At 66.6% G+C, this 57,237-nt stretch carries 46 protein-coding genes, 2 pseudogenes and 2 riboswitches (2 of these 50 cut by a window edge); of the genes and pseudogenes, 21 read left to right on the forward strand and 27 right to left on the reverse strand.

The genetic code is table 11. The features are described from left to right. Window positions 1-1,046, reverse strand: the 5' portion of a protein-coding gene (locus tag CT3_RS15100) for a cobyrinic acid a,c-diamide synthase CobB (protein WP_066533864.1). Its footprint begins 364 nt before the window's first position; 1,046 of the gene's 1,410 nt are visible here — the first part of the coding sequence; it begins with the start codon at window positions 1,044-1,046; its stop codon lies off the left edge, out of view. Between the two features lie 25 nt (window positions 1,047-1,071). Beyond that, window positions 1,072-2,946 (reverse strand): TonB-dependent receptor domain-containing protein, encoded by a 1,875-nt coding sequence (locus CT3_RS15105; protein ID WP_083520301.1) that lies wholly within the window; start codon window positions 2,944-2,946, stop codon window positions 1,072-1,074. A 67-nt stretch (window positions 2,947-3,013) separates the two neighbouring features. Further along, a riboswitch (cobalamin riboswitch) is annotated at window positions 3,014-3,253 on the reverse strand. Between the two features lie 126 nt (window positions 3,254-3,379). Between CT3_RS15105 and CT3_RS15110 the strand changes: the two genes are divergently transcribed. Further along, a complete protein-coding gene (locus tag CT3_RS15110; protein WP_066533865.1) occupies window positions 3,380-3,595 on the forward strand; it encodes a hypothetical protein in 216 nt (71 codons plus the stop codon). Continuing rightward, complete coding sequence (locus tag CT3_RS15115) at window positions 3,592-4,068, forward strand: cell division protein ZapA (RefSeq protein ID WP_083520286.1); 477 nt, start codon at window positions 3,592-3,594, stop codon at window positions 4,066-4,068. The genes CT3_RS15110 and CT3_RS15115 overlap by 4 nt, the downstream gene beginning before the upstream one ends. A gap of 300 nt (window positions 4,069-4,368) precedes the next feature. On the opposite strand, the gene CT3_RS15120 is transcribed toward CT3_RS15115, so the two are convergent. The 4 genes from CT3_RS15120 to hemN all read right to left on the reverse strand — a co-directional run bounded on the left by CT3_RS15120 (window position 4,369) and on the right by hemN (window position 10,422). After that, window positions 4,369-6,822 (reverse strand): sensor domain-containing protein, encoded by a 2,454-nt coding sequence (locus CT3_RS15120; RefSeq protein WP_066533867.1) that lies wholly within the window; start codon window positions 6,820-6,822, stop codon window positions 4,369-4,371. Further along, window positions 6,819-8,099, reverse strand: coding sequence for a cyclic di-GMP phosphodiesterase (locus CT3_RS15125; protein WP_428042571.1), 1,281 nt, complete (start codon window positions 8,097-8,099; stop codon window positions 6,819-6,821). The genes CT3_RS15120 and CT3_RS15125 overlap by 4 nt, the downstream gene beginning before the upstream one ends. Before the next feature lie 208 nt (window positions 8,100-8,307). Further along, window positions 8,308-9,036, reverse strand: coding sequence for a sulfite exporter TauE/SafE family protein (locus tag CT3_RS15130; RefSeq protein ID WP_066533870.1), 729 nt, complete (start codon window positions 9,034-9,036; stop codon window positions 8,308-8,310). Window positions 9,037-9,039: 3 nt separating this feature from the next. Beyond that, window positions 9,040-10,422, reverse strand: a complete 1,383-nt coding sequence (gene hemN / locus CT3_RS15135; protein ID WP_066533871.1) for an oxygen-independent coproporphyrinogen III oxidase — start codon at window positions 10,420-10,422, stop codon at window positions 9,040-9,042. A 207-nt stretch (window positions 10,423-10,629) separates the two neighbouring features. Between hemN and fnr the strand changes: the two genes are divergently transcribed. After that, on the forward strand, window positions 10,630-11,352 hold the full coding sequence (gene fnr, locus CT3_RS15140) for a fumarate/nitrate reduction transcriptional regulator Fnr (RefSeq protein WP_066533874.1): 723 nt from the start codon (window positions 10,630-10,632) through the stop codon (window positions 11,350-11,352). 170 nt (window positions 11,353-11,522) lie between these two features. On the opposite strand, the gene CT3_RS15145 is transcribed toward fnr, so the two are convergent. From CT3_RS15145 to CT3_RS15155, 3 genes are all read right to left on the reverse strand, one after another. Beyond that, entirely contained in the window at window positions 11,523-11,783 is a 261-nt protein-coding gene (locus CT3_RS15145; RefSeq protein WP_066533876.1) for a hypothetical protein, read from the reverse strand. Window positions 11,784-11,955: 172 nt separating this feature from the next. Continuing rightward, window positions 11,956-14,499, reverse strand: coding sequence for a DUF349 domain-containing protein (locus CT3_RS15150; RefSeq protein WP_066533878.1), 2,544 nt, complete (start codon window positions 14,497-14,499; stop codon window positions 11,956-11,958). A gap of 140 nt (window positions 14,500-14,639) precedes the next feature. Continuing rightward, window positions 14,640-18,365 (reverse strand): DUF748 domain-containing protein, encoded by a 3,726-nt coding sequence (locus CT3_RS15155; protein ID WP_066533881.1) that lies wholly within the window; start codon window positions 18,363-18,365, stop codon window positions 14,640-14,642. 715 nt (window positions 18,366-19,080) lie between these two features. Here CT3_RS15155 and CT3_RS15160 point away from each other — a divergent pair. From CT3_RS15160 to CT3_RS15175, 4 genes are all read left to right on the forward strand, one after another. Next, window positions 19,081-19,902: a lytic transglycosylase domain-containing protein gene (locus CT3_RS15160; protein ID WP_066533882.1), complete on the forward strand. Its 822-nt coding sequence runs from the start codon at window positions 19,081-19,083 to the stop codon at window positions 19,900-19,902. A gap of 167 nt (window positions 19,903-20,069) precedes the next feature. Further along, window positions 20,070-20,248: riboswitch (ZMP/ZTP riboswitch) on the forward strand. A gap of 34 nt (window positions 20,249-20,282) precedes the next feature. After that, window positions 20,283-21,530, forward strand: coding sequence for a serine hydroxymethyltransferase (gene glyA / locus CT3_RS15165; protein ID WP_066533884.1), 1,248 nt, complete (start codon window positions 20,283-20,285; stop codon window positions 21,528-21,530). A 27-nt stretch (window positions 21,531-21,557) separates the two neighbouring features. Then, complete coding sequence (gene nrdR / locus CT3_RS15170; RefSeq protein WP_066533885.1) at window positions 21,558-22,007, forward strand: transcriptional regulator NrdR; 450 nt, start codon at window positions 21,558-21,560, stop codon at window positions 22,005-22,007. 193 nt (window positions 22,008-22,200) lie between these two features. After that, window positions 22,201-23,175, forward strand: a complete 975-nt coding sequence (locus CT3_RS15175) for a VTT domain-containing protein (protein WP_066534047.1) — start codon at window positions 22,201-22,203, stop codon at window positions 23,173-23,175. Between the two features lie 69 nt (window positions 23,176-23,244). Here the strand turns inward: CT3_RS15175 and aroC are convergent, their stop codons facing one another. Further along, window positions 23,245-24,342: a chorismate synthase gene (gene aroC / locus CT3_RS15180; RefSeq protein WP_066533888.1), complete on the reverse strand. Its 1,098-nt coding sequence runs from the start codon at window positions 24,340-24,342 to the stop codon at window positions 23,245-23,247. 255 nt (window positions 24,343-24,597) lie between these two features. Here aroC and CT3_RS21445 point away from each other — a divergent pair, with 255 nt between their 5' ends. From CT3_RS21445 to CT3_RS21455, 3 genes and pseudogenes are all read left to right on the forward strand, one after another. Beyond that, window positions 24,598-25,200 (forward strand): hypothetical protein, encoded by a 603-nt coding sequence (locus CT3_RS21445; protein WP_306304387.1) that lies wholly within the window; start codon window positions 24,598-24,600, stop codon window positions 25,198-25,200. 173 nt (window positions 25,201-25,373) lie between these two features. Further along, window positions 25,374-25,742, forward strand: a pseudogene (locus tag CT3_RS21450) (diguanylate cyclase domain-containing protein); the annotation flags it as partial. A 131-nt stretch (window positions 25,743-25,873) separates the two neighbouring features. After that, a complete protein-coding gene (locus CT3_RS21455; protein WP_227657911.1) occupies window positions 25,874-26,668 on the forward strand; it encodes a putative bifunctional diguanylate cyclase/phosphodiesterase in 795 nt (264 codons plus the stop codon). 83 nt (window positions 26,669-26,751) lie between these two features. Here CT3_RS21455 and CT3_RS15190 read toward each other — a convergent pair whose 3' ends face one another. Beyond that, window positions 26,752-27,222: a CBS domain-containing protein gene (locus CT3_RS15190; protein WP_066533890.1), complete on the reverse strand. Its 471-nt coding sequence runs from the start codon at window positions 27,220-27,222 to the stop codon at window positions 26,752-26,754. A 253-nt stretch (window positions 27,223-27,475) separates the two neighbouring features. Between CT3_RS15190 and CT3_RS15195 the strand changes: the two genes are divergently transcribed. The 4 genes from CT3_RS15195 to CT3_RS15210 all read left to right on the forward strand — a co-directional run bounded on the left by CT3_RS15195 (window position 27,476) and on the right by CT3_RS15210 (window position 31,015). Beyond that, entirely contained in the window at window positions 27,476-28,774 is a 1,299-nt protein-coding gene (locus tag CT3_RS15195; RefSeq protein ID WP_066533892.1) for an O-acetylhomoserine aminocarboxypropyltransferase, read from the forward strand. Beyond that, complete coding sequence (locus CT3_RS15200; RefSeq protein WP_066533893.1) at window positions 28,774-29,196, forward strand: GNAT family acetyltransferase; 423 nt, start codon at window positions 28,774-28,776, stop codon at window positions 29,194-29,196. The genes CT3_RS15195 and CT3_RS15200 overlap by 1 nt, the downstream gene beginning before the upstream one ends. A gap of 25 nt (window positions 29,197-29,221) precedes the next feature. Continuing rightward, the gene (locus CT3_RS15205) at window positions 29,222-30,028 is read left to right on the forward strand and encodes an alpha/beta fold hydrolase (RefSeq protein ID WP_066533895.1); all 807 of its coding nucleotides are present in this window, start codon (window positions 29,222-29,224) and stop codon (window positions 30,026-30,028) included. Window positions 30,029-30,133: 105 nt separating this feature from the next. Further along, a complete protein-coding gene (locus CT3_RS15210; protein WP_066533900.1) occupies window positions 30,134-31,015 on the forward strand; it encodes a PoNe immunity protein domain-containing protein in 882 nt (293 codons plus the stop codon). A 25-nt stretch (window positions 31,016-31,040) separates the two neighbouring features. On the opposite strand, the gene CT3_RS15215 is transcribed toward CT3_RS15210, so the two are convergent. After that, window positions 31,041-31,847 (reverse strand): alpha/beta fold hydrolase, encoded by an 807-nt coding sequence (locus tag CT3_RS15215; protein WP_066534048.1) that lies wholly within the window; start codon window positions 31,845-31,847, stop codon window positions 31,041-31,043. Between the two features lie 190 nt (window positions 31,848-32,037). Between CT3_RS15215 and CT3_RS15220 the strand changes: the two genes are divergently transcribed. After that, entirely contained in the window at window positions 32,038-32,418 is a 381-nt protein-coding gene (locus CT3_RS15220) for an Mpo1-like protein (RefSeq protein WP_066533903.1), read from the forward strand. Window positions 32,419-32,536: 118 nt separating this feature from the next. On the opposite strand, the gene CT3_RS15225 is transcribed toward CT3_RS15220, so the two are convergent. Continuing rightward, window positions 32,537-33,865 carry a YihY family inner membrane protein gene (locus tag CT3_RS15225; protein ID WP_256682296.1) on the reverse strand — a complete coding sequence of 443 codons (1,329 nt, stop codon included), beginning with the start codon at window positions 33,863-33,865 and terminating at the stop codon, window positions 32,537-32,539. A gap of 48 nt (window positions 33,866-33,913) precedes the next feature. Here CT3_RS15225 and CT3_RS15230 point away from each other — a divergent pair, with 48 nt between their 5' ends. Continuing rightward, complete coding sequence (locus CT3_RS15230) at window positions 33,914-34,327, forward strand: DUF2069 domain-containing protein (protein WP_066533905.1); 414 nt, start codon at window positions 33,914-33,916, stop codon at window positions 34,325-34,327. A 26-nt stretch (window positions 34,328-34,353) separates the two neighbouring features. Here the strand turns inward: CT3_RS15230 and CT3_RS15235 are convergent, their stop codons facing one another. Beyond that, window positions 34,354-35,301 (reverse strand): LysR family transcriptional regulator, encoded by a 948-nt coding sequence (locus CT3_RS15235; RefSeq protein ID WP_066533907.1) that lies wholly within the window; start codon window positions 35,299-35,301, stop codon window positions 34,354-34,356. 146 nt (window positions 35,302-35,447) lie between these two features. Here CT3_RS15235 and CT3_RS15240 point away from each other — a divergent pair. From CT3_RS15240 to CT3_RS15255, 4 genes and pseudogenes are all read left to right on the forward strand, one after another. Then, window positions 35,448-36,872, forward strand: a pseudogene (locus CT3_RS15240) (FAD-binding oxidoreductase); the annotation flags it as partial. Between the two features lie 868 nt (window positions 36,873-37,740). Further along, window positions 37,741-38,568, forward strand: coding sequence for a thymidylate synthase (locus CT3_RS15245; protein WP_066533908.1), 828 nt, complete (start codon window positions 37,741-37,743; stop codon window positions 38,566-38,568). Window positions 38,569-38,742: 174 nt separating this feature from the next. Then, window positions 38,743-39,252 (forward strand): dihydrofolate reductase, encoded by a 510-nt coding sequence (locus CT3_RS15250; RefSeq protein WP_370510787.1) that lies wholly within the window; start codon window positions 38,743-38,745, stop codon window positions 39,250-39,252. A gap of 183 nt (window positions 39,253-39,435) precedes the next feature. Continuing rightward, window positions 39,436-40,515 carry a metallophosphoesterase gene (locus tag CT3_RS15255; RefSeq protein ID WP_066533909.1) on the forward strand — a complete coding sequence of 360 codons (1,080 nt, stop codon included), beginning with the start codon at window positions 39,436-39,438 and terminating at the stop codon, window positions 40,513-40,515. Between the two features lie 86 nt (window positions 40,516-40,601). Here the strand turns inward: CT3_RS15255 and CT3_RS15260 are convergent, their stop codons facing one another. The 3 genes from CT3_RS15260 to CT3_RS15270 all read right to left on the reverse strand — a co-directional run bounded on the left by CT3_RS15260 (window position 40,602) and on the right by CT3_RS15270 (window position 43,995). Beyond that, entirely contained in the window at window positions 40,602-40,955 is a 354-nt protein-coding gene (locus tag CT3_RS15260; RefSeq protein WP_083520289.1) for a YqcC family protein, read from the reverse strand. 114 nt (window positions 40,956-41,069) lie between these two features. After that, window positions 41,070-42,833: a methyl-accepting chemotaxis protein gene (locus CT3_RS15265; protein WP_066533911.1), complete on the reverse strand. Its 1,764-nt coding sequence runs from the start codon at window positions 42,831-42,833 to the stop codon at window positions 41,070-41,072. Between the two features lie 13 nt (window positions 42,834-42,846). Next, the gene (locus CT3_RS15270; RefSeq protein ID WP_172591779.1) at window positions 42,847-43,995 is read right to left on the reverse strand and encodes an HD-GYP domain-containing protein; all 1,149 of its coding nucleotides are present in this window, start codon (window positions 43,993-43,995) and stop codon (window positions 42,847-42,849) included. Window positions 43,996-44,519: 524 nt separating this feature from the next. On the opposite strand from CT3_RS15270, the gene xth reads away from it, so the two are divergent. Continuing rightward, window positions 44,520-45,296, forward strand: a complete 777-nt coding sequence (gene xth / locus CT3_RS15275) for an exodeoxyribonuclease III (protein WP_066533913.1) — start codon at window positions 44,520-44,522, stop codon at window positions 45,294-45,296. 194 nt (window positions 45,297-45,490) lie between these two features. Here xth and CT3_RS15280 read toward each other — a convergent pair whose 3' ends face one another. The 10 genes from CT3_RS15280 to CT3_RS15325 all read right to left on the reverse strand — a co-directional run. Beyond that, entirely contained in the window at window positions 45,491-46,408 is a 918-nt protein-coding gene (locus CT3_RS15280) for a hypothetical protein (RefSeq protein WP_066533914.1), read from the reverse strand. A gap of 181 nt (window positions 46,409-46,589) precedes the next feature. Continuing rightward, window positions 46,590-48,158: a nitrogen regulation protein NR(I) gene (gene ntrC / locus CT3_RS15285; RefSeq protein WP_066533915.1), complete on the reverse strand. Its 1,569-nt coding sequence runs from the start codon at window positions 48,156-48,158 to the stop codon at window positions 46,590-46,592. Window positions 48,159-48,198: 40 nt separating this feature from the next. Then, window positions 48,199-49,269, reverse strand: coding sequence for a nitrogen regulation protein NR(II) (gene glnL, locus CT3_RS15290; protein WP_066533917.1), 1,071 nt, complete (start codon window positions 49,267-49,269; stop codon window positions 48,199-48,201). A gap of 341 nt (window positions 49,270-49,610) precedes the next feature. Further along, a complete protein-coding gene (glnA, locus tag CT3_RS15295) occupies window positions 49,611-51,026 on the reverse strand; it encodes a type I glutamate--ammonia ligase (RefSeq protein ID WP_066533919.1) in 1,416 nt (471 codons plus the stop codon). Between the two features lie 350 nt (window positions 51,027-51,376). Further along, the gene (locus CT3_RS15300) at window positions 51,377-52,213 is read right to left on the reverse strand and encodes an EI24 domain-containing protein (RefSeq protein ID WP_066534054.1); all 837 of its coding nucleotides are present in this window, start codon (window positions 52,211-52,213) and stop codon (window positions 51,377-51,379) included. Window positions 52,214-52,304: 91 nt separating this feature from the next. Further along, entirely contained in the window at window positions 52,305-53,291 is a 987-nt protein-coding gene (locus tag CT3_RS15305) for a sterol desaturase family protein (protein ID WP_066533921.1), read from the reverse strand. 44 nt (window positions 53,292-53,335) lie between these two features. Continuing rightward, entirely contained in the window at window positions 53,336-54,184 is an 849-nt protein-coding gene (locus CT3_RS15310; protein ID WP_066533923.1) for a polysaccharide deacetylase family protein, read from the reverse strand. A 26-nt stretch (window positions 54,185-54,210) separates the two neighbouring features. After that, the gene (locus CT3_RS15315) at window positions 54,211-55,266 is read right to left on the reverse strand and encodes a YncE family protein (RefSeq protein WP_225608922.1); all 1,056 of its coding nucleotides are present in this window, start codon (window positions 55,264-55,266) and stop codon (window positions 54,211-54,213) included. Between the two features lie 518 nt (window positions 55,267-55,784). Next, window positions 55,785-56,309, reverse strand: coding sequence for a phosphoribosyltransferase (locus CT3_RS15320; RefSeq protein WP_066533924.1), 525 nt, complete (start codon window positions 56,307-56,309; stop codon window positions 55,785-55,787). 50 nt (window positions 56,310-56,359) lie between these two features. Further along, on the reverse strand, window positions 56,360-57,237 hold the 3' portion of the coding sequence (locus tag CT3_RS15325) for an adenylosuccinate synthase (protein ID WP_066533925.1). The gene runs 499 nt beyond the window's last position; the window shows 878 of its 1,377 coding nt (coding positions 500-1,377); the start codon falls outside the window, past its right edge — the gene reads right to left on this strand; its stop codon occupies window positions 56,360-56,362.

Raw genomic sequence — 57,237 nt, forward strand, 5'->3', positions numbered from 1 at the left:
AGCATGCCGCCGCATTCGGCCCACACCGCCTTGCCTGCGGCCACGTGGGCGCGCAGATCGGCCTGCAGCCCGGTGTTGGCGGCCAGCTTGCCGGCATGCAGTTCCGGATAGCCGCCGGGCAGCCACAGGGCATCGCAGGGCGGCAGGCCTTCGCCGGCCAGCGGCGAGAAAAATGCCAGATTGGCCCCCATGGCCTGCAGGCAGTCCAGGTTGGCGGGGTAGATGAAGCTGAAGGCCGCATCGCTGGCCACGGCCACCGTGCGCCCCTGCAGCCAGGGCTGCAGCGCCTGCTGTCCGGTCGGCGGCTGGGCCGCGGCGGCGGCGGGGAATTCCACGCTCCAGCGTTGCCAGGCGGCCCAGTCCATCTGGCCCAGGGGGGTGTCGGCCAGCTGGTCGGCGGCGGCGTTCAGCCGCGCCATGGCATCGGGCAGCTCGTGCGCGGCCACCAGGCCCAGGTGGCGTTCCGGCAGCAGCTGTGCATCCCTGCCCTGGCCGATGCGCGCCAGCGCGCCCAGCCACAGATCGGGTTCGCGCAGGCTGGTCTGCAGCATCTGCGCATGCATGCCGGTGGCCACGCGGTTGGCCAGCACCCCGGCCCACGGCACCTCCGGCTGGTACTGCCGCATGCCCAGCACCAGGGCACCAAACGAGCCGGCCATCGCGCCCGCATCCACCACCAGCAGCACGGGCACGCCCAGTTGCTGGGCCAGATCCGCTGCGGTCGGGCTGCCGTCGAACAGGCCCATCACCCCTTCGATCAGGATGACGTCGGCCTCGCCGGCTGCGGCATGCAGGCGGGCCCGGACCTCGTCCATGCCCACCATCCAGCCGTCCAGGTTGTGCACCGGCGCACCGCTGGCCAGCTGGTGCCAGTAGGGGTCCAGAAAATCCGGGCCACACTTGAACACGCGCACCGTGCGCCCCTGGCGGGAGTGCCAGCGCGCCAGCGCGGCGGTCACGGTGGTCTTGCCCTGGCCCGAGGCTGGGGCCGCCACCAACACGGCCACGCAGCGGCGCGCAGCTTGGGCGGAAGTTTCAGTCAACATGCATGCTTTCCGGCGGCCCCGGCGGTCAGCGGGGCAGCCATTTCAGACCCACCCAGAAGGTGCGGCCCGGCGTGGCGTAATCCTGGGCCAAGGTATAGGCCCGGTCCATCAGGTTGTCGATGCGTGCGGTCAGGGTCAGGTCCCTGGCCACCTGCGTGGAGGCCGACAGGTTGAACAGGGTGTAGCCACCCAGGCTCATGACCTGCTCGTCCTTGGCGTTGTAGCGGCGGCTGGCCGCCTGCATTTCCCCACCCAGTGTCCACCCGTGCACGGCGGCATCCACTCCCAGGGTGGCAAACCGGCGCGAGCGGCGTTCCAGCAGCTTGCCGGTGGCCTCGTTCGTGGGGTTCTGGAAATCCACGGAGCCATACCATTTCAGTCGACCGGTGCGGTAGGCCCCGGTCAGGGTGATGCCCTGCAACTGCGCACGCTCCACGTTCACATAGCAGGACGTCTTGCCGCAGCTGCCCAGGCCTTTTTCATAGGACACCAGGTTCTGCAGCTTGTTGCGGTACAGCGTCACTCCCAGGTGATTGCCCTGGTCGGCCCAGCGCAGACCAATTTCCTTGTTCAGGCTTTCCTCGGGGGCCAGTGCCGGATCGCCATAGTCCGAAAAGCGCTGATACAGGCTGGGCACGCGAAAGCCGGTCGAGGTGGAGGCGGTAGCGCGCCACTGGGGTGCAAACGCCCAGGCGTAGCCGATGCCGCCGGTGTTCTTGCGGCCGAAGTCGCTGTCCTCGTCGCTGCGGGCATTCAGCTGCACGCTGTGGGCACCGAATTTGGCGCCGTAGCCGATGGCCACGCCGGTCTGGTCGCGGTCCTTGTGGCTGGTGTTTTTCAGGCCGGTGTTCTCCAGCGTGTCTTCGCGCCGCTCCAGCGCCAGGCTCAAGGTGCCGGGGCCCAGCAGCCACTCGTTCTGCAGCAGCATGGTACGCAGCCGGGTTTCGGCTTCGTAGGTGCTGGTGCCCGAGGTCTCGTAGCGGTTGGTGGATTCGCTGACGGACAGGCGCGTGCGAAAGCGCTCCGTCCACTGGGCGGTCCAGCTCAGGCCATAGGCATCCAGCGCGCGCAGGCCGCGGTCGTCCTTGACCGACTTGCTGGCGTCATACCCGGCATTGGTGCGGCTGGTCAGGGCCGTCAGCTCCAGGCGCTGGTCGGCATTCAGTTGCAGCCCCACGCGGGCGTTGGCCGATTTGCGTGTGTAGCCGTCACGGTCTTCGTTGTGCACGCCGCGGTTCTTGGAATCGAAGCCATGGCTTTCGGCATAGGACAGGCCCAGCGCGTAATCCACCATGCCCTGGGCGCCGCTGATGCCGGCCTCGGCCTTGCGGCTGCCGTACTCGCCGGCCCCCACGCCCACAAAGGGCTGCACGCCGGCGGTTCCGCGCTTGGTGAACACCTGCACCACACCCGCCAGCGCGTCCGAGCCATAGACCGCGCCCGCCGGGCCGCGCAGCACTTCGATGCGCTCGATCAGGTCCACCGGAAGGGATTCCCACTGCGCTCCGCCGGAGCCGTTCTGCACATCGACACGGATGCCGTCGATATAGACCGCCGTGTGCTGCTTGCTGGCGCCGCGCAGGTAGAGACCGGTTTCGGTGCCGGGGCCGCCGTTGCGGGTGATCTGCACGCCGGGCAGCTTGGCCATCACGTCTTCCAGCGACCGGCCGGCCTGCTGGTCCAACTGGTCGCGGTCGATGACCGTCATGTCCGCAATCACATCCGACAGGCGCTGCTCGCTGCGCGTGGCGGCCACCACGGTCTCCTCCAGCGTGGCGCGTGCAGAGGGGCTCTCCTGGGCCTGGGCGGCTGCCGCCACAGCGCACAACACGGCCGCCGACACGGCAGACCACGGCAAGGCGGGCGCCACGGCACCGGCCTTCAAAACATTCGAGAACATGAGAAAAAACACCTAGTCGCCCGTACCAGCCTCCCCGCCAGTGATGGGCAAAACCATGCCCGCTCGAGCGGGCACACCAGTGTTGGCCGGTATCCGGGCTGGTCCTCCACACCATCGCCTTCCCAGACGCTTGTTCAAGGCATCCAGTGGCGGTATCAGATGGCGGGGGTGCATGGCATGCACCAGGGACTCACCGTTGCGGGGGCAGCGCAGGCTGGGCGGGTTCTGAAAAAACGAGGCCGTCCTGCTTCCCGTTGAACTGCTGCGCGTGAACCGCGCTGCGAGCACCAACAGCAGCGATTTTAGTTTCAGTCGTGCCGTTCGTAGAAAAACTGCTGTGCACCGGTGTTTTCCAACGTCATATGCAGGCTGATTCGGCCTTATTTCACCTGCTTACATTTAGGCACGCCTACAATTGCTACCCTCTATGTCTATGACCTCGCAGCCTTCCATGATCGAGCCGCTGGCAGAGCGTGTTGATCGCCTGCTGCTGCGCCACGCCGAACTTCAGCGCACCAATGCCCTGCTGGCCGAGCAGGTGGCCGCGCTCACACAGGAGCGCGATTCCCTGCGCTCGCGCCTGCAGGCGGCCCGTGCACGGGTGGACGCACTGATTGAGCGCCTGCCCGCCAACCAAGAGGCACCATGAGCCAGATCGAAGCGCGCATCCTCCAGCAAGACTATGTGTTGACCTGCCCCGAGGGCCAGGAAGACATGCTGCTGGCCGCCGTGCAGCGGGTGGATGCGGACATGGAACGCATCCGCAACACCGGCAAGGTCCGCGCCCGCGAACGCGTGGGGGTGCTGGCCGCCGTGAATCTGGCGTTCGAGAGTGCATCGCTGTACACCCGCGTGCAGGAACTCGAGCAGGAGCTGGAACTGACGCTGGAAAACGGCCTGGCTCCCGTCGCCCCTGCGGCCGACCCACTGCCTGCTGCCCCGCTGGAAGACACCCTGCAGGAAGACGCCCTGCAGCAAGCGCAGCAGGCGCAGGAAGAAGCCCAGGCACTGGCCGCGCAGTTGCAAGAGCTGCTGGCACTGCGCGAGCACGAATTGCAGCAGGCGCAGGCGCTGATCGAACGCCTGGAAACCGCGCTGGAAGTCGACAGCAAGCTGCTGTAGAGGCCTTGCGGCAACGCCGAAACGGTGCTGCCGCGCAAATCCCCCTTTTCTCCATCCGGTCCACCACAAGCCGCCGGTCACGCGCTAAAATGAAGGCGTCTGCAAATCTGCCGTGCTTTATATTGCCTTGAACCAATGCTCCCTGAGCACGGGCTTGGTACATTGCCAGGCAAGCGTGATCGTCTCGCGTTAGACGAACCCAACGTCTGGTTGCCCTCGCCCACCTGAACCCCCGGTTCAGGATGACGGCGCGGTGGTTTTTGCAGACACCCCCCACCCTCATCCCGGCGGCCAAGGCCGCTACACCGGCCGGTCTTCTCCCGGCACTCCGCCCCCCAGACTTCCTGCTTCCAGGCCTGCCGCCTGGGCGCGCAGCATGGCCTGGAACGTGGCCGCCTCGACCCCTGGGGCACACAGAAACCCCTGGTAGAAGCCGCAACCCATGCGCATCAGCGTTTCACGCTGCGCGGCGGTCTCCACGCCCTCGGCGACGATCTCCACATCGAGCGCGCGCCCCAGGCCGATGACCGCCTCCACAATGGCCTTGTCGCTCATGTCCTGTGGCAGACCGCGCACAAAGGACTGGTCGACCTTGAGCTTGGAAATCGGCATGCGCTTGAGGTAGGCCAGGTTGGAATAGCCGGTACCGAAGTCGTCGATCACCAGCTGCACACCCAGGTCCGCCAGCTGTTCGATGCAGTGCACGATGACCGGCTCCTTCTGCAGCAGGGCCGACTCGGTGAGCTCCAGCTCCAGCCAGCATGCCGGCAGGCCATAGGCACTGAGCAGCGAGGCCACGCGCGCCGCATAGTCGGGTTGGTGCAGCTCCAGCGACGAGACGTTGACCGACACCTTCACGCCCAGGCCCTGCTTGACCCAGCGCATGGCTTCCTTGACCGCCTGCTCCAGCACCCAGGCGCCGAGCTTGACGATGTAGCCGGACTCTTCGGCCAGCGGAATGAACACCCCGGGCGAGACCACGCCCAGGCGTGCATCCGTCCAGCGCAGCAGCGCCTCGCAGCCGACAATGCTGCCGGTGTGCATTTCGACCTGGGGCTGGTAGACCACGCGCAAGGCGTCACGGTCCAACGCCTGCCGCAGCGCATGCTCCATCTGCACCCGGCCCAGCAGCCCGTTGGACATGGCCGGCTCGTAAAAGCCGAAGCTGCCCTTGCCGCTGGCCTTGACCCGGTACATGGCGGTGTCGGCCTGCTTGATCAGCTCGTTGAGCGTGCGGCCGTGCTCGGGGTACTGGGCCATGCCGATGCTGCATTGCACCGAAAAGCCCAGGCCGTCCAGCACGAACGGCTCGCGCATCGCATCCTGGATGCGCCGGGCAATCCGCTCGGAATGCTGCTTCTGGCACGCGTGCAGGTAGAGAACGAATTCGTCTCCGCCCAGACGGCACAGCACATCCAGCGGCCGCAGACAGGACTGCAGGCGCTGCGCCACCAACTGCAGCACCCGGTCGCCGAACTGGTGGCCCAGGGAGTCGTTGATGATCTTGAAGCGGTCCAGATCCAGAAACAGGATGGCGAACTCGGCCTGCGTATCCTGGGTGATGGCCTGCTCCACATGCTGGCCCAGCATCAGGCGGTTGGGCAGGCCGGTCAGCGCATCGCTGAAGGCCAGCTGTTCGATCTTCTGCTGCGCCGCCTGCTGCTGGGTCAGGTCCCGGATGAAGCCCACGCTTTGCTGCACCTGCCCGCGCTCATCGCGCGAGACCACCCAGGACAGGCGCACGGCGCAATGGCTGCCGTCCACGCGCTGCAGCTGGCGGTTGCCTTCCCAGTGGCCGACCTCTTTCCACGCCTGCGCCACCGCGTCCAGCCATTCCGGCTCGGTCTGCGCAAACAGCGCGCTGGCCTGCGCACCGGGGGACAGGGCCGCACCCAGCATACCGTCGCAGGCCGGATTGGTCTGGAGGACGGCACCCTGCGCATCGGCAATGAAGATGGCGTCCAGGCTGCTCTCGAACACCTGCGCGGCCACCCGCAGGCCGCTTTGGACTTCCATCTCCCTGGAGATGTCGCGGAACGAAAAAATACGCCCCACGGCCATGCCGTGGCGCAGCAGCGGGACCGAGCGGCGTTCCACCACGCGCCGGTCCGCCAGATTCAGGATATCGGCGGTGTGCACCAGGGGGTCCTGGCCCAGTGCCTGCAGCTGCTGGTCGTACTGTGCAGGCGACAGCACCTGGTCCCGCATCCAGGCCATGATGGCCGCATCATTGCGCTGCAGCAGCAGCGCAGCCGGCATGACCCAGATATCGGCCAGCTTCTGGTTGAAGGCGCGGATGGCGCCATCGGCCGAACACACCAGTACACCATCGGCGGCCGAGTCCAGGGTGGCGCGCAGCTCGGCCAGCAGGCTCTCCAGCTCGCGCTCGTTGTGCTCCTGCTCGCTGCGGTCCAGCAAGGTCCACAGCAGCCAGTTCCCGCCCTCGGGGTCTTCGACTTCACGGATGCGCTGCTCCACCGGGATGGCCCGGCCGCTGGCATGCAGCACCTGGGTGTGGGTCACCTGCCCCCAGCTGACTTCCGCGACATCGTTCCAGCGGTACAGGTCCTGCGGCGCCGCCGCCAGATCGCGCACGTGGAAGCCTTGCAGCCGCGAGCCCGTCAGGCCCACCAGACGCTGCGCCGCCGAATTGGAATACGCCACGGTCAGGCTGTGGGGATCCACCAGCCACACCGCCTCCGTCATCCACTCAAACGCCTGGCACCATGCCTGCAAATGGGTGGACTGGTTCATGCCTCCCCTCCCACGGCAGACATCAGCGGCACGGCGCGCTCGAAGAAGTAGCAGACGCGCTGGCGCGGCGACAGATAGTCCAGCACCTCGCGCGGCAGCTGCGCAGGGCGCAGGCTGCGCTTGATGACCACGCCGCGCAGCTCCGACAGCTCCACGGGCTCGGCCTTGGCCCGGTCTACATCCGGGTTGTAGAGCAGCACTGCTGGTTTCAGCGGCTGGTCGCTGCGCACGGAGGCCACCAGACCATACCGTTCATCGCTCAGCTGCACCACCGAGCCCGGAGGGTAGACCCCCATCACGCGCACAAAGAGTTCGACCAGCTCGCGCGTGAAGCCGCCGCGGCGGCGACCGAACAGGTCCGACAGCGCTTCGTGCGGGGTCAGGGCCACCGCATGCGCCAGCGGATTGCACAGCTTGTCGTAGCAGTTGGTCAGCGCCAGGATCTGGCCTTCGATGGACAGGTCTTCTTCCACCAGGTGCAGCGGAAAGCCCGTGCCGTCCGTCGCCTCGTGGTGCTGTGCAATCGCCGTCAGGGCGGCGGGCGACAGGCCCATGCGCTGGCCATAGGCCACGGAAGCACCCACATGGTCTTCGTACGCGGCTTTCTGCTCCGGCGTGAAGCTGGGCAGCAATTCGGTGCAGCGGGGATCGATGTCTCTTTTGCCCACATCGTGCAGCAAGGCCGCCAGACCCAGGTCCATCAACCGCGCCGAATTGAGCCCGTGGGACTTGCCCAGCAGCAGCGAGAGCACAGTGACATTGATGGGGTGAGCGCCCTGCTGTTCGCCCACGCTCTCGGACAACAGCCGGATGGCCGTCTGCGAGGCATCCAGCAGCTCCGCGATATATCCGGCCACCAGGCTGGAGCTGGCGCGCATCGCGTCCTGCGGGTCGTTGACCAGCCGGGACACGACTTCGCGGTAGCTGTGGGTGGCGGCAGAAAAGCGCTGGTCGCAGGTCTTGAGTGCGGCCACTTCGCTCGACGCCATGGCCGGCACATCGCGTGCCGCCAGCGTCGGAATGTGCAGCCCCGACGAGCCGATGGTGGCGGGCCGTGCCGGCTGTGGCGGCGTGCCATCAGCTGCGGGCGCCTCCCCCTCTTCATTTGTAAGAGGAGGTAAAAAAGTCAAAACGCTGGGATCAGATTTTGCAGGAATGCAACGAATCTCGTCCAAACCCAGCGATTGCAGCACGTCAATCTGTTCCTGGCTGTTCACTCGAAAGCTGCTCACTGGAAATGGATGGCGCAACCAGCCAATGTCCAATTGGACATACATACCTATGCAGATGTCCCGAACGTCAATTAAAAGGGAGTGCGTCACGTTGTTTGGGCTGCAGCACGCCAGCAAGCCAGTCGATCCAAACCGCCCATTATGACGACTGCATGCGACAAATAAGTACTTACATAAAGGGGTTGCGCAAGCGGCGCCGCTGTGCATTAAAAAGCTACAGCGTATTGTGCCGCGTTACCGCTCCATGTCAGCCCTAGCGGCACCACTGTGACGGCACGTGCACCATGTCCATCCACAGGGCCCACAGCGAGACACCTGCCAGCAAGGCGCCGGCGGTGCGCAGCCCCCAGGCTTCGCGCCACTGCTGCAGGCGGCTGATGCGCTGCCACAGCCACGGGCCCAGGGCCAACCACAGGCCCCCGCCCACGCCGAACGCCACCATGGATGCAGCGCCCTGCCACACGCCACCGGCCAGGGCCGCCACCATGACGGCGGAGTACAGCAGACCACACGGCAGAAAAGCCCACAGGCTGCCAGCCACCCAGGTTCCCCCCGGCCCGCGCACACCGTGCTGCACCTTGCTCCAGAGCTTGCGCCCGCCGGACTCCACCCATTGCGGCTGACGGGCCTGCAGCAGCAGCATCAGACCCCATGCCAATGCGGCCAGGTGCAGCAGCACCCACAGCGGATGCAGGGCGGAGGTGCGGTCGGAGAACCAGGCCACCGTCTCCATGGCATAGGCCGCCACGCCGCCCAGGGCGGCATAGCCCATCAGGCGGCCGACATGGAAGCCCAGCCAGCGCCCGGCATTGGCCGCCTCCGGCGGCTGCGCCGAAGCCCCTTCAGGCTGGATGGACACCACCCGCCCCCCGCTGCGCAGCGGCGAGACGATGGCCGCACAGGGTGCGGCGCACATCGCAAGACAATGGGGCCCACCCACGAGCCCCATGAAGAAAGCGGTTCCAAGCAACGACAGCCACATGGGCTAGATGATCCTGGAAAAGCGCGCCCGGTTCTTGCCGGCCTGCAAATGCCGGTCAAACGTCATGGCCACGCCGCGCACAAAGAACCAGCCCATGGGCGTGACCTTGATGCCGTCGTCGTCGATCACCACCAGGCCCTGCTCCTGCTGCTGGGCCAGCATTTCCAGCTCGGCCGCGAAGTAGCGCTGGAAGTCCAGCAGCCAAGACTGGCTCATGGGCTCGAACAGCACTTCGCCCTGGCACATCAGCGACATGATGACGGCGCGCCGCACCAGGTCGTCGCGCCCCAGCGCCAAACCCCGCACCACGGGCAGCCGGCCCTGGTCGAGGAAGTCGTAATACTCTTCCAGGGTCTTGGCGTTCTGGCTGTAGGTGGCGCCCACGCGGCCGATGGCAGACACCCCCAGGGCAATCAGGTCGCAGTCCGGCTGCGTGCTGTAGCCCTGGAAGTTGCGGTGCAGCCGTCCTTGCCGCTTGGCAATGGCCAGCGCATCTTCCGGCAGTGCGAAGTGGTCCATGCCCACATAGACATAGCCGGCCTGCATGAAGGCATCGATGGAGCCCGAGAGCATGGACAGCTTGTCCGAAGCCTCCGGCAGGTCTTCCTGCGCAATGCGGCGCTGTGGCTTGAAGCGCTCCGGCAGATGCGCGTAGGCATACAGCGCAATCCGGTCCGGCCGCAGCTGGCACACCTGTTCCAGGGTGCGCTGGAACGATGCCGCGGTCTGCTTGGGCAGGCCATAGATCAGGTCCACGTTGACCGAATGGAAACCCAGCTCGCGCGCCGCCTGCACCAGATCAAAGACCTGCTCGGCCGGCTGCTCGCGGTGCACCGCCTTTTGCACATCGGGGTCGAAATCCTGCACCCCGAAGCTCAGGCGGTTGAAGCCCAGCTGCGCCAGGTGGGCCAGACGTTCGCGGGTGACGGTGCGGGGATCGACTTCGATGGAATATTCGCCCACCGCTTCAAAACTGAAGTTGGCGCGCAGCGTGTCCATCAGCTGGGTCAGCTCGGCATCGGACAGAAAGGTGGGAGAACCGCCGCCCAGGTGCAGCTGGCTGACCGCCTGTCCCTTGCCACAATGCGCCACCTGCAGAGCCACCTCTTTTTCCAGGTACTGCAGATAGGTCTGCGCGCGTTCATGGTGCTTGGTGATGATCTTGTTGCACGCGCAGTAGTAGCACAGGGCCTCACAGAAAGGCACATGCACATACAGTGACATGGGAAGCGCCTTGGCCGCAGAATGGTGCTTGCGCTGTTCCAGCGCCAACACATAATCATCCTGACCAAATGCTTCAATAAAGCGATCTGCGGTGGGATAAGAGGTATAACGGGGCCCAGGCACGTCGTACCGACGCAAAAGCTCCGGCGTTACTGCTGTCATTGAATATTCCTTAGGTGCTGCCCAGCACTGTGCCGCACCCCGGGAAAATCAGCCTTGATGCAAATCAAGACATTCAAATACCATTCCTGAGACAATTGATTCATATCATTCGCACAACTGAGCACCCCCTCTCTCGCCTCCCAGCCCGATAACCTTTCTGCGTTACGTCCAATGGCCCGTTCAGCGGGAGCCCAAGGCGTCAGTGCCATGACACCACCCCCTATCAAAGTCACCTGCTCCAACTGCAATCTGCGCGAACTGTGCATGCCCACAGGCTTGAATGAGCAGCAGTTGCACCGTATTGACGATATTGTGGCCACGCGTCGCAAAATCAAACGGGGCAGCACCTTGTTCCGTAATGGCGAAGACTTCACGGCGCTCTATGCCATCCGCACCGGGTTCTTCAAGACCTGCGTGGCCACGGAAGATGGCCGTGACCAGGTGACAGGTTTTCAGATGGCGGGCGAGATCATTGGCCTGGACGGGATCGTGCACGACCACCACACCTGCGATACCGTGGCCCTGGAAGACGCCGAAGTCTGCGTCATGCCGTTCGACCGCCTGGAAGAGCTGTCGCGCGAAGTGACGGCCCTGCAGTCGCATGTGCACAAGGTGATGAGCCGCGAGATCGTGCGCGAACACGGCGTGATGCTGCTGCTGGGCAGCATGCGTGCCGAAGAGCGCCTGGCCGCCTTTGTGCTGAACCTGGTGCAGCGCCTGCACACCCGGGGCTTCTCGTCTTCCGAGCTGGTGCTGCGCATGACGCGCGAAGAGATCGGCAGCTACCTCGGCCTGAAGCTGGAAACGGTCAGCCGCACCTTCTCGAAGTTTGTCGAGGAAGGCTTGGTCGAAGTGAAGCAGCGCCATGTGCGCATCCTGGACACCGAAGGCCTCAAGCGCATCGTCAACAGCCAGCACGCCTGCGAATAAGCGCGCCCGCCACCGCAGCGCGGATCCAGCACCCCAGCCTCCTTCCGGAGGCTTTTTTCATGGCGCCCCGGCCTTGCCGCACCACGGCATTCCTGTATTTCGGCATTGCGCGGGCCTGCCCGCACAGCCCAGGAGGAGAACTCCCCCTCCCCCCACTTCACAGAGCCCGCTTATAGCGACGGGACGCGGCGCTCCCGGGCATTGAGCTCCTGCGGGGACAGCGCCAGCAGGCTGGTCATGGCCGATGCCATCATGATGATGGCCCAGAACAGGAAGAAGGCCACCGTGCACACGCCCAGGCGCGACACCTCGCCATAGGCCGACAGCCACTGCATTTCCAGCGGGTCGACCACGGCAAACACCAGCATCTCCATCACCCCGGCGGCCAGAAAGGCGGGCCAGGCAATCCACATCCAGCGACGCAACAGCATGGGTCTCTCCTTGTTGTGGCAGGCAGATGCCCCATTGTGCGAGCCTCTGTCTGCCGCGTCACGGCCTGCAGCGTCCCCACAAACCCTGAAAAAGGCATAAAAAAAGCCAGCCGGTAGGCTGGCTTGCTACGGCTGCAGCGCAGGGACCGCAGGCCCTGCGCTGGCGCCCGGTTTACTTGCTGCCGCGCAGCAAGGCCTTGAGTGCGCTTTGCAGGCGCTGGGCCGCGCTGTCGCTGCGCTCCGCAGCCAGCACCGCCGCCACATCCTGCTCCCAGGTGGTGCGGGGGTCCGTGGCCTTGCGGTTGGTCAGCAGCTGCAGCTGCAGTGCACGGCGTGCAGACAGCTGGTCGGCCGGTGTGGGCACGTCGGCAGCCATTTCCAGGCGCAGCAGCGACTCGGCTGCCTCGCCCTTGGCGGCAGCGCCCACGGCGGCATGCCAGCTGTTGCGGGAAGCATTGCTCAGCTTGCCCAGTTCCTGCGCGGGCGGCACCAGGGCCGCGTCGCGCTTGGACCAGGCCTCCATCAGCTGGGTCAGGGCTTCGCCATGGGCCTGTGCCGTCAGCTTGCGCAGCGCAGACTGGGCGTGTTCCTGGGCTTCACGCTGGGCGCGGAAAGCCGCATCCCCCAGGCGTGGGCCACGGGCCGGGCGCTCGAAACGGTCACCACGATCGCCGCGGTCACCACGGTCCTGGCGGGGGCCGGGCTTGCGGCCACCAGCCGCCGCGGCCGGGGCTTCCTTGCGCATGCCGGGGCGGTCGTCGCCACGCACAGCCTTCACCGGGCGGTCGGTCGCCACCGGCGCAGCCGGTGCGGCCGCAGCGGCTGGCTGGGCGGCTTCGGCCGCAGGGGCGGCACGCAGGGCTTCTTCCAGCGCGGTCAGGGCGGCGCGGATCTTCTGCGCATCGCCTTCGGCATTGGCGGCTTCCAGCTGCTGCGAGGCTTCCAGCACCGCACGGTCGTGGGCGCTGAGCGATTCCAGATTGACGGCACGGCTGCCGCGCTCACCGCGCTCGGCCGGCTTGCGGCTGAAAGCCTCGTCCAACGGCTTGCGGAAGGCATCCCACAGCTTCTGTTCCTGGCGGCGGTCCACCGGCACTTCCTGGGCTTCGGCCTGCCAGCGCTGCTGCAGCGCCTTGATGGCGGCGATCTGCAGGGCCGGGGCTGCGCCCAATGCCTGGGCTTCCTCGATCATGGCCTGGCGGCGCTGCAGGCTGTCCTTCTGGGCCTGCTGCAGCGGGGCTTCGGCTTCGTTGATGGCCTGGCGCCATTGCTGTTGCAGCTCGGCATACAGCTTCTCGCCCACATGGCCACCTTCGCGCCAGCGTTCGGAAAACTGGCGCAGGCTGCGGGCCATGCCCTTCCAGTCCTTGGAGTCCTTGACGGACTGCCCCCAGGCACGCAGTTCCTCGATCAGCGTGGTGCGCGACGCCTTGTGCTGGGCCGATTCGGTGCGCAACTTGTCCAGCCAGCCTTCGACCAGCTTGTAGGCGGTGTTGCAGGCTTCATCGAACTGCTTCCACAGACCGTGGTTGGGCACCGCGCCCTGGTCCAGCAGCTTCCATTGTTCGCGCAGCTGGCGCAGCGTTTCCTGGACCTTGCGGCCACCCAGGGTCTGGCCTTCGGGGCGATCCACCAGGCCCTTGGCCTTGGCAATCAGGGCTTCCCGTTCGGCATCCACGGCCTGGGGCTTCCAGCCACGGGCGTCGCCAGCCTGCACCAGCAGCGCGTCCATCTGCTGGATCACTTCGGCATCCAGTGCACGGCCATGCTGGCGCAGTGCGGCGCGCAGACCGGCGATGGCGGCGGTCTTGTCCTCTTCGGTGCCCACCAGGGGCTGCAGCACCTGGGCAGCCTGCAGCACGACGGCAGCAGCCTTGACCGGGGCATCGCCCTTGGCCGGCTTGGCGGCCGGTGCATCGGCGGCCAGCTCGGCCGGCAGACCACGGCCCACGCGGATTTCATCGGCCCACACGGGCACGGGAGGCAGCGCGGCTTCGGCGTTGTCGGCAGCCGCCTGGGTCACGGCCAGGGCCGAGACAAAGGCGTCCCACACCACGCGCAGCTGGTCGCGCGAGCTGGTCAGCTGCTGGGCCAGGCGGGCGTCCAGGCTGGGCCAGGCGGCGTCTTCGGTCAGCGCCTGGGCCTGTTCCTGCCAGCGGGCCACGTCGGCGCTCAGCGCTTCCTGCACGGCGGCAGCGTCTTTCCAGGACTTGGTGGATAGCACTTCGATGCGCTGGGACAGCAGCACGGCCGCTTCCTTTTGCACCTGCACACGGTGCTGCAGGTCTTCGGCGGCCTTGATGCGCTCGGCCAGCTGGGCCTTGAAACCGGCCAGCGGTTCACGCGACAGCGGCGCGCCGGCCTTGGCGGCGTCACGCTGCCAGGCGGCGGCGTCGGCCAGATTCAGCGCCGGCTGGGCCAGCAGTGCCTGGGCCTTGGCCACCCATTCCACGGCGATGGCGTCCTGGTCCTTGGCGCGGCGCAGCTCGTCCAGGCGCTCGCGCACGACGCGGGCAGCGCCCTTGTCGCGGGCATTCATTTCCTTGAACACTTCCTGCAGCACATCGTGGGCGGGCGATGTGGCCAGCCAGTCACGCAGGCGGGCTGCACGGTCGCCCGAGGTTTCTGCAGAAAAAGCACCGCCAGTCACTGCATCCAGCGGGTGGGCCTCGGGGGTTTTGGCCGGGGTCGGGTTCACTTCTGGGGCTTCAGACATTTTTCTGCTTCAAAAAAAGTTGGTACATGAGTTATGGATAACGGGCATGCCCGCCATAGGGCGGGCATGGCTCCTCGTGCACAGGCATGCGCGGAGCATGGGGCGTATTTTCCCCTTTATTGCTCCATGCCTGCAGCGAATTACTGAACTGCCAGACTCAGCTGGGCTTTTGCACCGGCTTCCTTGCCATCGGCCTTGGAGTCTCCCAGGAACAGACGGGCCATGTCGATGCCCTGCTGTCCCAGGTAGCTGCGCACTGCCATGGCACGGGCCGCGGCCAGTTCCTGCATGGCTGTGGGTGGCAGCGGCAGCTGCTCGACCAGCAGTTTGCGCATCTCCTCGGGTGGCAGGGATTTGGACAGACCGACCATGTTGCGGGGCTTTTCGATGTCCGCCTTGCGATAGATCGACTTCAGGCGGCTGTCGCGCTCCTTGTCGCTCAGCGCGGCGTCGTCCTCATCACCCTTGCCCTGCTTGGCGATCTGCGCCTCCAGGTTGGCGGCTTTCCAACCCTGGGCTTCCTGCGCGGTGGAGGCACTGCCCGCCACCGTGAGTTTGAGGGCCGGGCGGTCCTTCAGTGACTTGGCAATCTTCTCCAACTGGCTCTTGGCTTCGGCATCCAGCGTGGCCACCCCGGCCGGGAACTTCACATCGCCGCCACCCTTCTCGTCGCCGCCGAAGGCACCGGCCAGCAAGGCGAAAGGCGCCGTGATCGCCTTGCGGATGATGTTGCCGATGATCTTGAAGATCACCGGGGCCAGGCGGAACTGCGGGTCGTTGAGCGATCCGCTGATGGGCAGGTCCAGGTCGATCACGCCATGGCTGTCGGCCAGCAGGGCCACCGCCAACTTGACCGGCAGCGAGGCCGGGGCGCCCTGCACGGCATCCCCGAAGGTCAGTTGGTGCAGCACCAGCTTGTTGCTGGCGGTCAGCATGCCGTTGGGCTGCACCTCGTAGCGCACGTCCACGCTCAGCTTGCCTCGCTCGATGCCGTGGCCGGCGTATTTGACCGAGTAGGGGCTCAGCGGCGGCAGCTCCAGATCGCGCACCTTGCCGGTGATGTCCAGCGCCAGCGGCTTGACCAGCGGGTTGAGCTTGCCGGAGATGTCCAGACTGGCGGTGGACTGGGCCACGCCCTGTATCGACAGATCGGCCATGGAAGGCGGCTGACCGGCGGCAGGCGCCACCGAGGAGAAGGCGCTGAGCGAGCCGGACAGCTCGGTCAGGTCGGCCGTGTAGTTGGGCTTGATGAAGAAGTCGGAGAACTTCACCGTACCGCCCTTGAGCTCCACCGGGCCCACGACGATGCGCGGCGCCATGGGGTCGGGTGCGGTCGCCGCAGGTGCCACCTGCACGCTGGCGGTGTTGGTTCCCCCCGTCTTGGATTCCACCTTTTGGGCCTCCGCATCGCCACCAGCGGAGGCATCGGCGACTTCGGTGTCCGGGGCTCCGGCCAGATCCTGCAGGTTAAGGCGGCCATTGGGCTGCACCACCACGCGGGCGAAGAAGTCGCGCAGCAGGGTTTTCTGCACCTGCACCGACAGCGGCTTGCGCGGCTGCATGTCCAGTGCCAGACCGGTCAGCTGCAGCTGTTTCCAGCGCAGCAGGTCTTCGCCGGCTTCCATGGTGGTCTTCTCGGCCGTGCCTGTGCGGTGCACGGTCTGCACATAGACATCGTGCAGGCCGGCATTGCCCTGCACCTGCACCGACGGGCTGCCGCCGGCGTCGGCATAGCGCACCTTGCCGTCAAAGCTGGCCAGCGCGGACAGCATGCGCATGTTCACCACGCCGTCCATATAGCTCTCGAACAGGTGCAGCGGCAGGCGCTGGGCCTGGACGCGGCCTTCTGCGGCCATCTGCGGCGCCAGGTGCAGCTGGCCGGTGAAGTCCAGTTTGCCGTCGGTCTTGCTGGGGCGCAGCAGGCCCCGGGTGTTGACCGGCAGCAGTTGGGTGCTCAGCTTGATGTCGATGGGGGCCTTGCCCATGCGGCTGTCCAGGCCCTTCACATCCAGGTTCAGGCTGGACAGGCCCACGCGCACGGGACGCGGCGCCTGGCCGTCTTCCAGCAGCACCACACCGTCGCGGATGCGGGTCTGCTCGGCCAGCACCGTCCACGCCGGTTCGGCCGCGCCTGCGCCACCGGTCTTGGGCTTGGGCGCCACCGCCGCGTCCTTGACCGGTGCCTTGCGCAGCCAGGATTCATACATCCACTGGCCTTTGCGGTCGCGCGAGACCTTGACCTGGGGAGCATCGAGTTGCAGCAGCTCGGTGTGCACCGTGCGCTGCGTCATGTCGACGCGGGCGTTTTCCACGGCCAGGCGCTTCCAGGCCGCCAGCGGTGTCTTGTCCTCGCCCAGGCTCAGGTTCTGCACGGCCAGCTCCGGCACCACGGCGAACAGACGGCCCTTGTTCCAGGCCAGACCGGCCGTGCCTTCGGCACGGGCGCGCAGCAGGGGCTGCAGGAACTGCGACACATAGGCGCGGCCCACCTCGAACGGCACGCCTTCGAGCACCACGCCCACCTGGCCCACTTCCAGCGTGCCGTGGCCGGACAGGCGCGCATGCGAGGCGCCTTCGAACCCGGCCAGCGCCAGACGGCCTTCAAACTGGCTGTCACCCTGCATGGGCCAGGTGACCTGGCGGCCGGACAGTGCCAGATCGCGCACCTTAACCTCGGCGGCAGGTTTCAGGGTTTCATCGGTCCAGCTGACCTGCCCCTGTTGCACATCCCACTGCGCAACTTCAATCTTCCAGGGTGTGGGGCCAGCAGCCGCTGCGGGGGCCGCCGCCTGGGCGGTGCCCTGGCTGGCGGAGGCCGGCGCGGCACTGTCGGCCGTGGGCTTGGCGGGTTCCGGGAACTTCAGCAACTGGCCGTTGGCGTCCAGGCGCAGCGCCAGCGAGGGCTTTTGCAGGCTGACACGGCCGAGCTTCACTACGCCGGCCAGCGGCTGCACATCGGCCAGATCGATGTCCAGCGCTTCCCACTGCAGCAAGTCCTTGCCGGCCAGATCCTGCAGCTTGGCGCCGGTGGCCTGCACCTTGCCGGACAGGCGCACCACGGAGTCGGTGTGCTGCTCGAAGGCCACGTCGATCCGGGCCTGCAGCATGGCATCCTGCAGCTTCAGCGGCAGGCTGGCAGGCCAGTACGGCAGATAGGGCTTGAGGTCCAGGTCGTGCACCGTCAGCGTGGCGGCGGTCTTGCGGTCCTGCGCAAACGGGGTGCTCTGCGCCTCGCTGGCAAAGCGGCTTCCATTGAGGTCGAACGACAGCTCCGGCTGCACCTTGACCTGGCGCTTGGACGGCAGGCTGCTCACGAACGGCAGCTTCAGCTGCAGGTCCTTGAGCAGGTGGTCGGCGCCGGCCACCTTGTCCTGCAGGGCCAGGCGGCCGTCGCTGATCTCGATGTTGTACAGCGCAAAGCGCGGCAGGTCGCCGCTGCTGTCTTCCTTCTTGTCAGCGCCCAGCTTGTCCAGAATGTCCTGGATATCCAGTTTGCCGGGCTCCAGCTGGGCCAGGCGGATGTGGGGGGAGTCGAGCTGGATGGCATCCACCACCGGGCCCCAGCGCAGTAGAGAAGACAGCTCTGCATCTATATAGATACGCGCTATGGAAACCTGGGGTTCCGGTTGGCCGTCGGCTCCAGCCAGTGCGAGGTCGTGCAGGCTCAGCTCCATGGTCCAGGGGGAGAACTCCACCTTGCCCACGGTCAGCGCCCGGCCCAGGGCCTGGCTGCCTTGTTTTTCAATCAGCTGCTTGGCGGCCCAGGGGAAGCTCAGCCAGGTGAGCAACCACAACGCCACGACCGCAGCCGCACCCCACCCCAACCTGCGCCACAGCGTGGCACTGCGCCAAAATTGCAATTGCATGCTTATGCACCTTCTCCTTGTGCATGGAATCTATCGTGTTCGCCGTGTTTGCACCAGAAACTGCCTGCACTGGACAGTGAAAGAGTGCAAAAACACGAAAGCCCGGATGCCAGCTATGCCGACGTCCGGGCTTCACGGCAGGCGCAAAGGCCGGTGCCGCTAGAGCATCAGGGAGAGGATCGTCCCCGCATGCCCGGAAGCAATGATTGCTTCCATGGTGCCTTTCTTCCTCTTCACCTGCCACTGGCACCTAGCTGGTCCATGGCAATCGGGTTCCGAGGTTTCTGGCGATGCCTGCGCGTTGCAGACGACTCCAATGTAATCACCGCCATCGGCGAAATCAATCGTTTCTGACAAACTCTTTCATCTGTTTGATAGCGAACGCTCACTGCAGCCTGATCTCCCGGACTTCAGGGGGCCGAGTACCACATCCGCCTCAAAAAACTGGATGCACATACAGTTTTTATATACATTAAAATCATAACAGATAATTTTGATAGTATTGACCTGGAATTTAGCACCCCACTAGAATCCGCCCACTTTTGCTTTGAGTCATTTTTTTGACGTTTTTTGCTGCTTTTTGATCGCGCTCTTTTTCGCGATCCTCCCGCGCTCCTCCTGCATGGACCGCAGCACCACCCCACTGGGCGCCACCCTGTGAGCCGCCGGACCTCCGAGTCCACGGTCGCATAGGCACCCCCACGAAAGGAATGCTATGCCTGCATCTGCACAGGTAGTTTCCGGCTTGCGCACGTTCGCCAAGGACGTTGCCGACGGATTCATTGAAATCACTCACAACGGTTTTGCCCTGCTGGGTCTGGCCGTGGCCTTTGCCGCCATCCTGCTGATCAGCCGCCCTGACCTGCGCCACTCCGGCGAGGCCCAGCTGCGCGACTGGCTGCAGGCGCGCCAGGTGGCCACGCTGGGCACGCCGGTCGAACCGGATGCCGTGGAACGTGCCACCGCCACCAATCCGACGGAGCTGCCCAAGGAGCAGGCCGCCGTGGCGTACTGGCTGAGCAAGAAGTACCGCGTGGCCGCCGAGCCGCTGGCGGTGCTGGTCTCCGAAGCCTATGAGCTGGGCGAACGCAACCAGCTCGATCCCACGCTGATCCTGGCCATCATGGCCATCGAATCCAGCTTCAACCCCTTTGCCCAGAGCTCCGTCGGTGCCCAGGGCCTGATGCAGGTGATGACCCGCGTGCACACCGACAAGTACGAACACTTCGGCGGCCAGCTGGCGGCGTTCGACCCGGTGAGCAATCTGCGCGTGGGCGTGAAGGTGCTCAAGGAATGCATCGCCCGTGCCGGCTCGCTCGAAGGCGGTCTGCGCTACTACGTGGGCGCGGCCAACCTGCCCAACGACGGCGGCTACGCCTCCAAGGTGCTGGCCGAGCATGCACGCATCCGCCAGATCGCAGGCCGCCCTGCACCGGCAGCAGCCCCCGCCAAGCCGGCGCTGGTGGCCAAGGAAGCCGCGCCCAGCACCGTGGCTGCGGCCGATGTGGTGGCCGACGGCAAGCTGCTGGTCAACTGAGCCGCCCTCTGCTTTCCCCTTTTCCAGCCGGCGCAAGCCGGCTTTTTCATGTGCGCGGTGCACGGGCTGCACAGGGCCACGCACCACCGCTGCGGCGGTACAAACCCAGGCCTGGAAACAGGCCCTTGCGGGTCAAGCCGCAAGGGCCGCGCTGGCTCCGCTACACTAATGGGGTACGCAACTGGCGATAGGCGCGGTTTATCGAGAACCGCGCTGACGTGGAACCACGGTGTGGCGCTCCTCCCGATGAGCACCAGGCCCGACAACCACCGGGGAGCGTACCGCCCAGGCTGCGCCAACACGGAATCGCCTGCCGCGTGTTTAGCCGTTCGCCTGGGCAGCCCTTGGATTCAAGGGAATATCAAGTTCACAGGACTGCCATGTTTCAACGCACCGATACCGTCGAGAAAGTCGACCCCGAACTGTTTGCCGCCATCCAGGCTGAAAACCATCGCCAGCAAGAGCATATCGAGCTGATCGCCAGCGAGAACTACTGCTCGCCCGCCGTGATGGAAGCCCAGGGCTCCCAGCTGACCAACAAGTACGCCGAAGGCTACCCCGGCAAGCGCTACTACGGCGGCTGCGAGAACGTGGACGTGGTCGAACAGCTGGCCATCGACCGCATCAAGAAGATCTTTGGCGCTGAAGCCGCCAACGTGCAACCCAATTCCGGCTCCCAGGCCAACCAGGCCGTGCTGATGGCGTTCGCCAAGCCCGGCGACACCATCATGGGCATGAGCCTGGCCGAAGGCGGTCACCTGACCCACGGCATGCCGCTGAACATGTCCGGCAAGTGGTTCAACGTGGTGTCCTACGGCCTGAACACCGACGAAGCCATCGACTACGACAAGATGGAAGCCCTGGCGCGCGAGCACAAGCCCCGCATCATCATCGCCGGCGCTTCGGCCTACGCCCTGCGCATCGATTTCGAGCGCTTCGCCAAGATCGCCAAGGAAGTCGGCGCCATCTTCTGGGTGGACATGGCCCACTATGCCGGCCTGATCGCCGCTGGTGTGTACCCCAACCCCGTGCCCCACGCCGACGTGGTCACCACCACCACCCACAAGAGCCTGCGCGGCCCCCGTGGCGGCGTGATCCTGATGAAGGCAGAGCACGAGAAGGCCCTGAACAGCGCCATCTTCCCCGGCCTGCAAGGCGGCCCGCTGATGCACGTGATCGCCGGCAAGGCCGTTGCGTTCAAGGAAGCCCTGACCCCCGAGTTCAAGGCCTACCAGGAACAGGTGGTGAAGAACGCCAAGGTGATGGCCGACACGCTGACCGAACGCGGTCTGCGCATCGTCTCCGGTCGCACCGAAAGCCACGTGATGCTGGTGGACCTGCGTGCCAAGGGCATCACCGGCAAGGCTGCCGAAGCCGCGCTGGGTGCAGCCCACATCACCATCAACAAGAACTCCATCCCCAACGACCCGGAAAAGCCGATGGTAACCAGCGGCATCCGCGTGGGCACCCCTGCCATGACCACCCGTGGTTTCAAGGAAGAGGAAGCCCGCATCACCGCCAACCTGGTGGCCGATGTGCTGGAGAACCCCACGGACGAAGCGAACCTGGCTGCCGTGCGCGCCAAGGTGGCCGCACTGACCGCCAAGTTCCCCGTCTACAGCAAGTAAGCGGCTGCCCCGCCGACGGACTGCGCCATGAAGTGCCCTTTCTGCAGCCACCCGGACACCCAGGTCGTCGAGACCCGGGTCTCCGAAGATGGCAGCTTCATTCGCCGCCGTCGGCAGTGCGGGGATTGCGCCAAGCGCTTTACCACCTACGAACGCCCGGATGTGGCCTTCCCCGCGGTGGTGAAGAAGGATGGCCGACGCATAGACTACGACCGCAGCAAGCTGCAGGGTTCGTTCCGCCTGGCGCTGCGCAAGCGCCCGGTGCCGGCGGGCCAGGTGGATGCGGCCATGGAACGCATCGAGGAACAGCTGCTGACCTCGGGTGTGCGCGAGCTGCCTTCCAGCCGCATCGGCGAGCTGGTGATGAACGAGCTCAAGAAGCTGGACAAGGTGGCCTATATCCGCTTTGCCAGCGTCTACCGCAGCTTTGAGGACATCGAGGACTTCAAGCACCTGGTGGACGAAGTGCGCAACTGAAGCCGTTGCGCCACCGCGCCCCGACCGGCCGCCCGCCCTGTGCGAGGCGGCTTTTTCTTGCCCGGGCCAGGGCCCGCCCCGGGATTGTTCCGCCGCTGGAACACAGTCTTCCATGCCAAACACCTAGGCAAGGCAGAAAGCCCCACGTAGCATGGCGGACTGCAGCCGCCCGCACGGCGGTCTGCCTGCTCCCATGGATATCGACACCTCCACACTTCGCACCGCCCTCACGCTCTACGCCCCCGGCGTGGTGTTTGCCAATGTGCTGCTGCAGCAGCTGGGCCTGCCGGTTCCCGTGCTGCCCACGCTGCTGCTGGCCGGCAGCCTGGCCGCCAGCAGCCCGCGGCTGGCGCTGCTGTGGGGCACGGCCGTGCTCGCCGCCATGCTGGCCGACCGGGTCTGGTATCTGGTGGGACGGCGCTTTGGCACCCGCGTGCTGGCGTGGCTGTGCAAGCTCTCCCTGACGCCCGACAGCTGCATCAGCCAGACCGCCGACCGTTTTGGCCACTGGGGCCCCTGGTCGCTGCTGCTGGCCAAGTTCATCCCCGGTTTTTCGGCCGTGGCCGCCCCCATGGCCGGTGTGCTGCGCATGCCCGTGCCCCGCTTCACCCTGGCCGCGGCCAGTGGTGCCGGGCTGTGGGCCGGCGTGGCACTGGGCCTGGGCTGGCTGCTGCGGCGCCAGGTGGACGCGGCCCTGGCACTGCTGCACACCCATGGCCCGCTGCTGGCCGTGGTGGCCGTGCTGCTGCTGGGCCTGTGGCTGGGCTGGAAGCTGGTGCGCCGCCAGCTGTTTCTGCGCCTGGCCGCCATGCCTTCGGTCACCGCGGCGCAGTGGTGGCAGGCCCAGACCTCGGCCCAGCCGCCGCGCCTGCTGGATCTGCGCGGCCCGGCCCTGATTGCCGAGCTGGGCCCGATCACCGAGGCCCATGCCGTCACCCTGGCCCAGCTGCCGCGGCTGGTGCGCCACTGGCCGCGCGAGACGGCCATCGTCACCCTGTGCGCCTGTCCCCACGATGCCACGGCCGCCCGCGCTGCGCAGCGGCTTCGGCGCCTGGGCTTTGTCCATGCCCGCCACCTGCAAGGCGGCTTCGAGGCCTGGCAGGCGCTGCAGCCCAGCGCCTCCACCCCGGCCTCCACTGCCCCGGTGCTGGCCGCGGCGGCCTCCTGAAATGCACAACGCCCCACGGCGCAGGCCGGTGGGGCGTTGGGAGCAAGCGCGAAAGCCGCTGCCGCAGATTCAGGGTGCTGCGGCCGGGATGGGGTTCAGCGGTAGGCTGACATCGCCGCACTGGGCGCGGTGGCGCAGCGCATGGTCCATCACCACCAGCGCCAGCAGCGCTTCCGCAATCGGTGCCGCGCGGATGCCCACGCAGGGGTCGTGGCGGCCCTTGGTGATGACTTCGGTGCTCTGCCCGTGGATGTCGATGGATTCGCGCGGGCTGATGATGGAGCTGGTGGGCTTGATGGCGATCGCGACTTCCAGGTCCTGGCCGGTGCTGATGCCACCCAGCACGCCGCCGGCGTTGTTGGAGCGGAAGCCTTCGGGGCTGAGCGAATCACCGTGCTCGGTGCCGCGCTGGGCCACGCTGGCAAAGCCGGCACCGATTTCCACGCCCTTGACGGCGTTCAGGCCCATCATCACATAGGCGATTTCAGCGTCCAGCTTGTCGTACAGCGGCTCGCCCAGGCCCACCGGCATGCCGGTGGCCTGCACGCGCAGCTTGGCGCCGCAGCTGTCACCGGCCTTGCGCAGGGCGTCCATATAGTCTTCCAGCGCCTGCACATCGGCCTGCGGGGCGAAGAAGGGGTTGTGGGGCACATGCTCCCAGCTCTCGAAGGCGATGGGCAACTCGCCCAGCTGGGTCATGCAGGCACGGAATTCGGTACCGAACTGTTCCTTGAGCCATTTCTTGGCCACGGCGCCGGCGGCCACCGTGGGCGCCGTCAGGCGGGCCGAGGAACGGCCGCCGCCGCGCGGATCGCGCACGCCGTACTTGTGCCAGTAGGCGTAGTCGGCATGGCCGGGGCGGAAGCTCTCGGAAATGTTCGAGTAGTCCTTGCTGCGCTGGTCGGTGTTGCGAATCAGCAATGCGATCGGGGTGCCGGTCGTCACCCCCTGGTAGACGCCGGAGAGTATCTCGACCGCATCGGGCTCGTTGCGCTGCGTCACATGGCGGCTGGTGCCGGGACGGCGGCGGTCCAGCTCGCTCTGGATGTCCGCCTCGCTCAGCTCCATGCCCGGCGGGCAGCCGTCGATCACGCAGCCGATGGCCGGTCCATGGGATTCACCAAAATTGGTAACGGTAAAAATAGTGCCAAGGGTATTGCCGCTCATGGGCGGCGATTATGCCCTTGCATCCGGCGCCCCCCTGGCGAGCATGGGCAGTCCCCCTGAACAGGGTTAGCATGTGCCATCCCGACGCCCTCATTCGCCCGCATGAACCAGCCCTCCGCGCCCGTGCCCGGCCCTGCCCTGCTTCAGCTTCTGGACAGAAGCGACGCCGCCTGGATCGTGACCGACACGCAGTACCGCACCTGCTAGGTCAATGCCGGCTTCGAGCGCCTGTTCGGCTGGAGCGCCCAGGAGGCCATCGGCCAGCGCCCGCTGCAGCTGCTGCAGGCGGATCCGCAGCATGCGCCGCTGCCGGCCCATGTCCAGGAGGCTTTGGACCGCCACGGCCGCTTTTGCGGCGATGTGCAGCTGCTGCACCGCGACGGCCATGCCATCTGGGTGGCGGCGGCCATCAACCGCCTGCCGCAGTCCGGTGAAGCCATGGTGTTCACCGACATCACCTTCTCCAAGCGTTTCGAGGCGCTGCAAAAGCAGGCGCTGGAGGACGCAGCCCATGAGCGTCCGCTGCCGCAGCTGCTGCACAGCCTGTGCCGGGACGTGGAGCGCATCGCCCCTGAGCTGGCAGTGGGCGTGCTGCAGGTGGACGAGCAAGGCTGCCTGCACCCGCTGGCCTGCCCCAGCCTGCCGCGCGCAGCGCTGGAGCGCCTGGACGGCATGCACAGCGCCCCCGACATGGGCGCCTGCAGCGCGGCCGCCTTCCTGGCCCAGCCGGTGACCGATGCCGATCTGCGCCAGGGCCAGCCGCAGCTGCAGGGCCTGCAGCAGAGCCTGGTCGATGCCGGCCTGCTGGCCTGCTGGCCTGCTGGGTCTCGCCCATCTTCAACCATGACCGCCAGGTGATCGGCGTGTTCGCCCTGTACTTCCGCGAGCCGCGCAGTCCCAACGCCTTGCACCATCGCATTGCACAGACCTGCATCCACCTGTGCACCGTGGCCATGGAACGCGAGCGTTCGCGCGAACGTATCCACCAGCTGGCCTACTACGACCCGCTGACCCAGTTGCCCAACCGCTGCATGTTCCACCGCAGCGCCACCGACGCCCTGTACGCCGCCCAGGGCCGTGCCGGCGCACTGCTGTTTGTGGACCTGGACCGTTTCAAGCTGGTCAACGACAGCCAGGGCCATGCGGCCGGGGATGCCCTGCTGTGCGAAGTGGCGCAGCGCATCCGCGCTGCGGCCCGCCCCGGCGATGTGCTGGGCCGCCTGTCCAGCGACGAATTCGCGCTGCTGCTGCCCCACTGCAGCGCCGCCGAGGCCGAAACCGTGGCCAGGCGCCTGCTGGAGCGCATTGCCGAGCCCTTCACCATTGGCGATGCCGTGAATATTCCGCACGCCAGCGTGGGCATCTGTGCCTACCCGGAAGACGGCACCGACATCCACACCCTGCTGCGCCATGCCGACCAGGCCATGTACATAGCCAAGCAGCAGGGCCGCCAGCGCTGGCAGCGCTTCACCCGGCCATCAACCAGTTCACCCAGGACCGCGTGGCCATGGAGCACGCGCTGCGCGCCGCCATGCACAACGGCCAGCTGCAGCTGCACTACCAGCCCCAGGTGCTCAGCAGCCAGCCCGAGCGCCTGCATGGCGTCGAGGCACTGGCCCGCTGGAAGCACCCGGAATGGGGTTATGTCTCGCCGCTGCGTTTCATCGCCGTGGCCGAAGACGCCGGCATGATCCAGGAGTTCACCAGCTGGGTGATGGAATCCGCCTGCCGCCAGCTGGCCGCATGGCGTGCGGACCACGTGGAGGTACCCCAGGTGGCGATCAACCTGTCCACCAAGAACTTCCACGAACCGCAGTTCGCCCAGTCCGTGGCCGATGTGCTGCGCCGCCACGGCCTCACCGCCAAGGACCTGGTGCTGGAGATCACCGAGAGCGTGATGCTGGACGCCAGCCCCGCCACGCTGGCCAATCTGGATGCCCTGCACCGCCTGGGCCTGCAGCTGTCGCTGGACGACTTCGGTACCGGCTACTCCAGCCTGAGCTATCTGCACCGCCTGCCGATTTCCGAGCTGAAACTGGACAAGAGCTTTGTGCAGGACCTGAGCAACAGCGTGGCGGCCGAAGCGCTGATCCGCTCCGTGCTCGGCATTGCCCGCAGCCTGCACATGAAGGTGGTGGGCGAAGGGGTGGAAACCGCCGAGCAGCGCCAGTGGCTGCAGTTGCAGGGCTGCCCGGTGCTGCAGGGCTATCTGTTCTGCCGCCCGCTGGCGCCCGAGGCCCTGGTCACCTGGCTGCGGGGCGGCCATGCCCAGCCCCCCTTGGCAGCTCCCGCGGCACCCGCCACCGCCTACGATCCGGGTATCTGAGCGCGGCACGGCCCGGCAGCGCCCCATTGCAGATACAAAAAAGCCTCCATCCGGAGGCTCTTTTTGCATGGTGGAAACAGGTCTCAGGCCTGGCCCTGGGCCTGCTCGCGTTCGCTTTGCGCATCCGGCCAGTCGCGGATATAGGCCTTGAGCATGGTGTTCTCGAAGTTCTGGCTGTCCACCACGGCCTTGGCCACGTCGTAGAAGCTGATCACGCCCTTGACTTCACCCATCTCCATCACCGGCATGTAACGGGCGTGGCGCTCCAGCATCATGCGGCGCACCTCGTCCATCTCGGTTTCCAGGGTGCAGGTCAGGGGGGCATCGTCCATGGCGCTGCGCACCTGCAGCGTACCGACGGAGCCGCCGTTCTTCACAATGGCCTGGATCACTTCGCGGAAGGTGAGCATGCCGGCCACATCGCCGTGCTCCATCACGACCAGGGAACCGATGTCCTTGTCGGCCATGATTTCCACGGCGCGGGCCAGCGGCTCGTTGGGCGTGACGGAAAACAGGGTGCTGCCCTTGACGCGCAGGATGTCGCTCACTTTCATGTTCTGTGTCTCCGATACAGGTGAATGCCATGGCCCACCACGGCAGGCCCTGCGGCGAAATATAGCCGACTCTGCCGCTGCTGCAGGGCTGCGGACCCGCAGGCGTTGCATGCCATCGCCATCCCAGTCGCCCAAGCGCGTGCTTTTTGCGCCACGTCATGCCACCATAGGGGGTTTGACTGCCGCAGGCAGCTTTTTTGACGGCCTGCAGCCGCCTTTTCCGGCCCCGCAGCCCCTTTGACGGAGACACACCATGCCCGGTTACTCAGACCCCGGCTTTGACACCCTGAGCCTGCACGCAGGCGCCCAGCCCGACCCGGCCACCGGCGCACGCGCCGTCCCCATCCATCTGACGACCTCCTTCGTCTTCGAATCCAGCGACCATGCGGCCAGCCTGTTCAACCTAGAGCGCCCGGGCCATGTGTACAGCCGCATCTCCAACCCCACCAATGCCGTGCTGGAGCAGCGCGTCTCGGCACTGGAAGGCGGCGTGGGCGCGATCGCCGTGGCCAGCGGCCAGGCGGCGCTGCACCTGTCGGTTGCGACCCTGATGGGCGCGGGCAGCCACATCGTGGCCAGCACGGCCCTGTACGGCGGCTCGCAGAACCTGCTGCACTACACGCTGGCACGCTTCGGCATCGAGACCACGTTTGTGAAGCCCGGCGACATCGATGGCTGGAAGGCCGCCGTGCGCCCCAACACCAAGCTGTTCTTCGGCGAAACCGTGGGCAACCCCGGCCTGGATGTGCTGGACATTCCCACCGTCAGCCAGATCGCCCACGAAGCCGGCGTGCCGCTGCTGGTGGATTCGACGCTGACTTCGCCCTGGCTGATCAAGCCTTTCGAGCACGGCGCGGACATCGTCTACCACTCGGCCACCAAGTTCCTGTCCGGCCACGGCACGGTGATCGGCGGCGTCGTGGTCGATGGCGGCAGCTTCGACTGGGAAAAGTCGGGCCGCTTCCCCGAGCTGACCCAGCCCTACGACGGCTTCCACAACATGGTGTTCAGCGAGGAGTCCACCACCGGCGCCTTCCTGCTGCGCGCGCGCCGCGAAGGTCTGCGCGACTTCGGCGCCTGCATGAGCCCGCACAGCGCCTGGCTGATCCTGCAGGGCATCGAGACCCTGCCGCTGCGCATGGAACGCCATATGCGCAACACCGAAAAGGTGGTGCAGTTCCTGGCCAGCCACCCGCTGGTCAGCCGCGTGGGCCACCCCATGCTGGAGACCCACTCCTCCCACGCCCTGGCGCGCAAGCTGCTGCCCCGCGGCGCAGGCTCGGTGTTCAGCTTTGACATTGCCGGCAACCGCAACCAGGGCAAGAAATTCATCGAGACGCTGAAGGTCTTCAGCCACCTGGCCAATGTGGGCGACTGCCGCTCGCTGGTGATCCACCCTGCCAGCACCACGCACTTCCGCATGAGCGACGAGGCGCTGGCGCAAGCGGGCATCGGCCAAGGCACGATCCGCCTGTCGATCGGTCTGGAAGATGCCGACGACCTGATCGACGACCTCAAGCGCGCGCTGAAGGCCGCTGAAAAGGCGGCGTGATGGAGATACGGCCGTTCGACGCCGCAGATACCGACGCGGTGGTGCAGCTGTGGCATGACTGCGGCCTGACCCGCCCGTGGAACGATCCCCACCGCGACATTGCGCGCAAGCGCAGCGTGGCGCCGGAGCTGTTCTGCGTCGGCGTGGATGCCGGCGGCCAGTTGATGGCCAGCATCATGATCGGCTATGACGGCCACCGCGGCTGGATCAACTACCTGGCCGTACACCCGGCCCACCAACGCCAGGGCCATGCCCGCCGCCTGGTGCAGCACGCCGAGCGGCTGCTGACCGTGCGCGGCTGCCCCAAGCTGAACCTGCAGGTACGCGCAGGCAACGAGGCCGTGATCGCTTTGTACGAAAGCCTGGGTTATGCCAACGACCAGTCGGTCACCCTGGGCAAACGTTTGATTGCGGACATCTGAGCCCTGCCCCATTCGGAGAAAAACTATGCGAATCCAAGTCCAAGGCGCAGACATCTACGCCTACACCGGCGGCAAGGCCTTTGATGCCGCCAAACCCACCGCCATCTTCATCCACGGCGTGCTCTGCGACCACAGCGTCTGGGCGCTGCAAAGCCGCTACATGGCCAACCACGGCTGGAACGTGCTGGCCCTGGACCTGCCCGGCCACTGCAAGAGCGGCGGCACGCCCCCCCGGTCGGTCGAAGACGCAGCCACCTTCATCGGCCAGCTGATGGACGCGGCCGGATTGCAGCAAGCGGCCCTGGTGGGCCACAGCTGGGGCAGCCTGATTGCCATGGAAGCTGCGGCCCGGCTGCAGGACCGCATCAGCCACCTGGTGCTGGTGGGCACCGCCTTCCCGATGAAGGTCGCGCCGGCGCTGCTGGATTCGGCGCTGAACACGCCGGAGAAGGCCATCGCCATGGTCAACACCTTCTCGCGCGCCACGCTGTCCCCACCCAACGGTGCGGGCAGCTGGGTGTTTGGCGCCGGCATGGCCCTGGGCCGCCGGGTGCTGGCCAGCAATGCCGATGTCAACCTGCTGCACGCCGGCTTCACTGCCTGCGACAGTTATGCCGGCGGCGAAGCCGCCATGGGCGCCATCACCGCGCCGGTGCTGTTTGTGCTGGGCGAGCAGGACCAGATGACCCCGCCCAAGGCCGCCAAGGGCCTGGTCGACGCGGCCAAGGCCGCCGGCAAGACGGTGAAGGTGCAGACGATTCCCAACGGCCACAACCAGATGACGGAATCGCCCGACCCGACGCTGTTCGCCATCCGTGACTTTCTGAAGTAAGCCCGGCCCGGGCCCTGCCTGCGGCGGGCAGGGCCCGGGGGCGGTGCGCAGCCAGGCACGGTGCCGCGGCCAAAAAGCCGTGCACGGTCTGCCACACTGCACGCCATGACCGCTGCCTTTCCCCGTTCCCATCCGCTCGCCGACACCGTGGCGCATGCCACCACCCTTGCGCTGACGAACCTGCAGCCGCGCCGCAGCCTGCATCTGGCCGACAAGCAAGCCGACTGGCAGGAGGCCCTGACCACGCTGCAGCACTTTGCCGCCAGACCGGGCTACCAGGCACCGCTGCAGTTCCAGGCCTACGCGGCGCTGGAGAACTACTGGCAATGGCAGTCTGCAGGGCACACCGCCTGCCGGTTGCTGGTCTATGGCATCGACCTGGGCCTGCCTGCTGCGGCGCTGCGCGCCCTCTACCCCGGTATTGCCGCGCTGTGGTGCGACATGGCCGCCGTGGCCGACCACGCCCGCTACAGCATGGCGCAGGCCACCGATGCCCCTTATGGCGTGCCCGCCCCCCTTGCCACACGCACGGCGGCCTACCGCGATGCCGTGCTGCTGATGGCACTGGCAGTCCTCCTGGATGTGCCGGACGAGATACCCGCCCTGATGGAGCACGCCCTGGCCTTCGACACCGACCGCCTGCTGGACTACCTGAGCGCGGCGGCGCTGGATCTGGAGCAGGCCAGCGACGACCTCTTCCACCCGCGCCCCTACGGCGCACTGGCAGCGTTCTTTGACCAGTTGGGCGACGCGCAGCCCGATCCGCTGGTGGACTATCTGCAGTCCCAGTACAGCGACTTCCACCGCCAATCCCCTGCGCGGCAAAAAAAAGGTGCCCCCTGGCTGGGCACCGGCTACTGGGCGCTGGAAGTGGGCGCCCTGTCGGTGCTGTACGGCTGGGACGATGCGGCGCTGCGCGCCTGCCCGCACTACCCGGCCGATCTGGTGGACTTTGCGCGGGACCAGATGGACACGGACGGCCTGTAGCGCGCGGCGCGAGCGCCCTGCAGCCTTAGGCCAGCGGCTGCAGGAACTGCGCAATGCGCGCCACGATGCGTTCGGGTTGTTCGCGGTGCGGCACATGACCGCCCCCGGCCACGATCTCCTGCTCCACCGGCCCCGGCACCCAGCGGGCCAGGTTGCGTGGATGCACCAGCGAGCCGTATTCGTCCTGTTCGCCATGGATGGCCAGCACCGGACAGCGCACCTGCTCCAGCGCCCCCTGCAGGCTGTAGCCGGCAAAGGCCGGCGACAGCCAGGTGTCCACCCAGGCCGACAGCACCCAGGCGGCCTTGTCGCCATGGTATTTGGACAGGCGATCGAGCTGACCGGGCTGGGCAAACTGGTCGCGCGCCACGCGGATGCCTTCCAGCGTGCGGTCCTCGACAAAGGTCTGTGCCGATTCCGTCACCAGCGCCACGCACTGCTTCGGCCAGGCTGCGGCCACATGGGCCGCCATGCCGCCGCCCACGCTGTGGCCCAGCACCACAAAGCGCTCCAGCGCCAGGGCTTGCCGCAGCGCGGCAAAGTCGCCCTGCGCTTCCCGGGCCACGAAGTCAGCCTCCAGCGGGCCCGGAGCTGCATCCGACAGGCCGAAGCCCAGCCGGTCATAGGCCAGTACCACGCGCTGCGTGGCGTTGGCCAGCTGCGCCGGAAAGTCGCGCCACAGCGCCACGGAGCCCAGCGAGTCGTGCAACAGCACGATGGGCGCAGCAGCGACAGCGCCCAGGTCGGATGCCACGGCAACCGGCTGCCAGCGCTGCACCTGCAGCCCGCCACGGGGCGTGGCAATGCGAAAGGATTGGGTGTTTGCGGTCATCACATCTGCACAGAAAAAAGCCACCGCACCCACGCTGCGGCGACCGAATGTCGGGGCCTGTGGTGCACCTGGGCAATGTCCCGCTGGTGCCGCCGGTCGGTCCGCCGTATAAGAAACCCCGGAGCGCCGGGGCGCATGTCCCGTCCACGAACCAGCATAGCCGCTTGCTGGCACAACCAGGAGCCCCACCATGGCCGACATCCCTGCCACACCACCGCCCGGCGTCGCCCCTGCGACCGACACGGGCAGCCCTGCCCCGGCAGTGGACCCGCGCAGCCTGCACCGCTTTGCCGACTTCTATCCGTTCTACCTGTCCGAGCACAGCGACAGCCGCTGCCGGCGCCTGCATTTCCTGGGCTCCAGCCTGGGCCTGCTCTGCCTGGCGGCGGCGCTGTGGTGGCGCCAGCCCTGGTTCGTGTTGCTGGGCCTGGTGCTGGGCTATGCCTGTGCGTGGATCGGCCACTTCGGCTTTGAGCACAACCGACCCGCCAGCTTCAAGCGCCCGCTCTACAGCTTCCTGGGCGACTGGCGCATGTATGCCGATATGTGGCGGGGCAAGGTGCCGTTCTGAGCGCTGCAGCGACCGCGTAGGTTGCGTCAGCCTGTGCGGCAGGCGTACCAGCCTCGGATTCCAGGGAGGCTGTGCGCCCCACCCCTCTTCAGCGGGGTGAATCGCCTCGGAGGCCGCTTCAGGGGGCCGTGGACGGTGTGGTCGACGCGCTGGATGTGGTGGCCACCGCTGCGCTGCCAGGGCCGGGCGCGGGCGTGCCCACTTCATCGCCCGGCAGGTTGCTGGGGATCTGCGGCAACGCCTGGCGCAGCGTCATCTCCTCCCAGCCCGCGCGCTGCCACAGTGCGGCCGTGCTGTCGCTGCGCACCAGCAGCAACTGCGACAGCAACGGCGCCAGCAAGGTGGTGTCGGGGTCGGCCAGCAGCACATAGCGGGGATCGCTCTCTTCCAGGTAGGCCGTGCCGTTATCGGGCATGGCCCCCACCCAGCGCAGGGCGGTCAGCGCCTCCAGCGCCGGCTCCAGCTGCAACCGGTCCACACGCAAGCGCTTGGCCAGGGCCAGACCGGGCATGCCGCGCTGCATCTGGCCGCGCAGCGGCTCCAGCGCCGCCATGACTTCCAGCGCCAGCTCGAAATCCCAGCCCTGGTCGTCGGCCTTGCGCGCCATGCCGGTCAGCAGGCTGGGCAGGTAGGCGGCAATCACTGCCCCCAGCAGGAAGATCACCCAGCACACATAGATCCAGATCAGCAGAATCGGCAGCGTGGCGAAGGTGCCGTAGATGACCGAGTACGTGGGCACGCTGGCCAGGTACAGGCCCAGCACCTTCTTGGCCAGCGCCATGCCCAGGGCCACGAACAGCCCGCCGGCCCAGGCGTGGCGCCATTGGACCGGGGTGTTGGGCACAAAGTGGTAGAGCGCGGCCATGGCGGCCGACAGCAGCATGAATTCGACCGAGTTGAAGGCCCACTGCACAGCCGCCGGCAGCTCGGCCACCAGGCCTTTGGACGCCGACAGCACATAGGAGGTGGTGGCAATGCTCACCCCCATCAGCAGCGGCCCCAGGGTCAGCACTGCCCAGTACACCAGCAGGCGCTGGCCCAGCGGGCGCAGGCGCTGCACGCGCCAGATATCGTTGAGCGTGCGGTCCATGGTCAGGATCAGGCTGATCACCGTCACCGCCAGAAAGGCCAGACCCACAATCCCCAGCTGGCTGGCCTTGGAGGCGAACTGCATCAGGTAATTCATCACCTGGGCGGCAATTTCTTCCGGGATCAGGTTCTCGATCAGCCAGCGCTGCAGCATGCCCTGCAGCTTGGCAAAGCTGGGGAAGGCGGTGAACACCGACAGCAGCACCGTGAAGAACGGCACCAACGCCAGCAGCGTGGTGAACGTGAGGCTGCTGGCCGTCAGGCCCAGGTGGTCCTGGTGGAAGCGGCGCTGCAAGGTGGCCAGCGTGTTGCGCCACGGAAAGGTCTGGAGCGTCTGCAGCAGATGGCGCCAACGCATGCGAGCACGGTGAAGGGTCAAGGGCATGGCCCGTATGATGCCAGCCCCATGCAAACTGTCTCCCCACAAGAACCCGGCGGCGCGGTCGCCGCCACCCGCTGGCTGGCCGTTGGCAGCCTGCTGGGCCTGATCGTGCTCAGCGTGGCCTGGGAGCTCTGGCTGGCGCCGCTGCGGCCCGGCGGCTCCTGGCTGGTGCTCAAGGCGCTGCCGCTGTGCATCCCCCTGATCGGCCTGCTCAAGCGCCGCATGTACACCTACCGCTGGGTGAGCCTGGTGGTGTGGCTGTACTTCACCGAAGGCGTGGTACGCGCCTGGAGCGACAAGTCCCCCGGCAACTGGCTAGCCCTGGTGGAAATCGCACTGTGCCTGCTGCTGTTTGTGGCCTGCGCCGCCCATGTGCGCTGGCGCCAGCGCGCGGCCAAGGCGGCGGCGGCTGCTGCCGCTGCACCGGCATCGGCGTAAAGCCCGTCCACTGCCGACGGGCTCGCCTACAACGGCGCCGGCTCCAGCACCATGCCGGCGCGGCTTGCCAGCGTCTGCACCTGCTGCACCAAGGCCTCGCACAGCAGTTGGGCGGCTGGTGACAGCGCCCGGCGCGGGCGCTGGATCAGCAGCGTGCGGCGCAGGATGTAGGGTGCATCCAGCAGGCGAAACCCCAGATCCCCCATGCCCGGGTGGCGTGCCGTCAGCGCAGGCACGATGGTCACCCCCAGGCCCAGGCGCACGGCTTCGAACAGCAGCGGTGGGTTGGACATGCGCAGCGGCGTCTGCAGCACATTCGCCGGCATGCCCGGCGCCGCCGCCAGCAGCTGGCTGATGGCCGTGTCCGTGGTCAACCCCACAAACGGCCGCGCGGCGATATCGGCCGCCACCAGGCGCGGGGCCCGCAGCAACGGCTCGTCTTTGCGCGCCACCAGCCCCATCTGATCGCTGACCAGCGGCTGGGTCACCAGCTCGCCCCCGGCCGGGTGGGCGGCGCCCACACCGAAGTCCACCCAGCCGGCCTGCACGCGCAGGGCAATGCCTTCGGCGCTGTCTTCCACCAGGTCCACTTCGATGCCCGGGTACTGGGCATGCAAGGCCGGCAGCACCGGCAGCAGCAACACCGCCAGCACCGACGGCGCTGCGGCTATGCGCACCTTTCCGCGCCGGTGGGCAGCCAGGTCGCCCAGGTTCTGTATGCCCTGCTCCAGGGTGTCGAAGGCCTGGCGCACGTCCTGCCAGAACGCCTGACCGGCGCTGGTCAGGCCCACGGTGCGCGTGGTGCGGTCGAACAGGCGCATGCCCACGGCCTCTTCCAGCTGGCGGATGGATTCGGACAGCGCCGACTGGGTGATGCACAGCTCCCGCGCCGCCGGGGCGAAAGCGCCCTGGCGTGCCACTTCGTCAAAGGCGCGCAGCTGGCGCAGGCTGAGATTGTTCGGAAAAACAGGCATAACCAAGCAATTTATTTCGATTGTGGTGAAGTCTGCCATGTTCTACGCTTGCGGCTTCGCGGTTTTCCCCACTCCCACACCCCGGTGCCGGGCTTAGGATGCCCCTGTTTTCCCTTTGTGCCGCGGCTGCCGCGGCTTTGCCAGCCATGACTTCCATTGATTTGCTCCACACCCTGCGCCAGACCATTGGTGCCGCCCACGTTCTGACTGACGGCGATCTGACCGCCTATGAACAGGACTGGCGCAAGCGCGTGCGCGGCAAGGCCCTGGCCGTGGTGCCCCCCGGCAGCACGGCGGAAGTGGCGGCCGTGGTCAAGGCCTGCGCTGCCGCGGGCGTGCAGATCGTGCCCCAGGGCGGCAACACCGGCCTGTCGGTGGGCGCCACGCCGGACCAGACCGGCCAGCAGGTGGTGCTGAGCCTCACCCGCATGAACGCGGTGCGCCACATGGACCGCGACAATCTGAGCTTCACCGTCGAAGCCGGCTGCATTCTGCAGAACCTGCAGGATGTGGCGGACAAGGCCGGCCTGCTGTTCCCGCTGTCGCTGGCCGCCGAAGGCAGCTGCACCATTGGCGGCAACCTGGGCACCAACGCCGGCGGGACGCAGGTGGTGCGCTACGGCAATACCCGCGACCTGTGCCTGGGCCTGGAAGTGGTCACGCCCCAGGGCGAGGTCTGGGATGGCCTCAAGGGCCTGCGCAAGGACAACACCGGCTACGACCTGCGCAATCTGTTCATTGGCAGCGAAGGCACGCTGGGCATCATCACCGCGGCCACCATGAAGCTGTTTCCCCAGCCTGCCGCACAGCTGACCGCTTTTGCGGCCGTGCCCAGCATGGAAGCCGCCGTGCGCCTGCTGGGCCTGTCGCACCAGCACCTGGGCGCAGGCCTGACGGGCTTCGAGGTGATGAGCCAGTTTGCCCTGTCCCTGGTGGTCAAGCACATGCCGCAACTGCGCGTGCCGTTTGCCGACATGGGCGACACCGCCCCCTACTGCGTGCTGCTGGAAAACGCCGACAGCGAATCCGAACAGCACGCCCGCGAGCGCTTCGAGCACCTGCTGGAGCTGGCATTCGAAGACGGCTGCGTGCTGGATGCCGTGGTGGCCGAGAGCCTGGCCCAGGCGCACGAGCTGTGGCATGTGCGCGAAAGCATTCCGCTGGCCCAGGCCGAGGAAGGGCTGAACATCAAGCACGACATCTCGATCGCTGCCTCGCGCATTCCCGCGTTCGTGGAACATGCCGATGCGGTGCTTCAGCGCGAAATTCCCGGCGTGCGCCTGGTGAACTTCGGCCACCTGGGCGACGGCAATCTGCACTACAACGTGCAGGTGCCCGAGGGCCAGGACGGCAAGGCGTTTCTGCGCGACAAGGAAGCCCTGGTCAACCACCTGGTCTACGAGGCGGTGGCCGAGTTCGGCGGCTCCTTCTCGGCCGAGCACGGCGTGGGCGCCCTGAAGGCCGACAAGCTGGAGAAGTACCAGTCACCCGTGGCCCTGGGCATGATGCGTGCCATCAAGCACGCGCTGGACCCGCAGGGCATCATGAACCCCGGCGTGGTGCTGGCGCGCGCGACTGAGCGACTGACCTTCCCGCGCCAGCGCAGCCACCGGGCTGCGTTCCAGCGCCCGGCTTCGCTACACGCTGGAAGCCTGGTTGCGGCGCAGTTCCTGGCGGTTGCTGCGCATGGTGCGCACATCGCGCGGCCAGTTCAGCGTGATGCTGGCGGGGTCGCGCCAGTCGCGCTCCTGGCCGGCATGCACCAGCCACACGCGCAGCGCGTTCTGGGCAGGATCGACCACCACGGCCGCCTGCTCATCGCCGCCTTCATGCGGCTTGTTGCCGGTGATGTAGAGCAGGTCGCCCTCCTGCACCAGCGGGCCGGAGGTGCCCAGATTGGTGAGCAGCACCGCGTAGTCGTCCCCCAGCAGGCGTTGCAGGCGTTCGGCCAGCGCGCCCTGGCGCAGGTAGTCGGCACGCTCGCCCGGGTAGCTGCCCACCAGCGGGCGCAGGCCGGCCAGCGTGGCCGGCGGGGCCACGGCCGCGCCCCGCTGCGCCGCCGTGGGCAGCGCAGGAGCCGCGTCCTGCGCCACGGGTTTGGGTTGGGTGGGCTCACAGCCCGCCAGCGCCAAGCCCAGCAGCACGGCAGCCAGTGCCGCCTGGGGGCGGGTGCGGTGACAACGGGAGCATGTCATAAGCGTCCTCCTGTGGTGCTGCGCATTCCGGGCGGCGGCCTCTCTCAAAAACCATAGCTGCCCGTGCGCTCTGTGTTTGTACCATCCCCATTCTGAATACAACCTCTTGCCGCATGCGCAGCAAGTTGCAAGCAGATGCAACGACTGGCTTGTCCGGGCTGGACGTGGCGGCTCTGCATCAATGGCACACTGACGCCCTGCTCCCGCCCGCGGGGGTTCACATTTGTAGACGATTCCTTCCGCCATGAGCCCTACCACCTCCTTGTCCCGCCCCGTGCGTTCCCAGTACGAAGACTTCATGCGCCATGTGTATGAACATGGCGTCAGCAAGGGGGACCGCACTGGCACCGGCACGCGCAGCGTGTTCGGCCACCAGATGCGTTTTGATTTGAGCGAAGGCTTTCCCCTGGTCACCACCAAGAAGGTGCACCTGAAATCCATCATCAACGAGCTGCTGTGGTTTCTGCGCGGCGACAGCAACGTGAAATGGCTGCAGGAACGCGGCTGCACCATCTGGGACGAATGGGCGCGCGAAGACGGCAGCCTGGGCCCGGTGTATGGCGTGCAGTGGCGCAGCTGGCCCAAGGCCGATGGCACGCACATCGACCAGATCGCCGAAGTGGTCAAGCAACTCCAGCACAACCCGGACAGCCGCCGCATCATCGTCAGCGCCTGGAACGTGGCCGATCTGGACCAGATGGCGCTGATGCCCTGCCATGCCTTCTTCCAGTTCTACGTGGCCAACGGCAAGCTCAGCTGCCAGCTCTACCAGCGCAGCGCCGACATCTTTCTGGGCGTGCCGTTCAACATCGCCAGCTATGCGCTGCTGACCCATATGCTGGCCCAGCAATGCAATCTGGAGGTGGGCGACTTCATCTGGACCGGCGGCGACTGCCACATCTACAACAACCATTTCGAGCAGGTCGAAACCCAGCTGGCGCGCCAGCCCCTGGCCTATCCGACCCTGCACATCAAGCGCAAGCCGGACTCCATCTTCGACTACGCCTACGAGGATTTCGAGGTGGTGGGCTACGAACACCACCCGGCCATCAAGGCACCGGTGGCGGTGTAAGCACGGCAGCCTGGCTGCCGTACACCTTGCCAGCCTCCAGCCTGCCCGTTGCGGCAGGCTTTTTCATTCCCCCGCGGCGCGTGCCAACCCCGCCACAGGCCGCCGCGCCGCACCATCACCGACAATGCCGGCTGCGTGCACCCGCCGCCGCCCGAACCCGCAGAAAGCCACCCCATGTCCTTGACCGTGAACCTGATCTACGCCCGCGCCGCCAATGGCGTCATTGGCAAGGACAACGCCATGCCCTGGCACCTGCCGGAGGATCTGGCGCATTTCAAGGCACTGACCCAGGGTCACCCGGTCATCATGGGCCGCAAGACCTGGGACTCCCTGCCCCCGCGTTTTCGCCCGCTGCCCGGGCGCACCAACATCGTCGTCACCCGCCAGGCGGACTGGCAGCCGGAGCCGGCCAATGACAGCACGCTGCGTGCCGACAGCCTGGACGCCGCGCTGCAGCTCGCTGCCCGCCACGGCGACAGCGTGTGGGTGATGGGCGGCGCACAGATCTACGCCCAGGCCCTGCCCCTGGCCCAGCGCCTGGAAGTGACCATCATCCACCAGGACTTCGACGGCGACGCCCACGCCCCGGTGCTGGATGCCCAATGGACCGAGGCCGCGCGCAGCGACCATGTCAGCGCCAAGGGCCCGGCCTACAGCTTTGTGACCTATACCCGCCAGGACTGAGCCGGCGCAGCCGCGCACCGCAGCCCGCGCCCGGGCAGTGGCACGAAAACCGGCAGTTGTCGCCGTGGTTTCCTACGTGAAAACCCGGTGTCACCTGCAGGATCGCGGTGTCAATCGGATGACGGCACAATGTTATGCTGCATAGCAACATAACCAGAATTTCCATCGCCACCAGCCCGTTCCATGAGCCTGATCCACACTCTCCCATCCGGCCCACTGGATGTCGTGGGCGACATCCATGGGGAGCTGAGCGCCCTGCGCGACCTGCTGCGCCACCTGGGCTACGACCGCTGGGGTGACCACCCCCAGGGCCGCAAGCTGGTGTTTGTGGGCGACTTCTGCGACCGCGGCCCCGACAGCCCGGCCGTGCTGGAATGGGTGCAGACCCTGGTGGAACGCGGCAACGCCTGTGCCGCGCTGGGCAACCACGAAATCAATCTGCTGCGCGAAGACCCGAAAGACGGTTCGGGCTGGTACTTTGACGTGCGCTACCAGACCGACCAGGTCAAGTACGCACCCTTCAACCGCCCCTCCGATGGCCAGCGCGAGCGCATTGTGGATTTCCTGTCCACGCTGCCGCTGGGCCTGGAGCGGGAAGACCTGCGCATCATCCATGCCGCCTGGGTACAGCCCCAGGTGGATGCGGCGCGTGCCATGCCGGCCGGCCAGGTGCGCCACGAATACGACCGCTGGGAGCTGGAGGCGGCCCGCATCGCCCGCGAGAGCTCGATCGCGGCCCGCATGCAGCAGGAGCGCCGTGACTGGCCCCACAGCCTGGAAGACCGCGAGCATGTGCCGCCCTTCCTGCCCGCACACTCGGAAAACGAGTTGAACAAGGGCATGGTCAACCCCCTGAAGGTGCTGTGTACCGGCGTGGAGCGTGCGGCCGGCACGCCGTTCTTTGCCGGCGGCAAATGGCGCTTTGTGGAACGCGTGGCCTGGTGGAACCAGTACACCGAAGACGTGCCCGTGATTGTGGGCCACTACTGGCGCCGCCTGCACCCGCCGGAAAACCCGGTGCACGGCAAGCAGGAAGAAGAGCTGTTCGGCCACACCGCGCCCACGGCCTGGCATGGCGCCCGGCGCAATGTGTTCTGTGTGGACTATTCGGTGGGCGGGCGCTGGGTCTCCCGCCGTGCAGGCGAGCCGCTGCAGTCGCGCTTCAAGCTGGCGGCGCTGCGCTGGCCCGAGCGCGATCTGGTGTTCGACGACGGCACCGTGCTGCCCACGCTGGCCTTCCAGGACACGGCGCAGGCCCTTTGAGCCTGGGCGCGGTCAAAGCAAGGCTGTGCCGCAGCGTGCAGCGGAGCGCAGACCGTGACCACGCCGTGCCGCAACAGGCGGCTTTTTTACGCCGACTTGCCGCTCAGCAGTGCATCGATCAAGGCCAGCTGCCGCAGCGCCGCCTGGTGCTGGGGCACGGTGCGCTGGGTCCATTCATGTTCGGCCAGGGGCTGCACGCTGCATTCGCCGGGCAGCGCGTGGCCGCCGTCGATCAGCGCGTGCAGACGCGGCACAAACACCCATTGCAGCCATTCTTCGATCTGCAGGGTGTCGTACATGAAGGGCATGGTCGAGGCCATGGCCTGCTCGCTGGGCGGCAGGGCACCCCACAGACCGGCGCTGCGCATCTCGGCTTCGAGCTGCTGCAGCTGGGTGCGCAAGGACTGGTGTTGCGGGGTCAGGGAAGAGCTTGCATTCATGGTGACATTGTCGCGGCTTTGGCATGCCCTGATGGCGGGTGGGCATGCAGACGGTCGGTGGCCATCTCCCCTGCCCTGCCCGATATCCGGCCGCCCGGGCAGGGGCGGCACGGACTACGCCGTAGTGGCAGGCTCGGGCGACGCCGCCTGGGCCTGTACCTGGGCGGCAGGGCTGGCTGCCGCCGCACCGGGCCCGATGCCGCCGCCCCCCGCCGCAGCGGTCTTGGCGGGTTCGAAATAGTCCACCAGCTGGTTCAGTTCCACCGCCGTGCGCTTGAGCTCTTCCGAGGCCTGCCAGGCGCGCTGGGCTTCGCCCCGGTTTTCCACGATCAGCTCGGCCACCTGGCGCATGGCGCCGGCCACCTCGTCGGCGCCAAAGGCCGTCAGGCGGGTGGCGGTGGCCAGTTCGCGGGTGTCGGCCGCCAGCGCCAGCCCGCCATCCCCCTGCACGCTGGCCGCCAGGTGCATCAGGCGCTCGGCGCGCTCGCTCAGGTCGCTGGTTTCGGCCACGGCGGCGTCCAGCGAACGGATGGCGGAATAGACCCGGTCGTGCTGCTCCTCGGAATGTTCCGTCACCTCGTACAGCGCAATGTTCAGCGTGGCGCAGTGGCGGTGGATGCGCCGCGCCGCCAGCGCGATCTCGTCGATCATCACCTTCAGGTGCAGCTGCATCACGGCGGCAGCATGGTTGAGCTGGCCGCTTTCACCGGTGCCGGACAGATCGATCTCGCCCTGCAGATCGCCCTGGGCAATGCGGTTCAGGCGGCGGATGGAGGCGTTGAGCGGGTTGACGATGCCGCGGATGAACATATGCCCCACCAGCGCCACCACCAGCAGCCCGAAGACGATGCCGGCGATGGCGAAGTGGCGGATGCGGGCGTTGCGGTCCAGCGTGTCGTCGTACGCGGTGCGTGCGGCCACCGTCAGCGCGTTGCGCAGCCCCCCGGCAGCGGCCGTGGCGGCCTGCTCCAGCGGCAGCACCGTCTGGGCCACCAGCTGGTCCACCCGGGCCGGGTCGTCGTGCGCCGCCGCCCGTTCCACCAGGCGCAGACCGTCGTCGGTGTAGCGGGTCAGTGCGGTGGTCAGCAGGTCTTTTTGCTGGGCCACCTGGGCGTCCATGCCGGTCAGCTGGCCCAGCAGGGCATGGATTTCATCGCGGTTGGCGCGTAGCTTGGTGATCTGGCCGTCCAGGGCCTGCGGGGCGACGCCCTGGGCACCTTCCCGCCGCGCCAGCCGGATTTCCAGCATGGTGGCGCGGCTGTCGCTCAGGCGGGCCTCGATCTTGCCGATGGCCGCCACCGGCTGCAGCTGGGCCTGGTAGAGCTGGGTCAGGGCGTCGTCGGCCAGTGTCAGCCCGCCAATGCCCAAGGCACCGCCAGCCAGCATCAGGAACGCCACGAACAGGCTGCCGGCGCGCATGCCGCTGCGTATACCCAGCCAGGCCGGCAGGCGCGCACGCGGCTGGAAGGCGCCAGCCGCCATGGTGCGGTACAGACCTTTGGCGGCATCGATGGCCGCCGCCGTCGCATGTTTGCGCACCGACATATAGCCGATCACCTGGTCGTGCCGCGTGATGGGCACGACGCAGGCGTCCACCCAGTAGTAGCCGCCGTCCTTGCAGCGGTTCTTGACGATGCCGCGCCAGGGCTTGCCGCTTTGCAGCGTGCGCCACATGTCTTCGAAGGCGGCGGGCGGCATGTCCGGATGGCGCACGATGTTGTGGCTGCGGCCCAGCAGCTCGTCCAGCGTGTAGCCGCTGATCTCCACGAAGGCTTCGTTGGCGTAGGTGATGACGCCTTTCAGATCGGTCTTGGAGACCAGGGTGACGCCGGGAGGAATCTCGGTATGCCGTGTCGTCACGGGCAGGTTCTGCTTCATGGAGGAGGCTTTCTCAGGATTGCATCCACAGGCGCTTGAGCACCAGGGCGGCCGAGCGGCAGTCTTCGACGCGCAGCGAGCCGGTGATGTCGTGGGCCGGGTCGGTCGAGTCGCGGTACTGCGGCCGCAGGATGGGCATGCCGCTGCTGTCGTACAGGCTCCACAGATCGATGGATTCGTTGAGCTTCTGGCGCGAGCGCACCACGGCGAATTCGCCGTTCGCCAGCCGCACCAGGGTGCCCGGCGGGTGCATGGTCAGGGTCTTGATCGACAGCTGCACCAGCGGGTCGTCGTACAGGCGCACCCGGTCCAGGAACAGGGCCTTGAGCGCATCGCGCGGAAACTGCCCGGCGCGGTTGGGCCGGGGCGTGACCATGGCGGCATAGGAGTCGGCAATCGCCAGCAGGCGCGCACCGGGCAGGATGGCGTCGCCGCTGAGCCCGCGCGGGTAGCCCGAGCCGTCAAAGCGCTCGTGGTGCTGGCGCACCAGCTCCAGCCACAGCGCGTCGGTCACACCCATCTCCGCCAGCAGCGCGGCCGAGCGGTCGGGGTGGCTGCGCACCAGGGCCGCCTGCTGCGGCGTCAGCGCACCGGCCTGCTGGTCCAGCTGGGCCTGCACCGGCAGCAGCGACAGGTCCCGCGTCAGGGCGGCGCAGGCCAGCGACAGGCGGTCGGACTCGGCCAGGCCCAGCTCGCGTGCGGCCATTTCCACCAGCGTGGCGCCAAGCAGCTGCTGGATCACCAGATACGGGTGCTGGCGGTCCAAGTGCAGGGCGGCCAGCAGCGCATCGGCATCTTCGTCGCAGGCATCCAAAATGCCGTGGGCCAGGCCCAGGATGACCGGGCGCAGCTCGGTCTTGAGCGTGGCCGCCTGCAGGTGGGCGTGCAGGCGCTTGAGGGTCATGGCCAGCCGGTCGGCCCGGATGAACACCGGGTCGCTGGTGGGCACGGCCACCGCGCATTCGGGCAGGGCCAGCGTGGGCTGTTGCGACGGATCGGGCGGTGGCTCCGGGGCATAGGCGCCCCGCGCCAGCAAGGCGTTGATGTGGCGCGGAATGCTGAGCACATAGCCTTCCCGAAACAGCAGATTGCCATCCTCGTCGTACAACGGCCACGGCAGTGGCTCGTTTAGTACCAAATCGCTTTGGAGGATGCGTCGCATGTCAAAGATCAGCCCGTCAAAGATGAGAAGGCCGTTTTTTATGCGATCCATCAGCAACGTGCAGACACATTTATTAACAGTTTGATACTTATCAATATTGCGCCGCAACACGCATCAATACTGGCTATTGCGCTAGCGAAATTGATAGTTGCTGCGATTTTGGGTGCTGCAAAGGCCCATCCGGCGGGTGCTGCCGACCTGTATCCCGGCTCAGGAAGTGCCTTGACCGACCTGTTGCTGCCACGGTCCCCCGACGCCCTGCCGCAACGCAGGCAAGGCCCTTTTCGCCGAAAGCGGTAGTGCGCCGTGGACGCACTGCGGTGGCCGTCACTGCCCACAGCCCCACCACCCGGCAGGTGGCTGCGGGCTTTGCCCAAAGGCCGGCACCGCCTCCCTACAATGGCTGGCAACGGGGTGGGCTGCAGCCAAGCGGCGCGGCCTCCTCCTCCACCATCTCTCTACGGCACGGGCCCCGGTACGCACAGCGTGCCCTGCCCGCCCTCCTCTTCCCGATTGAGCCCCCCATGAAAATAGCCACCTGGAACGTCAACTCCCTGTCCGTGCGCCTGCCGCAGGTGCTGGCCTGGCTGCAGGACAACCCGGTCGATGCACTGGGCCTGCAAGAGCTCAAGCTCACCGACGACAAATTCCCCTTCGACGCCTTGCAGGCCGCCGGCTACCACGCCGTGGCCCATGGCCAGAAGACCTACAACGGCGTTGCCATCCTGAGCCGCCATCCGCTGCGCGATGTGGTGCGCAACATTCCCGGTCTGGACGATGCCCAGGCCCGCACCATTGCCGCGACGCTGGACACACCCGAGGGCCCGGTGCGGCTGGTCAACGGCTACTTCGTCAACGGCCAGGCACCGGGCACGGACAAGTTCGCCTACAAGATGCAGTGGCTGCAGGCCCTGCACGACTGGGTGCAGGCCGAAATGTCCCAGCACCCGCAGTTCGTGCTGGTGGGTGACTTCAACGTGGCGCCGGAAGACCGCGACTCCTTCGACCCCGTGGGACTGAAGGACACCATCCACCACACCGTGGAAGAGCGCACGCATTTCCAGGCCCTGCTGAACCTGGGCCTGACCGATGCCTTCCGCATGTTCGAGCAGCCGGAGAAGAGCTACTCCTGGTGGGACTACCGCATGCTGGGCTTCCAGAAAAACCGCGGCCTGCGCATCGACCACATTCTGGTCAGCGAAGCCGTGCGCCAGCGCACCGCGGCCTGCCACATCGACCGCGCACCACGCAAGAACCCGCAGCCCAGCGACCACACGCCCGTGGTGCTGGAACTGCGCTAAGCCCAGTCCAGTTGCCCCCCTGCGCCCCAGCCAGCGGGGCGCACCACCGGCCAGGACACCACCACAACGCCTCCACAAGGCGCCACACCCTTGCGGGCACAGCCCGCCGGGGCGTTGTTGTCTGCGTTGCATGCAGCCGCGCAAAGACGCAGGGGGATAGATGGGGCGCTCCTGCCGCCCGCTGGCGCGGTGGTTCAGCCGCGTTCCATCCAGTGCTGGCGCACCCACTGCAGCTTGGCGTGGTGCAGCTGCAGGCGGTGCTGCTGGCGCTGCAGCAGGCTGGAGGGCTCCGGCGACAGCGCCACCGTGGCCAGCAAGACGGGGTACAGGGCCAGCATCTGCTGTTCGCGTTCGGCACACAGCTGCAGCACGCGCTCGGTGTTCACCTCCTGCACCCAGGAGCGCAGCCAGGTTCCGCCGTAATGCAGGCTGGTGCCGATGCGCAGCAAGGGATCGGCCCAATCCCGGACGCTGCGTGCAGCGGGCGCCAGTTCGCCGGAAAACTCCTGCAGCATGGCCAGATGGCGGTCCACGACCTGGCGCACAAACGCGGTCGGCGGAGGGTCGGCTCTGCCCAGCAGCAAGGTCAGATCATGGGCGGTATGCAGCTGCAGGCGGTAGAGGGGGCGCAGCAATGCGCCGTCCTGGCGGTCGTTGGCCCGCACAGCCATGTTGCGTCCCTGGCGCTGGCGGGCACGCAGCCAGGCCCCGTACACCGCATCGCGCACCTGCACCCACTCCAGCAGGCTGCTGGTGTCGTGCGCTTCCCAACGGCGTTCCAGCTCCTGTTCGATCTGGGTGAATTCGGAGGCCTTGAAATCGAAGGCGGCCTGCCAGCCCATGGCGTAGGCCGGGCGGTACTGGTCGTAGCCGCGGCCCGTCACGTAATACGGCGCATGGATGTAGGTGTCGTGCCAGAAGGCATCTTCCTGCACGGCGGCCGCACCGTCGCGCAGCGGGTGGTAGCGCCCATTGGCAGCCGGTTGCTCCACATGGCCTCCCAGCAGTCGGTGGCCGTCAGGCGCCACGATTCCTGAGCGAAAGCTCTGCGGTGCGCGTGCACCCAGGCTGTCCGGCTGGAATTTGTGCGCTAAAGGAAGGGCTTTGCCCATGGGGAAATGACTCCGAAACCAAATAAGTGCCGATGGAGTCGATATTGTCAAAAACTGTCCCTCTCCCCGGGGTCAGTCTGCGCTCGCAACCCTTGTAGGACAGTGTTGCGCTGCACGCACAGGGCGGGCCCCAAGGAGCAGCCAGCGCAGGCCGGCCGTCCGTGGGTGTGGCCCGTGGCGCTTATTCGCCGGCGTCTTCCAGACCCAGTTCCTGGATCTTGCGGGTGATGGTGTTGCGGCCGATACCCAGGCGCTGTGCAGCCTCCATGCGGCGGCCGTGGGTCACGCCCAGGGCCGCGCGGATCAGGCGCGACTCGAAGCGGCGGCTGAGAGCATCCCAGACCTCGGTATGACCGGCCGCCAGCAGGCGCGTGGCTTCGGCCGACAGGCCGTCGTCCCACAGGGCCGCCACAGCCGCCTCCACCGTACCGGCGCCGGCAGCTTGCGATGCGGGCAGGAAGGACTCCACACCGCGTGCCGCAGGCAGCTCCGGCGTGCAATCCCCCGCAGCGCTGGCCGCGGGCACCGGACGGTGTTCGGCCACCACGGCCTCGACCGCTGGCGCGCTGGCCGGGGTGTGCAGCACTTCCGGCGGCAGGTCCTGTACGGAGATCACCTGGGCCGGGGCCATCACCGTCAACCAGTGGCAGATGTTTTCCAGCTGGCGCACATTGCCGGGGAAGCTGAACTGCGTCAGCCGCTGCAGCGCCTCCGGTGCAATGCGCTTGGGCTCCACGCCCAGCTGCTTGGCGCTTTTCTGCAGGAAGTGGCGTGCCAGCATGGGCACGTCTTCGCCGCGTTCGCGCAGCGACGGCAGGCGCAACCGGATCACGTTCAGGCGGTGGAACAAGTCTTCGCGGAACACTCCGTCCTTGACGCGCAGCTCCAGATCCTGGTGGGTGGCGGCGATCACGCGCACGCTGGTCTTGACGGCCGAGTGGCCGCCCACGCGGTAGAAATGCCCGTCCGACAGCACGCGCAGCAAGCGGGTCTGCAGCTCGAACGGCATGTCGCCGATTTCGTCCAGGAACAGCGTGCCGCCTTCGGCCTGCTCGAAGCGGCCGCGGCGCTGGGTCTGCGCGCCGGTGAAGGCGCCGCGCTCATGGCCGAACAGCTCGGATTCCAGCAGGTCCTTGGGGATGGCGGCGGTGTTGATGGCCACGAACGGTCCATTGGCCACGGGCGAATGCTTGTGCAGCGCGCGGGCCACCAGTTCCTTGCCGGAGCCAGATTCGCCGGTGATCAGCACCGTCACCAGGCTTTGGCTCAGGCGGCCGATGGCGCGGAACACGTCCTGCATGGCCGGAGCCTGGCCCAGCATTTCGGGCATGGCGGACTGGCGCTCTTCGGCCACCTGTTCGCGGCTGCTTTCCTCGACCGCACGGCGGATCAGGGCCACGGCCTTGGGCAGGTCGAACGGCTTGGGCAGGTATTCGAAGGCGCCGCTCTGGAAGGCGGAGACGGCGCTGTCCAGGTCGGAGTACGCCGTCATGATGATGACGGGCAGCTCCGGGTCTTTCTCGCGCACCTGCTCCAGCAGCTGCAGGCCGCTGCCACCAGGCATGCGGATGTCGCTGACCAGCACCTGCGGGCCCTGGCGTGCCGGGTCCCCGGCGGGCAAGGCGCTCAGCGCCTCCAGCACTTCACGCGGATTGGTGAAGCTGCGCGTGGCCAGGTTTTCACGGGCCAATGCCTTTTCCAGGACGAAGCGGATCGAGGGGTCGTCATCTACTATCCAGATCGGCTTCATGTTCGCGTAACCCTTTTCTTTCTATGTGAAACACCAGACCTCAAGGCAGAGGAATCAGGATACGGAAATCGGTGCGCCCCGGGCTGCTTTCGCATTCGATCAGCCCCTGGTGGCGTTGCACAAAGGTCTGCGCCAGCGGCAGTCCCAATCCGGATCCCCCATCCCGGCCTGTCACCAGCGGATAGAAAATCCGCTCCTTGATGTGCTCAGGCACGCCTGGTCCGTTGTCTATCACATGCAATTCCAATGCCAGCTTGTGGCGCTGGCGGCCCATCGTGACCTGGCGAGCCACGCGGGTGCGCAAGGTGATCTCGGCATCGCCCACGGCAATCCGGTCGGCCAGCACCTGGGCCGCGTTCTGCACGATGTTCAGCACCGCCTGGATCAGCTGGGCACGGTCGCCTCGGAACTCCGGGATGGAAATATCGTAGTCGCGCCGCACGGTCAGCCCCAGAGGGTGTTCCACCAGCACCAGCGAGCGCACGCGTTCGCAGACTTCGTGGATGTTGACGTCGCCCACCTGGTGGGGGTGGCGGTGCGGGGCCAGCAGACGGTCCACCAGGCTTTGCAGGCGGTCCGCCTCGTGGATGATGACCTGGGTGTATTCCTTGAGCTCGCGGCTGTCGAGGTCCATCTCCAGCAACTGGGCCGCGCCACGGATGCCGCCCAGCGGGTTCTTGATTTCATGCGCCAGGTTGCGCACCAGCTCCTTGTTGGCGGCCGCCTGTTCGACCAGCCGTTCCTCGCGGTCCTGGCGCACCTGCTGGTCCAGCACCCACAGCTCCACCAGTACCTCGCCGCGCTCTTCCAGCGGCGCGATGGTGGCGTGCACCATCAGCGGCTCCTGCACCGGCGGAACCAGCGTGGTGTCAAAGCGCATGGCGGCGTAGTCCAGCCCCTTGCCACCCGCCAGGGCGTTGTCGAGCAGCGCAGGCTGGGCAATGAAGGTGGAGAAGCGGCTGCCGTCGAGCATGCGGCGCGACATGCCCAGGGTGTTTTCCAGCGCCGCGTTCGCAAAGATCACCTCGCCATGGCGGTTGAGCACCACGGTCAGTGTGGACAACAGGTCCAGCACGGCAAAGCGCTGGGCGGTCAGATGCGTATCGGTCATGCAAATACCAAGCAAGCTCAGTGCCTGGCCGGGGTGCGTTCAGGTAAAAACAAGAGCAGGCGATGCGCGCTGCAGAGGCCCTGCATCCCATTATGGGCATGAATCACGGCCGATGGGCCGGTGGCCCGCTTCGCCGGGGATGGACGCCGACACAGGCGACGGCCTGACAGGCCCAGCGGAGGTAACGGGGATGCAACCCGGCAGCACGCCACTGCCCTCTCCCCCCTCCCGGCAAGAAGCCCCCCAACCGATCGGGATGCAGACAAAAAAGGCGGCCCGGAGGCCGCCTTTTTTAGAGTGCCTGGAGGGCCCGTGCCGCGAGCGGCAGGCCCCCACAGGGCTTACAGGGAGTAGTACATGTCGTATTCGACAGGGTGCACGGCCTGACGGAAGCGGGTCACTTCGCCCATCTTCAGCTCGATGTAGGCGTCGATCATGCTGTCGGAGAACACACCACCCTTGGTCAGGAAGGCGCGGTCGGCGTCCAGGGCTTCCAGAGCCTGGTCCAGGCTGTGGCAGACGGTGGGCACCAGCTTGTCTTCTTCCGGAGGCAGGTGGTACAGATCCTTGGTGGCGGCTTCGCCGGGGTGGATCTTGTTTTCCACGCCGTCCAGACCGGCCATCAGCAGCGCTGCGAAGCCCTGGTAGGGGTTCATCAGTGGATCGGGGAAGCGGGCTTCCACGCGGCGGCCCTTGGGGTTGCTCACGTAAGGAATACGGATGGAAGCGGAACGGTTCTTGGCCGAGTAAGCCAGCTTCACAGGCGCTTCAAAGCCGGGCACCAGACGCTTGTACGAGTTCGTACCGGGGTTGGTGATGGCGTTCAGGGCACGGGCGTGCTTGATGATGCCGCCGATGTAGTACAGGGCGAAGTCGGACAGACCGGCATAGCCGTCACCGGCGAACAGGTTCTTGCCGTCCTTCCACACGGACTGGTGCACGTGCATGCCGGAGCCGTTGTCGCCAGCGTAGGGCTTGGGCATGAAGGTCGCGGTCTTGCCGTAGGTGTTGGCCACGTTCCAGATCACGTACTTCTGCAGCTGGGTCCAGTCAGCGCGTTCCACCAGAGTGGAGAAGCGGGTACCCAGTTCGTTCTGGCCAGCGCCCGCCACTTCGTGGTGGAACACTTCGACCGGAATGCCCAGGGATTCCAGGATCAGGGACATTTCGGCGCGCATGTCTTGCGTGCTGTCGACGGGAGGCACGGGGAAGTAGCCGCCCTTGACGCGGGGACGGTGACCACGGTTGCCGGTTTCGAACTTGGCGCCGCTGTTCCAGGGGGCTTCGTATTCTTCGATTTCGAAGAAGGGGTTGTGGGGTTCGGTACCCCAACGCACGCCGTCGAAGATGAAGAATTCGGGTTCGGGACCGAAGTAGGCGGTGTCGCCCAGACCGGAAGCCTTCAGGTAGGCTTCAGCGCGCTTGGCCACGGAGCGGGGATCGCGGTCGTAGGCCTTGCCGTCACCGGGTTCGATCACGTCACACTGCAGGATCAGCGTGGTTTCTTCAAAGAAAGGATCGATGTTGGCGGTGCTGGGATCGGGCATCAGCAGCATGTCCGAGGCTTCGATACCCTTCCAGCCGGCGACCGACGAACCGTCGAAAGCGTGGCCCGACGTGAACTTGTCTTCGTCAAAGTGCGACAGGGGCACGGTCACGTGCTGTTCCTTACCGCGGGTATCGGTGAAGCGCAGATCGACGAACTTGACGTCGTTCTCCTTCACAATGCTCATCACGTCTGCAACGGTCTTAGCCATCAGGTATCTCCTGGAAAAGCGCTTGAAAAAAGTACGGGGGATGCAAAGCAGAATGCGTGCCAGGGCCGCAGTTGGACTGCCTTCCCTGGGTGCAGTGGCGCCGCGCACCGAAAACCACTGCCATGCACCCCTCGATAATCACCGAGTTGGTGCAAAAAAGCAGAGTACGCCTGTCGAACTTCTGATTGCACTGTTTTGGTGCATTTAAGCACCTAAATAGTGCCGCCGTTCAACCACATGCTCCGCATCGCAGGCCGTCAGTGTAGCCGCGCCCAGGGCTGTAGCGAAGGCTTGCACCGGTTTCGCACGCCATTGCGCCGCCATCCTGGTGCGCTGCCGCCAAGCCTGGCTCAGGGCACGCGCACCGCGTCCGGTGCCGCCCCCTGGGTGACGGCCTCGCGCCGCAGCTGTTCCAGTGCCGCCAGGCAGAAATGGGCAAACCACAGCGACGACAGCGCGAACACCAGTGCGTAGATCCAGATGGCCAGCGGCACCAGCAGCCAGAACAGCGCCACGAACACCACGCCCGAGGCCCAGACCACGCTGGGCGCAGCCCCCATCACCCCACAGACCACGCCCATGCCCAGCAGCGGCATGCGAAAGCGTGTGAGCACCGCCTGGCGCTCGGCCTGGCTGGCGTGTTCGGCCAGGGCATCGAAGGCCATCACGCGGTAGGTGAGCCAGCCCCACACCAGCGGCGGCACCACCAGCACCAGCGGCGGAATGAACCACAGCGGGATGGACAGCACCAGCACCACCAGGGCAATCAGCGTGGAGCCCAGGGCCCAGGCCAGCGCCTGCCACCAGTGACCGCCCTGCTTGCGCTCCAGCAAGGGAAAGCGCCGCTCGGCCACCCATTCCACCAGCTTGGGCGTCATGAACAGGGACACCAGCATCAGCACCAACACCACCAGCAGCCCCGTGGCCGCCAGCACCAGCAGCACGGAACCCAGCACCTCGACACCCCAGCTCAGGCCGCGCTCCTGCATCCAGTGCCACACCGCGCCCAGCCAGCCCACGCCTTCCAGCGTCTGCACCGTCCAGTGCAGCGCCGGCTGCCAGAACAGCCAGGACAGCAGCGCGGCCAGCAGCGCCATCAACAGCAGCGGGAACAGCGACCAGGCAATCACCTTGCGGTGCAGGCAATTGCCCAGCGCGCGGACAAAGGAGGCTATCAGCAGGTTCATGCCCCGCAGCATAGCGGTCTGTGCGCACAATGCCATAGGACAGCGGCCACTTTGCCGCGGTGCATGCCGGGGCACCCTGCCCCCTGCCCGCTCAGGCGCGGTTCACCAGCCGCAGCAGGCCCTTCCACTGCTGGGACCAGAAGCCCTGGCCATAATCGCGCAGTTGGCCCTGGGCATTGGGCTGCACCTGGTCGCGCACGCCGGTGGGGTCCCAGCGCAGCTCGAAGTTGGCCGTGCCCCACAGCATGTCCCACCAGGGCAGCAGCACGCCAAAGTTGTTGCCATGGGCCTTCTGGTTGCGCACCGGGGCCCGCATTTCATGGCCGATGCCGATGGTGTGGTGGCGGCGGTGAAAACGCGGGCTGACCCAGAGGCGCTCGCCCACCGTGCCGAACCAGACGCGCAGATTGGCGTGCTGGAAGCTTTCGCTCAGCTGCGTCAGCGCCACCAGCAGCACGAACTGCGCCGGCTGCACCCCGATCAGCTGGGCCACCACCACGATGATGCTGTCGCGCACCACATCGTCCAGCAGGTGGTTGCGGTTGTCGCTCCACATGGTCATCTGCCGCTGCGAATGGTGCAGCGCATGCAGCTTCCACCACCAGCCCCAGCTGTGCTGGCCGCGGTGGATCCAGTAGTCCAGCAGGTCGAACACCAGCAGGTAGAGGATGAAGCTGATCCAGGCCTTGTCCGTCACGCCCGGCCACAGGCCTTCCAGCTGGAAGGTGGGCAGGCCCCAGACATGCAGCTGGCCGAACAGGTCGTTCCACAGCGGCTCGGTGGAAAAGAACAACGCCACCCGGAACAGGCCCAGCCGGTGCACCAGGGTGTAGAGCATGTCCACGCGGATGGCACGGCGGTCGGTCACCGCCTCCACCGGACGCCAGCGCTGCAGCGGGGCAATCACCAGCACCAGCACCAGCAGTTGCAGCAGTCCCACCAGCAGCCAGCCCGTGGCCTCAAAGGCGTCTTCCATCAGGCTGGCCATGCCGGCGTAATACAGCACCGGCTGGACCACGCCTTCGTACAGGCCTTGCTGGGCCTGGCCAAACCATTGGGACAATGTCTCCCACACCATGTTCTTCCCTCATTGCGGCGGATCCTGCTGTCCGCACTGTAGTCCTACGGCTGGCGCGCAGTCGCCGCCGCAGCGGTGTGACCCTGCACCCAGGCACGGTAGTCGGGGTGCTGGTCCAGCGTGCGAAAGCAAAAGCCCTTGGCCTGCAGGCCGGTGATCAGCGGCTCCAGCACCGCCGGCGCCCAGGGATCCTTGCGTGACCAGATGCCCAGGTGGGCCAGCAGCACATCGCCCGGGCGGATGCGCGCCAGCGCCTGCTGCAGCAAGGCGGCGTTGCTGAACTTCTCGCTGGACAGCTCGTCCCCCAGAAAACCGGCCGGCGACCAGCCCACGTGCTTGAAGCCGCAGGCCTCGGCCGCCTGCAGCAGCTGGGGCGAGGTCTTGCCACCGGGCGCACGCCATAGCGGCAGTGGTGCCTGGCCGGTGGTCTGGCGCAGCCATTCGCTGGACTTGCGGATCTCGGCGCAGTACTGCGCGGCGCTGAGCGTGACGGTCTGGTCCTTGTGCGCGCCCTGCGAAGGCCGCACACGGAAGGAGCGGTCCGCCGCCGCGCCCAGGTCGCCACGCCAGTAGGTGTGGTCCCAGGTGTGGCTGGCAAAGCGGTGCCCTTCCTGGGCGCGCGCCTTCCACCACGGCGCCCAATGCGTGCCCAGACTGCCGTCGCCCTGCTGCGTGGTCTCGTTGGCGGCAAAAAAGGTGACGCGAACCTGGTGGCGGCGCAGCACATCGGCCACCAGATCGGCCACGCCCATGTGGCCGGTGTCGAAGGTCAGATAGACCGGTTTGTCACAGTCTTGCGGGGCGGGTGTGCTGCTGCCACTGGCGTGGACAGGCAGACACAACGCAACCAACACCCCGGCGGCCATGCGTGTGGCAGGCAGATAGGCGGCCATGCACCCTCCTCGCGGTCTGGCAGTGTTCAGCGCGGCGAGTGGGCCAGGGTCCACACGCCGTGGGGCGACTTGCCCACATTGACCTGGCGGATCACCTTCTTCTCCACCATGTCGATCACGCTGAGCTTGCGCGCCCAGCGGGAGGACAGGTAGATGTAGCGCAGATCGGTCGTCACGTCCATGCAGTCCGGACCGCCCGGTGCGGGGTAGTTGTCCACCACGGTGTGGGTGGTCATGTCGATCTTGCTGATGGTGTTGGCCACGCGGTTGCTCACCAGCAGGTGGCGGCCGTCGCCCAGCGCACGGAAGGCGTGTGCGCCCTTGGCCGTGGGGATTTGCCCCACGCGCTTGGCCGGCGTGGCCGTGGCGGCGGGGTTGATGCTGAACACCTCCACGCCGTCACTGCCGGTCAGGCCGATGAAGATGAACTTGCCGTCCGGGCTGCCGTACAGGTCGGCCGGCATGGAGCCCGTGGGCACGCGCCACAGCAGCTTCTGCGTGTGCAGGTCGATGGCAACCAGCTCGTCGCTGTCCTGCATGGTGGAGTAGATCGTGGTGCTCTTGGCGTCGATCCACAGGTGGCTGGGCGTCTTGCCCGTGGGAATGCGCTGCACCAGCTGCGGGTTGCTGCCGTCCCAGCGGTAGATGTCCACGTGGTTCAGGCGGTTGGCAGCGGTGATGAACCACTTCATGTCCGGCGAGAAGCGCAGGTGGTAGGGGTCGACGATGTCGCGCACCGTGCGCTGGATGACGGCCGTGCGCGGGTCCACAAAGGTCAGCGTGTCGCCCGTGGCATTGGCCACGATGATGGACTTCTCGTCCGGCGTCAGGTACAGGTGGTGCGGCTCCTTGCCGGTGGGCAGGCGCGCGGTTTCGGTCCAGGTGGCGGGGTCGACCACGCTGATGGTGGCATCCAGCGAATTGAGCACGAACACCGGGGGCGGCTTGCCGCCGGCAGCCGGTGCAGTTGCAGCAGCAGTTGCCACGGGGGCGGGGTGTGCCGCCGCGCCGGATGCCGCCGAACCCGCGGACACCTTGGCGGGTTCAGACGCGCCGAACAGGTTGGAGAAGACTCCAGCCATGGCCGGTGTAGAGAGCGAACCCAGCAGCCACATCAGGCTCTGGCGCTTGGAACGGGAAACCGCCACAGGGACACCACTTTCAAAAATGAGCCCGCAGTGTATGCCTGCCGCAGGGGCTTGCAATGGCAGTGTAGTGCCGATGGGGGACATCACGCATTTTTGCGACACCGGCCCGGGGCCATATCCGACGCGGCACCTGCGCTGCAGCCGCAGCGACCACTCCCTCCAATCGCTCCCGGGACTTACAGCCACCACCGCAGTTAGCTATATTTTTATGAGCACTCAACACCCAGCATATGGCGACTTCAAATAAATTATTGGCTTAGATCACCATTACACCTGTCTAAGGCGCTCACTTTTTGATATACGCAGTCTGCAATCAGAGGCTGCATACCGATAGCCACGCTATGGGCCTGACCAGACCCCAAGGCCCCGCAGGCACCATGCAAAAAGGCCCCTTGCGGGGCCTTGTGCGGAGGTGGAAGGCACCAGCCTTCAGACCGGTGCCGAGCCGGGGCTCAGACCTTCCACTTTTCCAGCAGCTTTTCGGGCGACAGGTTGTCGTAGCCTTCGAAAGGCTGGTGGATCCAGGGGTTGGTCGGCAGGTCTTCCACCGAGTAATCGGCCTGGAAGGTGGACACGCCCTTGGTCCAGATCACGGCGGTACGCAGCTCGGTGATGGGCTGGTAGTTTTCCTTGAGCATCTTGACCACGGCATTCAGCGTCACGCCGGAGTCGGCCAGGTCGTCGACCAGCAGCACGCGGCCGGCGATCTCCCCCTTGGGAGTGGCGATGAAGCGGCCGATGTCCAGGTGGCCACGCACCGTGCCGGCTTCGGCGCGGTAGGAGCTGGTGGACATGATGGCCAGGGGTTTGTCGAAAATGCGGCTCAGGATGTCACCGGGACGCAGACCACCGCGTGCCAGGCACAGGATGGTGTCGAACTGCCAGTCCGACTGGTGGATCTTGATGGCCAGCTTTTCGATCAGGCCGTGGTATTCGTCATAGCTGACGTACAGGTGCTTTCCGTCTTCAGTCAACATAGGTTGGCTCCGGTCTCTCGCATGTGGGGTGGTTGGCTGGTGCACAACGCTCAGGCAGCGCTGTAGGGGTTGTGCATCAGGATGGTGTGATCGCGGTCGGGGCTGGTCGACACCATGGCGATGGGCACGCCCGTCACTTCGGCAATACGGTCCAGATAGCGGCGGGCATTCACCGGCAGCTTGTCGTATTCGGTCACGCCCACGGTGGAGTCGGTCCAGCCGGGGATGGATTCGTAGATGGGCTTGCAGCGCTCGATGTCGTCCGCACCCAGGGGCAGCAGGTCGATCGTTTCACCGTCCAGCTCGTAGCCCACGCACAGTTGCAGCTCTTCGATGCCGTCCAGCACATCCAGCTTGGTGATGCACAGACCGGACAGGCCGTTGATCTGGGCCGAGCGCTTGAGCAGCGCGGCATCGAACCAGCCGCAGCGGCGGTAGCGACCGGTGGTCACACCCATCTCGGCGCCCACGGTGGACATCACGTAGCCGGGAGTTCCTTCCTTGCGCCATTCCAGTTCGGTGGGGAAAGGACCGCCACCAACGCGGGTGCAGTAGGCCTTGGTGATGCCCAGGATGTAGTGCAGCATGCCCGGGCCGACGCCGGCGCCGGCGGATGCATTGCCGGCCACGCAGTTGGACGAGGTCACATAGGGGTAGGTGCCGTGGTCCACGTCCAGCAGCGTGCCCTGGGCGCCTTCGAACAGCAGGTTGCCGCCTTCGGCATGCACGGCATTCAGTTCGCGCGACACGTCGGCGATCATGGGCTTGAGCAGTTCGGCGTGGCGCATGGCTTCGCTGTAGACCGCGTCAAACTGGACTTCGCCGTCCTTCATATAGGGAGCCAGGGAGGCACCGAAGTCGAAGTTCTTGGAACCCAGCACGTTCACCAGGATGTGGTTGTGCAGGTTCAGCAGTTCGCGCAGCTTGG

It is taken from the genome of Comamonas terrigena NBRC 13299 (assembly GCF_006740045.1).
GTDB lineage: Bacteria > Pseudomonadota > Gammaproteobacteria > Burkholderiales > Burkholderiaceae_C > Comamonas > Comamonas terrigena.

Excerpts from the sequence above, each read along its gene's own strand:
- CT3_RS15105 (WP_083520301.1), bottom strand. The coding sequence starts at position 2,946 with ATGTTCTCGAATGTTTTGAAGGCCGGTGCCGTGGCGCCCGCCTTGCCG.
- CT3_RS15110 (WP_066533865.1), top strand. The coding sequence starts at position 3,380 with ATGACCTCGCAGCCTTCCATGATCGAGCCGCTGGCAGAGCGTGTTGAT.
- CT3_RS15115 (WP_083520286.1), top strand. The coding sequence starts at position 3,592 with ATGAGCCAGATCGAAGCGCGCATCCTCCAGCAAGACTATGTGTTGACC.
- CT3_RS15120 (WP_066533867.1), bottom strand. The coding sequence starts at position 6,822 with ATGAACCAGTCCACCCATTTGCAGGCATGGTGCCAGGCGTTTGAGTGG.
- CT3_RS15125 (WP_428042571.1), bottom strand. The coding sequence starts at position 8,099 with ATGTATGTCCAATTGGACATTGGCTGGTTGCGCCATCCATTTCCAGTG.
- CT3_RS15130 (WP_066533870.1), bottom strand. The coding sequence starts at position 9,036 with ATGTGGCTGTCGTTGCTTGGAACCGCTTTCTTCATGGGGCTCGTGGGT.
- hemN (WP_066533871.1), bottom strand. The coding sequence starts at position 10,422 with ATGACAGCAGTAACGCCGGAGCTTTTGCGTCGGTACGACGTGCCTGGG.
- fnr (WP_066533874.1), top strand. The coding sequence starts at position 10,630 with ATGACACCACCCCCTATCAAAGTCACCTGCTCCAACTGCAATCTGCGC.
- CT3_RS15145 (WP_066533876.1), bottom strand. The coding sequence starts at position 11,783 with ATGCTGTTGCGTCGCTGGATGTGGATTGCCTGGCCCGCCTTTCTGGCC.
- CT3_RS15150 (WP_066533878.1), bottom strand. The coding sequence starts at position 14,499 with ATGTCTGAAGCCCCAGAAGTGAACCCGACCCCGGCCAAAACCCCCGAG.
- CT3_RS15155 (WP_066533881.1), bottom strand. The coding sequence starts at position 18,365 with ATGCAATTGCAATTTTGGCGCAGTGCCACGCTGTGGCGCAGGTTGGGG.
- CT3_RS15160 (WP_066533882.1), top strand. The coding sequence starts at position 19,081 with ATGCCTGCATCTGCACAGGTAGTTTCCGGCTTGCGCACGTTCGCCAAG.
- glyA (WP_066533884.1), top strand. The coding sequence starts at position 20,283 with ATGTTTCAACGCACCGATACCGTCGAGAAAGTCGACCCCGAACTGTTT.
- nrdR (WP_066533885.1), top strand. The coding sequence starts at position 21,558 with ATGAAGTGCCCTTTCTGCAGCCACCCGGACACCCAGGTCGTCGAGACC.
- CT3_RS15175 (WP_066534047.1), top strand. The coding sequence starts at position 22,201 with ATGGATATCGACACCTCCACACTTCGCACCGCCCTCACGCTCTACGCC.
- aroC (WP_066533888.1), bottom strand. The coding sequence starts at position 24,342 with ATGAGCGGCAATACCCTTGGCACTATTTTTACCGTTACCAATTTTGGT.
- CT3_RS21455 (WP_227657911.1), top strand. The coding sequence starts at position 25,874 with ATGCACAACGGCCAGCTGCAGCTGCACTACCAGCCCCAGGTGCTCAGC.
- CT3_RS15190 (WP_066533890.1), bottom strand. The coding sequence starts at position 27,222 with ATGAAAGTGAGCGACATCCTGCGCGTCAAGGGCAGCACCCTGTTTTCC.
- CT3_RS15195 (WP_066533892.1), top strand. The coding sequence starts at position 27,476 with ATGCCCGGTTACTCAGACCCCGGCTTTGACACCCTGAGCCTGCACGCA.
- CT3_RS15200 (WP_066533893.1), top strand. The coding sequence starts at position 28,774 with ATGGAGATACGGCCGTTCGACGCCGCAGATACCGACGCGGTGGTGCAG.
- CT3_RS15205 (WP_066533895.1), top strand. The coding sequence starts at position 29,222 with ATGCGAATCCAAGTCCAAGGCGCAGACATCTACGCCTACACCGGCGGC.
- CT3_RS15210 (WP_066533900.1), top strand. The coding sequence starts at position 30,134 with ATGACCGCTGCCTTTCCCCGTTCCCATCCGCTCGCCGACACCGTGGCG.
- CT3_RS15215 (WP_066534048.1), bottom strand. The coding sequence starts at position 31,847 with ATGACCGCAAACACCCAATCCTTTCGCATTGCCACGCCCCGTGGCGGG.
- CT3_RS15220 (WP_066533903.1), top strand. The coding sequence starts at position 32,038 with ATGGCCGACATCCCTGCCACACCACCGCCCGGCGTCGCCCCTGCGACC.
- CT3_RS15225 (WP_256682296.1), bottom strand. The coding sequence starts at position 33,865 with ATGCGTTGGCGCCATCTGCTGCAGACGCTCCAGACCTTTCCGTGGCGC.
- CT3_RS15230 (WP_066533905.1), top strand. The coding sequence starts at position 33,914 with ATGCAAACTGTCTCCCCACAAGAACCCGGCGGCGCGGTCGCCGCCACC.
- CT3_RS15235 (WP_066533907.1), bottom strand. The coding sequence starts at position 35,301 with ATGCCTGTTTTTCCGAACAATCTCAGCCTGCGCCAGCTGCGCGCCTTT.
- CT3_RS15245 (WP_066533908.1), top strand. The coding sequence starts at position 37,741 with ATGAGCCCTACCACCTCCTTGTCCCGCCCCGTGCGTTCCCAGTACGAA.
- CT3_RS15250 (WP_370510787.1), top strand. The coding sequence starts at position 38,743 with ATGTCCTTGACCGTGAACCTGATCTACGCCCGCGCCGCCAATGGCGTC.
- CT3_RS15255 (WP_066533909.1), top strand. The coding sequence starts at position 39,436 with ATGAGCCTGATCCACACTCTCCCATCCGGCCCACTGGATGTCGTGGGC.
- CT3_RS15260 (WP_083520289.1), bottom strand. The coding sequence starts at position 40,955 with ATGAATGCAAGCTCTTCCCTGACCCCGCAACACCAGTCCTTGCGCACC.
- CT3_RS15265 (WP_066533911.1), bottom strand. The coding sequence starts at position 42,833 with ATGAAGCAGAACCTGCCCGTGACGACACGGCATACCGAGATTCCTCCC.
- CT3_RS15270 (WP_172591779.1), bottom strand. The coding sequence starts at position 43,995 with ATGCGACGCATCCTCCAAAGCGATTTGGTACTAAACGAGCCACTGCCG.
- xth (WP_066533913.1), top strand. The coding sequence starts at position 44,520 with ATGAAAATAGCCACCTGGAACGTCAACTCCCTGTCCGTGCGCCTGCCG.
- CT3_RS15280 (WP_066533914.1), bottom strand. The coding sequence starts at position 46,408 with ATGGGCAAAGCCCTTCCTTTAGCGCACAAATTCCAGCCGGACAGCCTG.
- ntrC (WP_066533915.1), bottom strand. The coding sequence starts at position 48,158 with ATGAAGCCGATCTGGATAGTAGATGACGACCCCTCGATCCGCTTCGTC.
- glnL (WP_066533917.1), bottom strand. The coding sequence starts at position 49,269 with ATGACCGATACGCATCTGACCGCCCAGCGCTTTGCCGTGCTGGACCTG.
- glnA (WP_066533919.1), bottom strand. The coding sequence starts at position 51,026 with ATGGCTAAGACCGTTGCAGACGTGATGAGCATTGTGAAGGAGAACGAC.
- CT3_RS15300 (WP_066534054.1), bottom strand. The coding sequence starts at position 52,213 with ATGAACCTGCTGATAGCCTCCTTTGTCCGCGCGCTGGGCAATTGCCTG.
- CT3_RS15305 (WP_066533921.1), bottom strand. The coding sequence starts at position 53,291 with ATGGTGTGGGAGACATTGTCCCAATGGTTTGGCCAGGCCCAGCAAGGC.
- CT3_RS15310 (WP_066533923.1), bottom strand. The coding sequence starts at position 54,184 with ATGGCCGCCTATCTGCCTGCCACACGCATGGCCGCCGGGGTGTTGGTT.
- CT3_RS15315 (WP_225608922.1), bottom strand. The coding sequence starts at position 55,266 with ATGGCTGGAGTCTTCTCCAACCTGTTCGGCGCGTCTGAACCCGCCAAG.
- CT3_RS15320 (WP_066533924.1), bottom strand. The coding sequence starts at position 56,309 with ATGTTGACTGAAGACGGAAAGCACCTGTACGTCAGCTATGACGAATAC.